Source organism: Bacteroides sp. B1-V-101 (assembly GCF_023656585.1).
GTDB classification, from domain to species: Bacteria; Bacteroidota; Bacteroidia; order Bacteroidales; family Bacteroidaceae; genus Bacteroides; species Bacteroides thetaiotaomicron.
In genome coordinates, this window is sequence record NZ_JAMOKH010000005.1 from 115,343 (window position 1) to 173,013 (window position 57,671).

At 39.6% G+C, this 57,671-nt stretch carries 39 protein-coding genes, 1 tRNA gene and 2 pseudogenes (2 of these 42 running past the window's edge); 20 read left to right on the forward strand and 22 right to left on the reverse strand.

All coding sequences use genetic code 11. From position 1 onward, the window contains the following. From NBH01_RS06165 to NBH01_RS06190, 6 genes are all read right to left on the reverse strand, one after another. A protein-coding gene (locus NBH01_RS06165) for a TonB-dependent receptor (protein ID WP_225629800.1) crosses the window boundary here: on the reverse strand, nucleotides 1-2,179 show its 5' portion. Its footprint begins 1,226 nt before the window's first position; 2,179 of the gene's 3,405 nt are visible here — the first part of the coding sequence; its start codon is at nucleotides 2,177-2,179; its stop codon lies beyond the left edge, outside the window. A gap of 120 nt (nucleotides 2,180-2,299) precedes the next feature. Continuing rightward, nucleotides 2,300-3,493: a FecR family protein gene (locus tag NBH01_RS06170; RefSeq protein WP_048697627.1), complete on the reverse strand. Its 1,194-nt coding sequence runs from the start codon at nucleotides 3,491-3,493 to the stop codon at nucleotides 2,300-2,302. 169 nt (nucleotides 3,494-3,662) lie between these two features. Next, nucleotides 3,663-4,280 (reverse strand): RNA polymerase sigma factor, encoded by a 618-nt coding sequence (locus NBH01_RS06175; protein ID WP_048697630.1) that lies wholly within the window; start codon nucleotides 4,278-4,280, stop codon nucleotides 3,663-3,665. A 1,886-nt stretch (nucleotides 4,281-6,166) separates the two neighbouring features. Further along, a complete protein-coding gene (locus tag NBH01_RS06180; RefSeq protein WP_048697631.1) occupies nucleotides 6,167-6,613 on the reverse strand; it encodes a hypothetical protein in 447 nt (148 codons plus the stop codon). 47 nt (nucleotides 6,614-6,660) lie between these two features. Then, the gene (locus NBH01_RS06185; RefSeq protein WP_153882589.1) at nucleotides 6,661-6,816 is read right to left on the reverse strand and encodes a hypothetical protein; all 156 of its coding nucleotides are present in this window, start codon (nucleotides 6,814-6,816) and stop codon (nucleotides 6,661-6,663) included. Between the two features lie 1,462 nt (nucleotides 6,817-8,278). Next, nucleotides 8,279-12,286: a hybrid sensor histidine kinase/response regulator transcription factor gene (locus NBH01_RS06190; RefSeq protein WP_048697637.1), complete on the reverse strand. Its 4,008-nt coding sequence runs from the start codon at nucleotides 12,284-12,286 to the stop codon at nucleotides 8,279-8,281. A gap of 226 nt (nucleotides 12,287-12,512) precedes the next feature. Here NBH01_RS06190 and NBH01_RS06195 point away from each other — a divergent pair, with 226 nt between their 5' ends. The 9 genes and pseudogenes from NBH01_RS06195 (at nucleotide 12,513) to NBH01_RS06235 (ending at nucleotide 29,172) form a co-directional block, all read left to right on the forward strand. Continuing rightward, on the forward strand, nucleotides 12,513-13,733 hold the full coding sequence (locus NBH01_RS06195; protein ID WP_048693152.1) for a glycoside hydrolase family 88 protein: 1,221 nt from the start codon (nucleotides 12,513-12,515) through the stop codon (nucleotides 13,731-13,733). Between the two features lie 222 nt (nucleotides 13,734-13,955). Then, complete coding sequence (locus NBH01_RS06200) at nucleotides 13,956-17,120, forward strand: SusC/RagA family TonB-linked outer membrane protein (protein ID WP_370867671.1); 3,165 nt, start codon at nucleotides 13,956-13,958, stop codon at nucleotides 17,118-17,120. A gap of 21 nt (nucleotides 17,121-17,141) precedes the next feature. Next, on the forward strand, nucleotides 17,142-18,977 hold the full coding sequence (locus NBH01_RS06205; protein WP_048693142.1) for a RagB/SusD family nutrient uptake outer membrane protein: 1,836 nt from the start codon (nucleotides 17,142-17,144) through the stop codon (nucleotides 18,975-18,977). A gap of 41 nt (nucleotides 18,978-19,018) precedes the next feature. Continuing rightward, a complete protein-coding gene (locus tag NBH01_RS06210) occupies nucleotides 19,019-21,772 on the forward strand; it encodes a SusC/RagA family TonB-linked outer membrane protein (protein WP_048693139.1) in 2,754 nt (917 codons plus the stop codon). Between the two features lie 12 nt (nucleotides 21,773-21,784). After that, complete coding sequence (locus NBH01_RS06215; protein WP_080979781.1) at nucleotides 21,785-23,446, forward strand: RagB/SusD family nutrient uptake outer membrane protein; 1,662 nt, start codon at nucleotides 21,785-21,787, stop codon at nucleotides 23,444-23,446. Nucleotides 23,447-23,538: 92 nt separating this feature from the next. Continuing rightward, nucleotides 23,539-25,371, forward strand: a complete 1,833-nt coding sequence (locus NBH01_RS06220) for a C10 family peptidase (protein ID WP_048693136.1) — start codon at nucleotides 23,539-23,541, stop codon at nucleotides 25,369-25,371. Nucleotides 25,372-25,377: 6 nt separating this feature from the next. Then, a complete protein-coding gene (locus NBH01_RS06225) occupies nucleotides 25,378-25,737 on the forward strand; it encodes a hypothetical protein (protein ID WP_048693131.1) in 360 nt (119 codons plus the stop codon). Between the two features lie 29 nt (nucleotides 25,738-25,766). Next, nucleotides 25,767-27,239 (forward strand): annotated as a pseudogene (locus NBH01_RS06230) (glycoside hydrolase family 30 protein). A gap of 382 nt (nucleotides 27,240-27,621) precedes the next feature. Next, nucleotides 27,622-29,172, forward strand: a complete 1,551-nt coding sequence (locus NBH01_RS06235; RefSeq protein WP_048693123.1) for a sulfatase family protein — start codon at nucleotides 27,622-27,624, stop codon at nucleotides 29,170-29,172. Between the two features lie 835 nt (nucleotides 29,173-30,007). Here NBH01_RS06235 and NBH01_RS06240 read toward each other — a convergent pair. The 8 genes from NBH01_RS06240 to NBH01_RS06275 all read right to left on the reverse strand — a co-directional run bounded on the left by NBH01_RS06240 (nucleotide 30,008) and on the right by NBH01_RS06275 (nucleotide 36,076). Next, entirely contained in the window at nucleotides 30,008-30,682 is a 675-nt protein-coding gene (locus tag NBH01_RS06240) for a recombinase family protein (RefSeq protein ID WP_048694681.1), read from the reverse strand. A 175-nt stretch (nucleotides 30,683-30,857) separates the two neighbouring features. Further along, nucleotides 30,858-31,208, reverse strand: a complete 351-nt coding sequence (locus NBH01_RS06245; protein ID WP_048694679.1) for a hypothetical protein — start codon at nucleotides 31,206-31,208, stop codon at nucleotides 30,858-30,860. Then, nucleotides 31,189-32,142 carry a zinc-binding metallopeptidase family protein gene (locus NBH01_RS06250; protein WP_048694676.1) on the reverse strand — a complete coding sequence of 318 codons (954 nt, stop codon included), beginning with the start codon at nucleotides 32,140-32,142 and terminating at the stop codon, nucleotides 31,189-31,191. Before NBH01_RS06250 ends, NBH01_RS06245 begins: the two co-directional genes overlap by 20 nt. Nucleotides 32,143-32,163: 21 nt before the next feature. Then, nucleotides 32,164-33,720 (reverse strand): hypothetical protein, encoded by a 1,557-nt coding sequence (locus NBH01_RS06255; protein WP_055229373.1) that lies wholly within the window; start codon nucleotides 33,718-33,720, stop codon nucleotides 32,164-32,166. A 100-nt stretch (nucleotides 33,721-33,820) separates the two neighbouring features. Further along, on the reverse strand, nucleotides 33,821-34,096 hold the full coding sequence (locus NBH01_RS06260; RefSeq protein WP_048694670.1) for a hypothetical protein: 276 nt from the start codon (nucleotides 34,094-34,096) through the stop codon (nucleotides 33,821-33,823). A gap of 23 nt (nucleotides 34,097-34,119) precedes the next feature. Beyond that, a complete protein-coding gene (locus tag NBH01_RS06265; protein ID WP_048694667.1) occupies nucleotides 34,120-34,341 on the reverse strand; it encodes a hypothetical protein in 222 nt (73 codons plus the stop codon). A 358-nt stretch (nucleotides 34,342-34,699) separates the two neighbouring features. Continuing rightward, a complete protein-coding gene (locus NBH01_RS06270) occupies nucleotides 34,700-35,731 on the reverse strand; it encodes a DUF3871 family protein (RefSeq protein WP_055229372.1) in 1,032 nt (343 codons plus the stop codon). 180 nt (nucleotides 35,732-35,911) lie between these two features. Then, a complete protein-coding gene (locus NBH01_RS06275) occupies nucleotides 35,912-36,076 on the reverse strand; it encodes a hypothetical protein (RefSeq protein ID WP_162838064.1) in 165 nt (54 codons plus the stop codon). A 720-nt stretch (nucleotides 36,077-36,796) separates the two neighbouring features. Between NBH01_RS06275 and NBH01_RS06280 the strand changes: the two genes are divergently transcribed. Both NBH01_RS06280 and NBH01_RS06285 read left to right on the forward strand, forming a co-directional pair. Beyond that, nucleotides 36,797-37,651 (forward strand): Rpn family recombination-promoting nuclease/putative transposase, encoded by an 855-nt coding sequence (locus tag NBH01_RS06280; RefSeq protein WP_048694656.1) that lies wholly within the window; start codon nucleotides 36,797-36,799, stop codon nucleotides 37,649-37,651. 591 nt (nucleotides 37,652-38,242) lie between these two features. After that, complete coding sequence (locus tag NBH01_RS06285; RefSeq protein ID WP_048694654.1) at nucleotides 38,243-39,106, forward strand: PD-(D/E)XK nuclease family transposase; 864 nt, start codon at nucleotides 38,243-38,245, stop codon at nucleotides 39,104-39,106. 176 nt (nucleotides 39,107-39,282) lie between these two features. Here NBH01_RS06285 and NBH01_RS06290 read toward each other — a convergent pair. Next, nucleotides 39,283-39,356, reverse strand: a tRNA-Met gene (locus NBH01_RS06290). A gap of 224 nt (nucleotides 39,357-39,580) precedes the next feature. On the opposite strand from NBH01_RS06290, the gene NBH01_RS06295 reads away from it, so the two are divergent. The 4 genes from NBH01_RS06295 (at nucleotide 39,581) to NBH01_RS06310 (ending at nucleotide 44,438) form a co-directional block, all read left to right on the forward strand. Continuing rightward, on the forward strand, nucleotides 39,581-39,967 hold the full coding sequence (locus NBH01_RS06295) for an START-like domain-containing protein (RefSeq protein WP_008763744.1): 387 nt from the start codon (nucleotides 39,581-39,583) through the stop codon (nucleotides 39,965-39,967). Between the two features lie 76 nt (nucleotides 39,968-40,043). Beyond that, nucleotides 40,044-41,942 (forward strand): LptF/LptG family permease, encoded by a 1,899-nt coding sequence (locus NBH01_RS06300; protein ID WP_008763745.1) that lies wholly within the window; start codon nucleotides 40,044-40,046, stop codon nucleotides 41,940-41,942. A 5-nt stretch (nucleotides 41,943-41,947) separates the two neighbouring features. Further along, nucleotides 41,948-43,162, forward strand: coding sequence for a bifunctional 3,4-dihydroxy-2-butanone-4-phosphate synthase/GTP cyclohydrolase II (locus tag NBH01_RS06305; protein ID WP_008763746.1), 1,215 nt, complete (start codon nucleotides 41,948-41,950; stop codon nucleotides 43,160-43,162). Between the two features lie 82 nt (nucleotides 43,163-43,244). Next, a complete protein-coding gene (locus NBH01_RS06310) occupies nucleotides 43,245-44,438 on the forward strand; it encodes a pyridoxal phosphate-dependent aminotransferase (RefSeq protein ID WP_048696673.1) in 1,194 nt (397 codons plus the stop codon). Between the two features lie 146 nt (nucleotides 44,439-44,584). On the opposite strand, the gene fdxA is transcribed toward NBH01_RS06310, so the two are convergent. Next, complete coding sequence (fdxA, locus tag NBH01_RS06315; protein ID WP_002559159.1) at nucleotides 44,585-44,755, reverse strand: 4Fe-4S ferredoxin; 171 nt, start codon at nucleotides 44,753-44,755, stop codon at nucleotides 44,585-44,587. Nucleotides 44,756-44,935: 180 nt separating this feature from the next. Between fdxA and metA the strand changes: the two genes are divergently transcribed. The 5 genes and pseudogenes from metA to NBH01_RS06340 form a co-directional block, all read left to right on the forward strand. Continuing rightward, a complete protein-coding gene (metA, locus tag NBH01_RS06320) occupies nucleotides 44,936-45,853 on the forward strand; it encodes a homoserine O-acetyltransferase MetA (RefSeq protein ID WP_074859828.1) in 918 nt (305 codons plus the stop codon). Then, a complete protein-coding gene (locus NBH01_RS06325) occupies nucleotides 45,850-47,679 on the forward strand; it encodes a peptidase U32 family protein (protein WP_011108288.1) in 1,830 nt (609 codons plus the stop codon). The genes metA and NBH01_RS06325 overlap by 4 nt, the downstream gene beginning before the upstream one ends. Next, entirely contained in the window at nucleotides 47,676-48,710 is a 1,035-nt protein-coding gene (locus NBH01_RS06330) for a zinc ribbon domain-containing protein (protein WP_080973812.1), read from the forward strand. The genes NBH01_RS06325 and NBH01_RS06330 overlap by 4 nt, the downstream gene beginning before the upstream one ends. A gap of 43 nt (nucleotides 48,711-48,753) precedes the next feature. Continuing rightward, the gene (locus NBH01_RS06335; protein ID WP_055300723.1) at nucleotides 48,754-49,242 is read left to right on the forward strand and encodes a GNAT family N-acetyltransferase; all 489 of its coding nucleotides are present in this window, start codon (nucleotides 48,754-48,756) and stop codon (nucleotides 49,240-49,242) included. A 284-nt stretch (nucleotides 49,243-49,526) separates the two neighbouring features. Continuing rightward, nucleotides 49,527-49,652, forward strand: a pseudogene (locus NBH01_RS06340) (helix-turn-helix domain-containing protein); the annotation flags it as partial. Between the two features lie 11 nt (nucleotides 49,653-49,663). Here NBH01_RS06340 and NBH01_RS06345 read toward each other — a convergent pair. The 6 genes from NBH01_RS06345 to NBH01_RS06370 all read right to left on the reverse strand — a co-directional run. Then, on the reverse strand, nucleotides 49,664-52,081 hold the full coding sequence (locus NBH01_RS06345) for a TonB-dependent receptor (protein ID WP_250700033.1): 2,418 nt from the start codon (nucleotides 52,079-52,081) through the stop codon (nucleotides 49,664-49,666). Between the two features lie 90 nt (nucleotides 52,082-52,171). Further along, nucleotides 52,172-52,774, reverse strand: coding sequence for a response regulator transcription factor (locus tag NBH01_RS06350; protein ID WP_008763753.1), 603 nt, complete (start codon nucleotides 52,772-52,774; stop codon nucleotides 52,172-52,174). Nucleotides 52,775-52,792: 18 nt separating this feature from the next. Next, the gene (locus NBH01_RS06355; RefSeq protein ID WP_250700034.1) at nucleotides 52,793-54,442 is read right to left on the reverse strand and encodes an NAD(P)/FAD-dependent oxidoreductase; all 1,650 of its coding nucleotides are present in this window, start codon (nucleotides 54,440-54,442) and stop codon (nucleotides 52,793-52,795) included. Between the two features lie 20 nt (nucleotides 54,443-54,462). Then, nucleotides 54,463-55,830: a DNA repair protein RadA gene (gene radA / locus NBH01_RS06360; protein WP_008764082.1), complete on the reverse strand. Its 1,368-nt coding sequence runs from the start codon at nucleotides 55,828-55,830 to the stop codon at nucleotides 54,463-54,465. A gap of 12 nt (nucleotides 55,831-55,842) precedes the next feature. Further along, complete coding sequence (locus NBH01_RS06365; RefSeq protein WP_008763756.1) at nucleotides 55,843-57,042, reverse strand: ATP-binding protein; 1,200 nt, start codon at nucleotides 57,040-57,042, stop codon at nucleotides 55,843-55,845. A gap of 101 nt (nucleotides 57,043-57,143) precedes the next feature. After that, nucleotides 57,144-57,671: the 3' portion of an asparaginase gene (locus tag NBH01_RS06370; protein WP_074859600.1), read on the reverse strand. The gene runs 510 nt beyond the window's last position; only the last 528 of its 1,038 coding nucleotides appear in the window; its start codon lies off the right edge, out of view — the gene reads right to left on this strand; the stop codon is at nucleotides 57,144-57,146.

Genomic DNA, 57,671 nt, shown 5'->3' on the forward strand with positions numbered 1-57,671 from the left:
TCACAAGCCAGCCACCGGCTACGGAGGGAAAGAATCCCCATTTGTTCCCTTTACTAAAGTTCTCTGAACCGTTATACCCGAAGTTTCCTTCGATGAAATATCTGCCTTTATAGCTATATGACAAACGAGCAGCGATACCTTGTGTACGATACGGTAGTGAATAAATGGCTGAAGCTGCGTCTGCATTTACATAATCCCGCATATTATACAACAATAGTCCGTCTATTTGGTGATTATCTGCGAGCAGACGGCTGTAAGACAGCTGACCTTCCAGGTACATGGTGCGATTGCCGCCGGCTTCTTTTGCATACTGCAAGTAATCATCTCCCTGGTTCGTGATACTGGTCAATAAATTCCCTTCTTCGTCACGTCCGGTTGCCATATAAGTAGTTTGTGTTTTTCTTCTCAAAAATGAGTTCCAAGCATAGGTATCGAATGAGAAAGTGGCTTTCGCTTTCAATCCTTTCAGTGGATGCCACAACTTGCCGATATCCTGTGTTACGGCAAATACAGATTGCAAACTGCTCTTGTAGCTTGAAATAAATCCTGAATGTGTAGCGGCTGCCCACGGATTAGTTTGTGATGTGTTGGCTGGAATCTGTCCGTTAGAGTAAACGGTGGGATGGACAATCGGAGTATTTTTAAAGGCCAGATAGATGATGTCCGTAAAAGGAGCGGCATTTGTCGAGAAGCCGGGTGTGCGCTGGTTCATGATGTATCCTCCCAAGCTTACGTTAATTTCAGTGGAAGGGGTTAGATTCATATCCAAATTGGTACGTATATTATAACGTGACAGATTATTGGATGTATTATATTCCACTCCCGGATCTGTTACTGTCATACCGGTCTCTCCGTGATAAGCCAATACCATACTATAGCGTAATCGCTCAGTACCTCCATTGATGTCTAAAGAGACACGTCCATTGGGTACATGGTCTTTGGTTATTGTTTTCAACCAGTTTACGTTAGGATATAAATCTGGATCGGTACCATTGCGAGTGGCATCGATTGCTGCTTGTGTATACATATCCTTTCCAGAGGAAAACTGACTCGCCACATTCATAACTTCCATATATTTGGCTCCGTCTACAAATTCGGGAAGCATGGTCGGAGCAGAGAAACCATAGTCAGCCTTTATCTGAATGCGAGGCTTACCAATCTGACCGCGTTTGGTTTGTACCAGAATCACACCGTTAGCTCCTCTAACACCATAGACTGCTGTTGCAGTGGCATCTTTTAAAACAGAAAAAGATTCAATTTCTTCTGGAGAGATATTGCTCAGGCTACGCTCGATTCCGTCAACCAAGACTAACGGAGTTGTTCCCGCACCAAAAGAGGAGATGCCACGAATCCAAAAATCAGAAGTATCATTCCCAGGCTCGCCGCTTCGTTGCACAGCAATAACACCAGCTACTTGTCCGGCGAGGGCATTTGTAACAGAACGGCTTTGATTCACTTGTAAAGCGGCAGGTTTCATGGTGGTAATAGCTCCAATTACACTTTCTCTCTTTTGTGATCCGTATCCCACTACAACTACTTCCTCTAATCCTTTTATATCAGGGTCCAGCTTTACGGACATATTCGTTTGTTTTCCTACTACAATTTTTAATGGAACAAAACCTATATAAGTAAACTGTAAGACGGAGGAAGGACCTGACACATTGTAAATTGAGAAATTTCCATCCATATCTGTAATAACTACATTGTTGGTTCCTTCTTCTTGTATGTTTACCCCAATTAAAGCTTCTCCTTTTTCATCGGTTACGTGTCCTGTAATCTTTAATGGAGTTTTCGGGATGACCGTTTGAGCCTTCTTGCTTACTGTTATTTGTCTATTAGTTATCTTATAACCCAAACTTGTTAAATGTAAAACTTTATCTAATATTTTGTCCAGTGTTTGCTTATTGACATGGATACTAACTTTTTCGTTTAATTCTGTAAGTAACTCGTCCGAATAGATAAATACGTATTTGGTATTTTTTTCAATAGTGTTAAATACCTCACGTCTCGTTACGTTATTTAAATTCAGCGAAAGCTGCGGTAACTGCATCGTAGCGACTTCTGCCAGCGATGGAACAGTGAAAGTTACATATAAAAGGAGTAAAACTATGCGTTGAACATTCAACATCCTTTTATATAAATAAATATTCATTAATTTCAAATGAGCCATTTTTCTCATACATTTGATTGTTTTTAGAATTGCTTTTAATATTTTATTAGTAAGCTAAATTACGCCGGATAGTATTGCCGTATTATCCGGCTTTTTATTTCGTTTATTTTACCATAGGCTACACTGTTTTTAAGGGTTTATACTAATTGTTATCTCATTCTGATTGGGGGTATATTTCACGCCGAATATTTCCTCAATTATTTGCAATGTTTCATTTATGTCGTCAAACAGTACTAATTTACCGGTACATGATTTTGCTGCTGATATTTCATCACAATGTATTTTTATGCCATAATAGCGTGACAGCCGAAGAACAATGTTTTCCAACCGTTCACTCGTAAATTGCCATATTCCGTCTTTCCATGTAATATATTGAAGTGCATTCACATCAGTGACTTTGTTCCCGGGTTGATCAGTTTTGTACATTTGGTTCGGATGAAGGAATATTTCTTCAGCTTCTTTTTCTTTCGTCAATACTGACACGCTACCTTCCACCAACACGACTGACTTATTCAGATCTGCCTTGTAGGATGTGACATTAAACTTAGTTCCATATACCCTTACGTCAAATTCGGATGTGCGTACATAGAAAGGAGATGTTTCGTCTTTTGCGACTTCAATGTATATTTCACCATTGACGTAGATGCCGCGTCCTTTTTTCTCCATATTTGCTGGAAACCGGAGCTCGGTACCGGAATTTATCCATATTTTCGTGCCATCACGTAATGTTAGAAAAGAACGCTTGCCATAAGGTACCAGCAAAGTGCTGTATTCGACGTCTGCATCTATTTGTGATTTGTAGCTAGAATTTGATGAACGTCCATTTACTTCAATTTCGTCTTTCTTCGACCAGCTGATATCGGCATCTTCTGCCATTGTTATTGTTTTCTTGTTACCTATTATTAATCTTACATCCTGAATTGTATCCAACCTTACGGACTGAACATCCGATAGCATTACATTGATATTTTCTTCTGTTATGTTTGTTAATGGAGATACTGAAAAAAATAGTAATATCAGGCCTGCTGCTACACTGGTAGTCCAATAAATGAATCTGCGAATTTTATGACGGTGGTAACGTGCATATATATTCTTGAGAATTTCATCTTCTTTTTGGCAGGAAAGCGCTGAGCGATTAATAGCTATTGAATGTAACGTTCGGATAGCATTGGTAATATTAGCCTCTTGATGTGGATTTTCTTGTAGTACCTGTTTCCAATAGTTGTCTAATGTTTCTGTAGACAACAATTGCCACTGGAGAAATAAATCATCTTTCAAGAAATCCTTGACAGAGTAATTTTTGTATTTGGTATTGACAGGCATAGTTTATTTTCACTTTTAATCAGGTTAACAATAAACAAGTTTCGGACTTGTTTATAATAAAGACGATACCCAGATTTTTTTGCCATTAAAAAAGAGATATTTTTTTCATTTTTTTTTTTGAGAACTATTTTTGAGGGCAATTGTATAATAAATGCTGGAGGATATTGACTTATAATATAAGTATGTCGGCTGCAAAATTTGGCTGATTGTATAGAAAGAGTAAAATGAAAATGCCTGATTCTTCATTGCGTATATGTTCAAGTGCCCGAGATACCAGGTTTCTTGCAGATTTGGAGTTATTCATATTCAGCAAATCCGCAATTTCTTCGTATTCCATATTATATATATATCGCAAGCATACGGCTTCTCGTTGCCGGAATGTCAATTGTTCCAATAATAATTTGATTTTTTGGCTTAGTTCAAAGCGTTCTTCTTCTTCAATCAAGGAGTCCAATATTGTGACGTCATTTACAGTGAAGTCAATCCGTTCATATACTGCTTCTTTGTTGATTTCTGATTTAAGTATATCAATAAGCCTGTTTTTTAATGATTTAAAAAGAAAATATTTTAAGTTTTGTACATTTTTTAATGAGGAAGGATTGGATAATATTTTATAAAATACATCTTGAATTGCGTCTTTTAGTCGTTCATCGTTACTTGTTAAGGCTTTCCCATAAGAGAAAAGTTCTTGGACATGCTCTTTATATAATAGAGAATATGCTTCATGATCTCCATGAAGAAAGCGGTTTATAATATTTAATTCTCTATTATCCAAATTCTTTTTCATTTTGTATTCTTTATTAAACACTAAATGTATTTTGTATTAGCAAAATTATATTATAATTTGAAATTTTATGCATTTTAAAGTGTGTTTTTTGTGATTTCTCGTGATTTTTTTAGGATGAGTAGTTTACATAAAAAAAGATCTTGTATACTATATTTGATTTTTTAGTATATAAGAGTGATGGATGGTGAAAGATTGAAGATGTCTTTGCTTTCTTATCATTGTGGCGAGTCTCTATACGGCAAATCTTGTCACTGATACTTTTTGGAAGTTCTTTTACAAATTTAATCACATATAGATATTTGTAGATATTTTTTATATATTCGCGTGATTCTGCAATTCTTTAATTAGTTCTTCTTAGTCACTTGCTGATGATCGAATGTTTTGTACGTTCTCTGTTATTATTGCTCCAACTGAAATAACTGTTAGTCTCGTTTTTCATTCCTGCTTCAGAGTCTGTTCTGAATTTTTCTAATCTTGTTATGAGTGCTTTGGTCTTTTCTATTCCGTTTTTTTAATTTTTTTCTTTTGGCATATTGTTGATTGTTTGAGGCTTGGTAATTCGGTTAACAGGCATACCTTTCTTATTACCGGTTATTACAAACTCTCTTTTTGGGTTATATTGAATAAAAAGTTTCTATGTTTAAAATCGGAAGTGACGGATAACAGTAGATATCCCTGAAGAAAGTATGACATGTAAAGCGCTACCTGTCATCCTTTCATCAAAATAAACGAGAATTGGAGAAAATCTTGCCCTTGCTAATTTGATAATCTGAATTGTTTACATGCTCTTGATTGTTAATAGTTGATTCTTTTCTTCTTATTTGATCTTAATAAATGTCATTTTTTAAGCATTGTGTCTTCAATGTTATAAAATACAAAACCCCTATCGTGACTGACAGGGGGTATTATGTTTTTTCATTAGAGGAATGTAGAATTTAAAGCAAGTACTTATAAACTAGAATTGTCTATTTATCTAAATGATTAAAGTATTTCTAATAAGTTCTGCTACTGAAATAGATCTGAGGACAATCATGCTTTCGTATTGGGGTTGATTCTCTTCTTTGTATTCCAATTCACAGATTGTTTGTTTTTGGTGGATGATACCGGGGCTGATTCTTTAGATTTCATACAGTGCAGTATCATATATCAGATTAGTACTTATTCCGAGGATGTCATGAATGGCATTAGGGTGTGTTTTTCGTACTATTGATCGTGACAAAAATAGCAATTTATTTCTAATATTGTTCTTCCGGAGGTGCATTATTTTATCTGTGGTGGGGATATTTTATATTTGATAGTTAGTGATGAGATATTCTTCTGATTCTGTTTTTGATAGCAGCTTGTTATAAGTCGCATTTTTAGGGCGTTATTTCTTTGTAGATACCTGGGGAATAATTATTTTTGTTCTCAGTTTAGTATCAGTGTGAATCTTCCGTCGTAGCTACTCTTTGTGAAAAGAGTTACGGCTTGTTATAGTTTTTTTAAGCGGTGTGAGTTAATACTTTCATCGCTTTGTTTGTTGTTTACGGTGGTATTATGTTTTAATGATATAACAATCGTCCCGTTCCACTTGGTATTGTGCCTGATGAGTAATTAAAGAAGAATTATGTCTACGACAGTTTTTCTGTATATCATATCACTGTTATCCAATACAAATGCTTTGTTTATTAATTGTGCAATTTTAATTGTTGTATATTGCAATAATACATCTTTGTGAGAAGGTGATCATTGCACACTAGTATTTTTTATGTTAAAGCGATGTGAGCTCCCCTAAAGAACTTTCATCGCTTTGTTATTATATTGGATTCTTTTGAAAAGTCGTATTGCCTTTCACAAGTTTCACGGCTTAGTAGCACGAAATAATACTCAACCATAAAGAATATCAATTATCGATGTTCGTCCCTATTCCTAATGTAAGCACATCCGTAGATTCTATTTTTACCATATTTCCAGATGTAATATAGTGCATGTACCTTTCCTTCGTTTTGAATGATAAAATCATGTAGTTGCCTGTTTACATCATTTTCCACACAAGCTATAATCTTCCCATTGTCTTTCCTCTTTATTATAACGGCATTGTCATATTGATTGTTTCCTTCTGCTATTGCATATCCGTGATGTACTCCATAATCAGCCTGCTTTAGGCATTTGTATTGCATCCCGGTAAGTTTGTAGCATCCGTATTTTTCATACTTAAGTAGCTTGACACATTCTTCGCTGAAAGTTTTATTGGATCTGTGCAGTCTGCTGGTGTTCTTGAGTTTCTTGTTTTCTTTTCGTATAATCCATATGGCAGCTACAATGGTAATGCCGATAAGTAAAAAGGTTTCCATGAGAGTCTTGTGATTTAAGATATTCTGTAACAAAAGTATTCAATATTTTAATTATTTGCAAATGATTCATACATAAATAGATTTATTCCATTGGATTTTTGAGTAGGATAAAGTTTATGTTGTTTCTTAAATTCAGGAAGAAGTTGTATTTTTGCTTGTCCTAAAAATAAAATGGAAAGTGATTCATTTTCTTTCTGTAGCATGCTCTTTGTGAAAAGGGTCTCATGCATTAAATTGTTTACAAGCGGTGTTAGTCGTTGGATTATCATCGCTTTATTTATTTTCTCTTATTTGAATAGTAATTATTTTCAAGAGGAGAGGTTGTCTATATGAAGAGGAATAATATAGTGGAGAAATTTGCAGATTGATTTGTTTGATAATGTCTTTGTGGTTATCTATTGCTTAAAATTAAGGCTTTCTGTAAATAATGATTTTTTAAGTAAACCAACGGACTTTGTTTTTTGTTTATTTTAGAAATAAGAGATTTGTCTATTGTTTTTAGAATCTCTAAATATTGTACCCTTTGTGAAAAGCGTTCCAGTATTTGTCGTGTTTTATTGTGCGATGAGAGTCAGCGGATTCTTGTCGCTTTATTTTTTCTTTGGTTCAATAAATACTCCATAAAATATTAATGATGTTTTATTGAGCGGTATACTTCAGAATTTGAGATGTATATGATGTTTTTTGTGTTAATAATTTGCGATATATAAATTTCCATTATAATTTTGCAGGACGTAAACATGTGGGTTGTGAAACTCAATAAATGGAATAGTTAGTAAAGTCAAAGTTAAGTTTTTGTATTAAGAAAGGGCTTCTACTTCAGCGGAGGGTTATGGGGCTCTTTTCGTGTTTTAGGTAATGCCAATGATGTTTCAGGTTATCTAATAATTTAGAGGTTGATATGGTCCTATGAGAAAAACGGCAAGATATAATATTGTTTTTATGATGCGCTAAATAAAATAGCCACAGTTTTTATTCAAAGGATGAATTTCTCTATGAAAGAAACGTTTTATTTGAGAAATTCATTTATGTGCACTCTTTTTTTGAATTCATTATGCTTTAAGAAGACAGCATTCAAAGTAAACAGCCTAGATTTTATCATCGAGTTAGCTGGAGGCAAATAGTCAGTAAACGAAGTGAGTGGTAATATACATAACTCCTGGGAGGAGACAAAGTGTTATAAAAAGTTGTGCAGATTGAGGTAAAATGTATAAAGAAAAGTGTTTTTTGAAGAATATTTTATAACACTATCCTGCCTGTTTGACTTTTGGTTATAGCTTCTCAATATCCGTAAGTTATTTCTTTATTACGGGTGGTATGGCGGTTCCTTATGTTACTCATATCGGTCAGTTTAACAGTCTATACATTGGATCTTTTTGTATAGAACCATATTGTCAAGAGAGCTTCGCACTAAACCATTATTGGTAATGCACGCTTTTTTAGGCTACTATTGACGGAACAATGAGTTCAGACGCAATGTTGAACAATTACTTGTGCGACTTTTTGTCACAAGAAATACTTAAAGATGCAAAAAAGTTATTAACTCGCGATGAATTAGTTGTCTTACATTTTATTATTTTAGGAATATTCCGATTTATTTTGAGAATATCCCTAATGTGAAATAAGAATATAATTCGAATAATTTTCTGCTAGTGTTCTGAAGTTCTATATCTGAATCTCTTCTTTTCTATAAGCTTGTGGAGTTACATGATATTTTTTTTTGAAACATTTACTAAAATATTTTGGAAAGCTGAATCCTGTTCGGTCAGATATTTCGGATATATTTAATTCAGGATTATTCTTTAGCAAATATGCAGCTCGTTTCAAACGGATAGTCATAATGAGGTCACTTGGAGTCTGTCCTGTTATTGCTTTTAGTTTGGTGAATAATTTAGTTCTGGCAATTCCCATTTGGGCAACAAGTTGGTCTACACTAAAATTCACATTATCAATTTCATTTTCAATAATTTCTGTGACTTTATCCATAAACTTTTTATCCAGGATATTATTGGTCAGAATTAGAGTATTTATTTGCGGTTGTTTACTGAATTTCTCCTGTAACATAATTCGATTATTAACGAGATTATTGCATCTTGATAATAAAATATTGATATTAAATGGTTTGGCGATATAATCGTCTGCTCCCATTTTCAAACCTTCCAGATTGTGTTCAATTGTAGTTTTGGCAGTTAACAGAACGACGGGAATATGGCAAGTATCGAAATTCTGTTTGATAGCCAGGCAAAGTTCTGTACCTGACATTTCAGGCATAATGATGTCACTGATAACAATATGAGGCATTTCCGAACACGTTTTTTCCAACCCTTCTTTACCATTAACAGCAGTAATTACTGTATAAAGTGATTTGAAAATGTTGACTAACATTTCTCTAAGCGAGTCATTGTCTTCTACAATTAGTATTTTGTATTTTCCTTCTTTTGGTATACTTTCGTTATCTATATTTTCCTTTTCCTGCTCTAGAGGCTGTTGATAGACTAAATTCAAATTAGTGACTTCATTTGAACAAGAAGTATTGGAATTTGTACAAATTTGGTCGTTTGTGAAATGCTCTTTTCCTGTCATTAGGTGGATGCGGAAAGTTGTTCCCTCTCCAAGCTCGCTGGACACATCAATATTTCCATGATGCAATTCGATGATACCCTTAGTGAGAGCCAGACCAATACCAGTACCTGTATGTGATGGGGAATCTATGTCTGCTTGATAAAAACGATTGAAGATCTTATCAATATCTTTTTCAGCAATGCCTGAACCATTATCTGTTATTTCAATTAACACTTCCTGATTTCTCTTCCTGACTGCGATAGATATTGTTCCCCCTGCTTTGGTATATTTGAATGCATTAGAAATAAGATTATTAATAGCTTTTTGCATTTGTTTGGCATCAAACCATACACTGATATTATTACTGCTTTTTTCAAAATTAAAAGTGATTTGGCGTTGTGCCGCGTATTCCAGAAACAGCAGGTAGTGTTCATATATAAAATGAACCATATTGTGTTCGCAGACTTTGATGGTCATATGTCCTTGTTCTTGTTTCCGGAAATCCAGTAATTCGGTTATAAGTTCTCTTAACTGCAGGCAACTTTTGTAAACTCCCAAAATCTTATTGTACACATTGGGGTTGAAAGAACGTACTTGCAGTAGCATTTCCATTTGGCCGATAATAAGTGTCAACGGTGTTCGGAACTCGTGGGATATGTTGGTGAAAAAACGTAGTTTTGCCTGATTTAGTTTTTCGATATCTTCGATATGTCTTTTTTCGTATTTAAGAGATTCCTGTAATTTTAGGCGATGATGATATGTATGTATGATATAATATGTAAGTATGATGATACTTATAATGTATGCTAAATAGGCCCATATTGTACGATAAAAGGGAGGTAATATTTCTATTTGTAATCGACTAGGGGGAACTAGCTTTTCGTTTACGTTTTCTGCTTTTACAATTAATGTATAATTGCCGGGAGCAAGATTAGTATAAGTAATAGTGTTTTGCTCCAATACATTCCATGTGTCTGAGAAACCTTCCAATCGATAAACAATTTTATTCTTATTGAAAGGTATGTAATCTGTAGTTGTGTATTCGATATTGAAAATGTTCTGAATAGATTTTAGGGTTATTTTTGGGGTATATGTAATATTCCGGTGTAATATTCCACTTTGGTCTCCAGTCTGAATATTTTCTCCGTTCACTGTTAGACGATATGGAAGTATGCGATAAGATCGTGGCGCCTGTTCCAAATCTTTTTCCTGGAAAGAAATCATTCCGGTGGTTCCACCAATAAATATTTCTCCTTTCCGGCTTTTATAGAGCGCATTTTCACTTATACAGCTTAAGGGCAATTCATCATAGTTCCTGAATTCTTTATGTTGATAATCTAATATTGAGAATCCTTTATCCGTTGTCACTAACAATTTTTCAGGTGATAGTTCGCAAATATTATATATTACATTGCTGGCAAGCCCGTTTTTACGTTTATCGAAATTGATAAAATCATCAGTCTCTTTTCTATATAAATCTAGTCCATTTTCGTTTGTACAAAACCAGAGCCTTTTTTGACTGTCCTCGTAAATGGAATTAATGCTATTGCTACTGAGACTGTGTTTATTACTGTTCTTATGTTTGTAAATGGAGAATTTTTGACTGTCAAAATGATAAGCACACGCTCCGCTGTTATTGTTGGCTATCCATAATGTACCTTCGTGGTCTAAAGTCAGCCCTATAGTGGATATCGTATTATAAAGCGCATTCTTATCCTGAAATAACAATTTGCATTTGCCTGTTTGTGGGTTAAATAGCGTGACTCCATTTGCTGTGGCCAATATCAATTGTTTCTGATAAGGAATAATATCCTCCACAAGATTGGACGGAAGAGAACTGCTATCTCCTTTTTTATTTTTATATTGAGTGAAATGCCCAGTCTTCATATCTAGTCTGTTCAGTCCTTTTAGATGTATACCAAGCCATAATACTTGTTGCAGAGAATCATAGTAGACAGCCCTCACATTATCATGTGGTAGATTACAGGAACTACTTTTGCTTAGATAACGTTTGTAAGTCCGGGTAGCAGGATTATATTTATTGATTCCTCCCCGTTCAGTACATATCCATAAGTTTCCTTCGCAATCTTCTAGCATACGTCCGATAATGGGAGAACTTAATCCTTCCTCCTCTTTGGAAGAGGCCTGATATTCGCGATAAATCTGTTTTTGTGGATTGAAATAATTGATGCCGCCGGAATAGGTTCCTATCCAGATAGTTCCTTGTTTGTCACAGTATAATCCCCAAATAGAGGAATGGCTTAAACTTTTGTTATGTTCCTGTTTAAAATATCTGTAAAATTCTCCTGTATTTTTATCATATTTGTTCAACCCGTTAAAAGTTCCTATCCATATGTTGCCTTCTGTATCTTCGCAACACCTGTGAGTAAAATTGGAACTGATTGTCGTCGGATCTTCCTCTTTACACTGAAACCTGTCAATTTGTTCGCCTTGAATGCGGTACAGCCCATGACCGGAACTTGCGGTTATCCAATACTCTCCGTTACTATCTCTGAAAATATCAGAAATATTCCCTGCTGTAATAGGATGGGTTAGTTCTTTTTGGGGAGTTAGTATATATACTCCCCGGTCACTTCCGATGAGTATGGAATCATTATGTATATATAATTTTCTGATATATCCTTCGTTATCCGGAAATTTATAGAAAGGCTCCAGCTTGTTGCCGTTGTATTTAAATATTTGTTTGGATGTTGCAGCGTATAAATAACCGGAGAAGAACTGCGCTTTCATATTATTTCTGGTTATCGTACTAAATAAATCTTTTTCTATATCATAAACGGAGATACCTCTGTTGGTCATAATAAAAACGTGTCCGTTCCGGTCACCGGTAATATGATATATATCATTGTATAAAATGCTGTTGGAAATATCTTTCTCCTTTTGATAGATTTTAATTTTTTTTCCGTTATATACGCCGATTCCATTGCGAGTACCGAACCACATGAATTCACGTTCATCCTGATAAATGGAAGAAATGGAATTATTAGGTAGGCCATCGTCGGTTGTCAGATGAAGAAATGATATGCTTTGTGCTTTTCCTGATAATGTGTATATTAGTAAATAAAAAATGATTATAATCCTGCTTTTCATATTCTAGATCTTATTATACAGATTACAAATATATCGTTTTTATTAAATAAAGAGTATGTGTGTATTTTCTTTTTTTGTCGTTTATTGTACATTTTAGGTCGTTTATTGTACATCGCTGCTTTTTGTCTCATTGTATATATTTGACATCCTCTTTCTGTACATATATTATCCCTTTTTTGTGATTAGCATGCGTATTTTTGTTTTCTCAAAATAATATGAATTATTTATGAAAACTATTATTTCAATTTGTATAGCCTTGTTTTTCACTTTTGTGTGTGCTTGTGAAAGGGTAGAGGAAAATTATCTTTCAGAAAACGTTGAGTATGCAGCGGCGCAATATGATTTGTTGATAGAAAAACTGGAAAAAAATGGTAAACCTTGGGCACCTCGTACGGTAGATACTAAAGGAAATATAGTATATGCCCGTAACGTATGGGACTGGACTTCGGGCTTTTTCGCGGGAAGCCTTTGGTATTTGTATAATCTTACGGGAGATGAGAAATGGAAAACATTGGCGAAAAAGTATACGGAAGCTCTGAAACAACAACAATATATAACTTCTCATCATGATATCGGCTTTATTATAGGATGTAGTTATTTAAATGGTATGCGTATGGGGCAGGAGGCATATGATACAATTATCGTGCAAGCGGCCAAGTCCCTTTCCACTCGGTTTCGTTCTGGAGCCGGAGTTATCCAATCATGGAATACCCGTACAGGATGGCAGGCACAAAGAGGCTGGGAGTGTCCTGTTATTATTGATAATATGATGAATTTGGAAATTCTTTTTGAGGCAACTTCTCTTTCCGGTGATTCTACTTTTTACAATATGGCGGTTTCACATGCAGATATGACTTTAAAGAATCATTTTCGTATGGATGGGAGCTCTTATCATGTAGTTGATTATGATATGAGAACAGGTAAGGTGCGAAGTCGTTGCACAGCTCAGGGATATTCCGACGAATCAGCTTGGGCACGTGGGCAAGCCTGGGGTATTTATGGATATACAATGTGTTATAGGTATACACGTCAATTAAAATATCTTGAGCAGGCAGAAGCTGCCTATGAATTCGTATGTACACATCCCAATCTTCCTGAAGATTTGATTCCTTATTGGGATTTTGATGCAGTGAATATTCCCCATGAATTAAGAGATGCTTCCGCTGCTGCTATTATGGCTGCCGCCTTGTATGAATTGAGCATGTATTCGAATAAAGCAAAGTATAAAGAGACGGCAGATAAGGTAATGCATTCTTTGTCATCATCGGATTATCGGAGTAAGATTGGTGAAAATCACAATTTCTTATTGATGCATTCTGTTGGAAGTTATCCGCATGGAAACGAAATAGATGTCCCTTTGATTTATGCAGATTATTATTTTCTGGAAGCATTGAAGCGGAAAAGGGATTGCGACATTGAAGCTAAGAGTAAATCAGTGCAGAAGTAGTGCTGTAATGGTGATTTTTTTGTACTAAAAGGGTGTTTTTTTGTACAATGATTAATAGAGAACTTGGGAGGATAATTTTTATACTTCTTATGTACGTTTTTGGTTTTTGTTTTTTTGGTTTTCTAACTATATTCGCAGTGTGAATAAACATTTTTGTCAGGTCGTTTTTTTTAGTCAATTTGATGAATTTTTAATCATTCTAGTAACTTAAATTTAAATGCAATGAAAGACTTTTTCACTCCAATGAAGATACCCCAAAAATGGGTATGTCTGCTAGCGATGTCTTTTGTGTTTGGACAACAGGCATTTTCTTCAGAGAACTATGTGACGGAAAGTATAGCTGTTTCGGCAGATATTATGCAGCAGAAAAGTAAGACGGTTGTTGGTACGGTAACTGATAATGGCGAGCCTATAATAGGTGCCAGTGTCGTGGTGAAGAATGCCGGTAAAGGTGTTATAACAGATATGGATGGGAATTTTAAACTGGATGTTCCTGTTGGTGCGACAATTGTCATATCTTATGTCGGATATGATAGTAAAGAAATTGTTTATAAGGGCGAGTCTACTTTAAAAGTTGAATTATCTGAAGATGTTTTGCAGTTGCAGGAAGTACAAGTTGTAGCGTATGGCGTAACGAAGAAAGTGACAGTGACGGGTGCTATTTCATCTGTGGGTACAGAAGAAATTCTTAAATCACCAGTCTCAAGTATATCCAATGCATTGACCGGCAAATTACCGGGGTTGTCTACTGTGCAGCAGACTGGGCAGCCGGGAGCTGATGATGCAACAATGTATGTCCGTGGTGTCGGTTCGTTGACAGAAGGATTATCGTCACCACTTGTTTTGGTAGATGGAGTAGAACGTTCGTTCAACCAACTTGATCCTAATGAAATTGAAGATATTTCTATTTTGAAGGATGCTTCGTCAACGGCTGTGTTTGGTGTTCGTGGTGCTAATGGTGTTATTTTGGTAACAACGAAAAGGGGACAAGAAGGAAAACCTAAAATAAATGTATCTACTTCTTATTCTTTACAAATGCCAACGCGTATGCCGGAATTTGCCAACAGTTATGAGTATGCAAGTACATATGTCAATGCCCAGCGTCGGGATGGAATAGAGAGTAACTTTGCTTTTACGGATGAAGCGATTGAAGCCTACCGGACACACAGCAATCCTTTAGCTTATCCAGATACGGATTGGGTGGATATGTTAATAAAGGACGTGGCTTTGCAAACGCAACATAATTTTTCTATTTCCGGAGGAACAAGAGGAGTCCGTTATTTTGCTTCCTTGGGTGTGTTGACGCAAGATGGTCTATTCAAGTCGTTTGAGAAAGAGTATGATGGTAATTTCAAATATAACCGTTACAATTATCGTATAAATCTGGATTTGGACCTGACGAAAACCACATTGATGCGTATGAATTTAGGTGGGCGTGTTAATGATAAGCGTACGCCGAATTATGAAGGAAGTAGTGATATCGGATTATTGTTCCGTGATATTTATTGGGCTATTCCAATGTCGGGGGTAGGTATTATGGATGGAAAATGGATATGGCCTGATACAAAAGAATTTAGTCTGCCGGGTACTGTAAGAGACGGACTTTATCCATATTATGGAAAAGGATATAACACTTCAGCAGGGAATATCCTGAATTTTGATTTTATGCTGGAGCAGAAATTGAACTTCATCACTAAAGGTTTGAAGGCACATGTAAAAGCATCTTATAATAGCGGTGTGACTTTGAAAAAGTTGCGTAAAACTTCTTATCCTCATTATGAGACGATAGTAAATGAAGATGGTACAGTGAATTTGCGTAAAGTGGGAGATCAGACCAATCTTCAATATTCGGAGAGTACAAGCCGGAGCAGAGACTGGTATATGGAGGTCGCCATGAATTATAAGCGTGATTTTGGTGATCATCATGTTTCAGCCTTGGCTATGTACAATCAAACAATGAAATATTATCCGGATAGTAATCCGGATGAATTTAAATCTATTCCCCGAAGCTATATCGGTTTAGTTGGGCGTGCTACTTATGACTGGAAAACACGTTATATGGTTGAAATGAACGTGGGGTATAATGGTTCTGAGAATTTTGCACCAGGTAAGCGGTTTGGTCTTTTTCCCGCAGTATCAGCAGGTTGGGTTCTGACAGAGGAAAACTTTATGCAACCTTTAAAACCGTGGTTGAGTTATTTTAAACTTCGTGCTTCCTATGGTGTAGTGGGGAATGATCGTGTGAGTGGTAACTATCGTTTTCTTTATCTGCCGGATTCTTATAATCCGTCGACAGGTAGTTATTATTTTGGAAATTCCATATCTACAGCATGGCAAGGTGCAGTGGAAAGTAAGATTGGTAATCCCGACGTAACTTGGGAAACGGCTGCAAAGCAGAATTATGGGGTGGATGCTTATTTCATTAACAGCAAACTAAAAGTTAATTTTGATTATTTTATTGAGCGTCGTAAGGATATTCTCACAAATCGTAAGGTTCTGCCAACTTATTTAGCAGCAAATTTGCCTATTGCCAATATTGGCAAAGTTGATAATAAAGGATATGAACTGAGTGTAAACTGGAGAGATAGAATTCATGATTTTAGATATCATATAGGTTTCAATCTGGCTTATGCTAAAAATAAGATCGTCTTTCAAGATGAAGTTCCCTATCCTTACGATTATATGAGAAAGACCGGTAAGCCGGTTGGGCAACAGATGGGGTATAAATACGATGGATTCTTTTCGGAAGAAGATGTGGCAAAGTATGAGACCGAACGTGGTAAATCAATACCGGATCATGGAACAGGGTATATTCCTAAGCCGGGTGATGTGAAATATAAGGATTTAAATAATGACCATAAGATAGACCAGTACGATGTTGCCGCTATCGGTTATCCAGTTTACCCACTTCTTACAGGAGGAATAAATTTGGGATTTTCCTATAAAGGATTCGATTTCAGTATGACATGGTCCGGCGCAACAAAAGTTTCCCGCTTATTGGATGATATTTTTCGTGAACCGTTTGGAGCCACAGATTCTCGTTCGTTAATGAAATATATGATAGATGACATGTGGACGCCGGAAAAAGGAAATTCAGCTAAAGCTCCTGCCATCTCGTTTACGAATAAAGTAAATAATTACAGAGACTCGGATTTATGGTTACGTGATGCTTCCTACTTGCGTTTGAAAAATGTGGAGATTGGTTATAATTTTCCTAAAAAAATATTGAGCAAAATCAATATTGGAAGTCTGAGAGTTTTTGCAACAGGTTATAACTTGTTGACATTAGATAAATTGAAAATTGTAGATCCGGAATCTCGTCCCAACGGTAATGCAATGTATCCGGTAGTAATGGTGATAAATATGGGCTTGAAAGTAGGATTTTAATTTATAAAAATAAAGTTAGTCATGAAAAAGATAAGAAAATATATTTATCTGTTACTGATCTTCTCATATGTTTCTTTTACATCATGCGAGGATTTTGCTTTAGGGGAGAAATTTCTTCAGAAACCTCCTAGCGGGGATGTTACTATCGACACTATTTTTTCGACGGCAGAGTATGCCCGGAGAGTATTATGGTATGCTTATTCGAAATTGCCTTATGGCTTTTCTACCGGTTATAATAATTCGACTTCGATGCGTGTGGGTTCAATAGAATCGTTGACTGATCTGGCACAGTCATATGTTGGTTATGCAGGAGCGGATAAGTTGTATTATCCGGGACTTTATAATGCCGGAAGTGAAGACGAATCAGGTGGAGAGGATCATGCAACTAAATACAATATGTACGCACGTGATCCTTGGAAAGGGATTCGCCATGCATGGGTCTTTATTAATAATGTGGACCGAGTACCGGATATGACGGCGGAAGAGAAGTTGCGTTTGAAGGCGGAGGCCAAAATTACCATTGCTGTGCAGTATTCTGAAATGTTGCGTCATTATGGAGCCTTACCTATTGTTGACCATGCTATTATGCCGGAAGAAATGGGGTTACCGGAGCGTGCCACTTTGCAACAGACTGTGGATTTCATAACCCGGTTGTTGGATGAGGCTATTGCATGCAAAGAATTACCTTGGGCTTTGCCGGAAGATGATCTGAGTAATGAGAGTGGACGTATGACAGGGGCGGCTGCCATGGGATTAAAGCTAAGAGTACTGTTGTTCGTAGCCAGTCCGTTGTTCAATTCTGACGAGCCTTATTTTCCGGGGGAAGCCTCTGATAAATTGATGACTTGGTTTGGCGGGTATAGTGAACAACGCTGGAAAGATGCGGCAAAAGCGGGGGAAGATTTTTTCAAATCTTGGAAACAAGGTGGTTTTTATGAATTGGTACAAAAAGAAACGGCAACTAAAAATACAATTCGTCAGGCATTTCAGGATGCATATTATACCAGGGGTACTACAGAGAGCCTAATTTCTGTACGCAGGCATTTTAGGACAAATGGTATCAGTACGTTGCTGCAAAGTTTACGTTGGGGCGCATGGTGTCCGACAAAAGAATGTTTTGACTTGTTCCCGATGGCGAATGGTGATGATTTTGATTGGGATAATCCTGTTCATAAGAAAAATCCTTTTATAAATCGTGATCCTCGGTTGTGTGAAACAATCTTATTGGATGGTGACGATTTTCAAGGTAGAAAGGCTGAGGTATTCAAGGAAGATGCTAATGATAAAAAGAATTATCCCAAAGGTGCGGATTGGAATAAGAACAATTTGGATAGTAAGAGTTTGTCAACAGGGATTGCCGGACGTAAATTCGCTCTTGACCGGAAAGGGGAGTACAATAACCGTGTAATTCATTGGCCTTATTTACGTTTGGCTGAAGTATATCTTGCTTATGCAGAGGCATTGAATGAATGTGGGCGTACCAGTGAGGCATATCAGTATATCAATGCAGTTAGAGCACGCGTTGGTTTGCCAGGGCTGGTATTGAAAGGAAAACTGGATGAGAAAACAGAGTTTCGCGAAGCAGTACTTCGAGAACGCGCTTGTGAATTTGTATGGGAAGAAAACCGTTTCTTTGATTTGATACGTTGGAAACGTGAATCTGATTTTACAAAACATTTGCATGGAATTAATGTGTATCGCCATAAAACTACCAAAGAATATAAATTTGATTTTCCGCAGTTGCCGGAAAGAGCATGGCAAAAGCCGGGAGGATTTTCTGCAAAATGGTATCTGAGTGCATTTCCTGATAAGGAAGTGAATAAAGGATACGGGTTAGTACAGAACCCGGGATGGTGATCATGAAAATCATTCAATGAATAAAGAAATAAAAGAATACTATGAATAAAGCTATAAAATTAGTAATGACAGGTTTGCTGGTGTCGGCAAATATGCTGGCACAGGAAACGGACAGCATACAGCAGTACGGTCGAGGTATTTCGGTTGACTGGAAAGAATCTACTACTGCGGGAGGAATGGTGACAGCAGGGCAATTATCCCATAAAACGAGTGTTAATCCTTCTAACTCATTATTTGGTTCTGTTCCAGGACTATATGTGTTACAGAATGCCGGCAGTTCCTGGGCAGATGGTGCTACTATGTATGTACGTGGTTTGGGGACTACAAACAGCAAAAGCCCGCTGATATTGGTTGATGGCTTTGTACGTTCCATATCAGACCTGACAGTGCAAGAAATAGAATCTGTGGTTGTCTTGAAAGATGCCGTAGCTTTGGCACTGTATGGAATACGAGGAGCTAATGGGGTCGTTTATGTTACCACGAAACGTGGAAAGACTGGCAAGCCGGTAATTAATTTCAATTATGAGTTTAATATGGGGACTCCGGTCCGTTTACCGGAAATGGTAGATGGATATACTTATGCCCAAGCTTTGAATGAAGGGTTGAAAAATGATCATCTTAGCCCCCGTTATACTCAACGTGAACTAGACGCGTTTAGAGATCGTACTTACCCAGACTTTTATCCGGACGTAGATTGGTGGGGAGAGGCTTTGCGGAATCATAGCCTTGGTCAGAATGCAAACTTTTCCATTCAGGGAGGGGGTGATAAGGTACAATATTATGCACAGTTGAATTATCTGAATGATCAGGGAATTCTGAAGCCGACCAATGACAATGAAGATTATTCCACCCAGCTTAAATTCTCAAAGTTGAATATACGGACTAATCTTGATATACAGGCTACCAAAACCACGAAAGTGCAATTGAGTATGCTAGGTAATTTCTCAGAACACAATCGTCCGGGTGCACAGCTAGATGATATCTTCACAGCTTTGTACCAGGTTCCTTCAGGAGTGTTTCCTGTTAAAACAAAGAATGAGGTATGGGGAGGTTCTACTATTTATTCCAATAATCCTATTGCTCTCATTTCAGGTAAGGGATATGCGCGTTCACAAAATCGTGCTTTGTATGCCGATATGAATATTCAACAGGATTTGAGTACTCTTACTCCCGGTCTATCTGCTTCAGTCCGAGTGGGGCTTGACAGCGATGCTAGTTACTGGGATTCCAATACTCGTAACTTTGCTTATGAGTCTTCAGTGAAAGGATGGGATGGAGAAGAAGACCAATATAAAAACTTGCGTAATGAATCTGCTTTGAGTTTTAGCAGCAGTACAGGAGAAATTGTCCGCCGCTTTAACTTTAATGCCCAATTAAATTATGATAGAAATTGGGGATTACATCGGCTGAATACAGTTTTACTTTATGCTATGGACCGGATGGATCGTGATGGACAGAATGCTTCCCGGGCATATATGGATATGGTTGGACAAGCGCATTATAGCTATAAAAACCGTTATTTACTTGATTTTGCTTTATCGGGTTCGGCATCCAGTGTTTTGGAACCGAATCATCGTTGGGGAATATTTCCGTCAATAGGTGCTGGTTGGATTCTTTCAGAAGAAAGCTGGATGAAAGGAAAATCGGTTGATTTCTTAAAATTGAGAGCATCTTATGGTATAGTTGGAAGGGCGGATTTTGGGGTAAATCTGTATAAGTATTATATGGGAAGTGGTAATAGTTATTATTTCAAGGATACTCCGGCCAGCCAAAGTGGTATGACTGAAAAGCAAATTGCTGTAGACGGGCTTACTTATGAAAAGTCGCATAAGTTGAATGTTGGTATGGATTTCATGGTATGGAAGAAGTTGTCATTAACTATTGATGGATATTATGATCATCGGACTGATATTCTGGTAGATGGTGGTAATGCGATTTCTTCTGTGTTCGGAATGACCGTTCCCAAGCGTAATGATGGTGTTGTCAATAACTATGGAGTGGAATTAATGGCAGGTTGGAATGACCGGATAGGTGAGTTCAGTTATCAGATAAACGGGCAATTCTCCTTCAATCGGAGTAAAATTATCAATATGAATGAAGAATATCGTCCGTATGATTATTTGGAGCGTACAGGGTGTCGTGTCGGTCAAATATTTGGTTATGAAGTAGAGGGAATCTATAAGAATCAGGAAGAAATAAACCAACGTGAGGTAAAACAATATTTGTCGGAGGTACGTCCCGGTGATCTAAAACTCAAAGATCAGAATGGTGATAAACGTATCGATCAATATGATCAAGTTGCCATGGGATATAACGCTACCTGTCCGGAGATTTATTATGGTTTCAATTTAGGTGCTGAATACAAGGGCTTGGGAGTTTTGGCGCAATTTCAGGGAGTGGCCAATTATAGCCAGGTGCTGGATACACGAAGTGTGTACCGACCATTGATTAACAATAATACAATTTCCAGATATTATTGGGAAAATCGTTGGAGCGAGAATAATCCGAATGGGACATTACCCAGGCTAACTACATTAGGATCAGCGAATAATTATAATAATAACTCATTATGGGTGACAGATGCTTCGTTTTTGAAATTACGAACATTAGAAGTTTATTATCAATTACCTGATAAATGGCTACGTAGGCAGAATGTTGTGAAATCGGTGAAACTTTATGTTCGCGGACACGACCTGTTATGTCTGGATGGCATTGATATTGCTGATCCGGAGGCGTTGGGAGTTACTCATCCTGCGATGAAACAATATACATTTGGTTTTAATTTACAATTCTAAATTGGAGAGACAATGATAAAAAAAATAAAGATTAAAAATATAGTACTGCTTCTATCTTTATTGATGATGACAGGATGTGGTTTTATGGATTGTGATGAGTCTGATAACTTTACCAAACAAGAGGTGCTTGATAGCTATAATCGTGTGAAGCAACTGGCAACCAATGTATATGGTTTCTTAAAAGCGGACTTTTGTTCTATAGATGGGGCCATGCTGGATGCGGCTACGGATGATGCCGTCCATATTTACAAGTCTTCCAATATCCAGCGGTTTGTGGATGGTACATGGTCTGCCAATAATTTGGTGGATAATGTATGGGGACATTATTACGAAGGAATTCGGGCAGCCAACTTCTATTTGAAGGAAACTGCCGGACTGACATTTGATGAATGGAAATATTCGGATGATTATGAGGCTATAATGAAAGAGTTTACTAATTATCAATATGAAGTCCGTTTCCTTAGAGCATATTTCTATTTTGAATTAATCAAGCGTTATCGCAATATTCCTTTTGTACTAGATGTCTTGGCACAGAATGAAGCTAACGGGGTAAATCCTGAATCTTATGAGAAGATTGCTAAATTCATCGTGGATGAATGTTCGGATCTTGCACAGATTTTGCCTGTGAATTATGATAATTTCAGTACAAAAGAGAAAGGACGTGTTACGCGGGCAGCTGCTATGGCATTAAAATCGCGTGTTACGTTGTATATGGCCAGCCCTTTATTTTCAGAAGATAGTGAAGATAAATGGAAACAAGCCGCAGAAGCTGCTTATGATATTATTAAACAGAAAACAGATTTAGGCTTGGACTTGGTTCCTTATCCTCAAATATTTAATGACGTTAATAATCAGAAAGCTGAGGTGATATTGTATCGTCCGACAGGTGAGAGCGGTGACTTTGAGAAGGCTAATTTTCCTATTGGAGTGGAGGGTGGAAAGACATCTACCTGTCCGACACAAAACTTGATGGAAGCGTATGATATGAAGGATGGTACTCCTTTTGTATGGAATAATCAGTCAAATCCATACGATAATCGTGATCCTCGTATGAAATATACGATTGTTTGCAATGAAATGAAATGGCCTGTAGACCCTGTGGAAATATGGGAAGGAGGAACTAACGGATTGCCATTGCAGAATGCCACTACTACAGGATACTATTTGAAAAAGTATGTAAATAACACGATTAGTTTCGAGGCTGGCAGCACTGTTACGAAAAAACAGCATAATTGGGTATTGTTCCGTTATGGTGAGATTTTGCTTAATTATGCAGAAGCTATGATTAATGCTTTTCATGATCCCAACTATAAAGATGCTGTTTACAATATGAGTGCGCGTGAAGCGGTAAATCAGATTCGTGGTCGTACAAATATTTCGTTGCCCGGTTTTCCGTCGGATATTACAGAAAAAGATTTCGTTAAACGCCTGAAGAATGAGCGTCGTGTTGAGTTAGCTTTTGAAGGTCATCGTTTTTGGGATGTACGTCGCTGGAAGGAACTGGGACAGACGGCCAATATATATGGAGTAAAAATAACGAAGAATAATGAGGTAATCAGTTATGAGAAATTCTTACTCGAAACCCGTGCGGTAACTGATAATATGTATTTTTATCCTATACCCAATACAGAACGCTTTAAAAATCCGAATTTGGGACAGAATCCCGGATGGTAATTATAAAAATAATATTGGAGTGTCTCCCCGGCAGGAGAGAATACTCCAATATCCTGTTCTTAACTACAGCAATGTGATCTGATACTTTTTTTATGAAATATATTCTTTTCTTTCTTATATTATTTTCCTCAAAGCATATTCTTCTTGCTAATGAAATTACAATGGAGCAGGCTAGAAAAGTGGCTATGAGTTTTTTTTGTGAAACGATACGATCCCGTGGTGGAATTCCCAGACTTCAGCTCGTCTGGGATGGTGAAAGTACTACTACGAGAGGTGGATCATCTCCCGCATTTTATGTGTTTAACCGTATGGATAGTGATGGGTTTGTGATTATCTCGGGAGATGATGTTACCATGCCGATATTAGGATACTCTTGCTCGAATCATTTTGTAGTTGAAAATATGCCTCCCAACTTGCTTGATTGGATGGATGAATTACGCAATCAGATTAATGCGGTCCGGGAGGAACATGTTGTGGGCACTTCTTATATTTCGAAAGCTTGGACGCGGGCATCAGACGCTATTGGTACGCCAATAGTGAAATTAACCACAGCCTTGTGGGACCAGCAAGCGCCTTTCAACAGACTATCTCCGACAACCAGTGACGGAAAGTCAATTACCGGCTGTGTAGCTACTGCAATGGCGATTATTATGCAATATTATCAATGGCCGGATCAGGGTGTAGGAACTGTACCTGTTTATACTCTACAAGCTGATAAGAATACCCAGATACCAAGCAAAACTTTTGATCGTCCTTATGTTTGGAGCAAGATGCCGGTAAAAGTTGATAAGAATTCGGATACTGATATAAAGGATGAGGTTGCAACTCTTATATATGATTGTGGCATTATTTCAAAGTCACAGTTTGGCAGGAAGTCTACGTGGGCATATTACGAGAATGCACTGGAAGGTATGATAAAGTATATGAAATATAATAAGGGGACTCATATGCAGAATCGGGCTACCCGTGTTATGAGTGAATGGCATCAGATGTTAAGGAAAGAACTTGATGCAAAAAGGCCGATTCTATATACAGCTTCTACTAAATCCGGTGGAGGGCATATGTTTGTAATAGATGGCTATACCCAGGAAAATTATTATCATGTTAATTGGGGGTGGAGTGGAAGTTCGAATGGTTATTACTTATTGACTGTTATGGATCCGTCAAATCCGGGTTCCGGCAGTTCTAGCGGTGGATACACTCAAGAGCAAGCTGCTTTTTTTAACTTGATACCAGATAAGGATGGCACCTCTGCTTTTACAGATAATTTGGTTCTTATTAGGAAGGAAGTGAATGGTGTCTATTATGAAGGACTTGTAATGGATGCTGTTAATATTCAGCCAGAACAAGAATTTAAAATAAGTATAGGAGCTGTTAACAACATCGGACGGTCAGCTTTTGACGGAAACCTGAGAATAGCTTTAGTAGGCAAGAACGGAACTATAAAAGAATATATATCCGAGGAAATCCCTGTTAAGTATCCGGCAGACTCTTACCATAGTGAAACAGACTGTTTCTGTAAAATAACCCTACCAATAAAGGCCGGAGATCGGATTAGAGTATATTACAAGGGTAAATATTCAGAGGATTGGGAATATTTGCGGGGTGGCTCACTATTGAAATCTGAAATTATTCTCAAGGAGGAAGATATGCCTTTGGAAAAAATGACCAGTTTTGCTTATGATAAGAAAAATAAGAAGATTAGTCTGAAGACTTGTCCCCAGGTAGAGTATCAGGTGCTCTCACTAACTAATAACGTGGTATTTTCAGGAATTACTAATGATGATAACCCGGAGATTCGGATTGATACAAGTGAGTTGATTGACAGAGAGTATGTCATTGTGCTCCGGAAGAAAATAGAGGATGAAGACGAGTATGAAGAAAAAAGAATACGTTTTGCAATAGGTAATCAAAATAAGAAATAGGAGAATATGAAGGAGATATTGAAATATATTGGACTGACTTTAATTTTTTTCATGGTATATTCATGTAGCGGTGGAGAGGATATTTTGCAGGAGGGACCGGAAGAAGACCCTTTTAAGGACTATTGCCTTGTAACAATAGAGCATAGCGGGAAATCATTTGGTTTTCTTGAATTTACAGGCAGTAAACTGTCTGGTAATATTCAATGGGGAGATGATAAATCTGAGATGTTTGCAGGAAAAAACACTCCGTCACATGTATATCAGACCGCGGAGGAACATATTATCGTCATAAAAGTTCAACAGGCTGATGGGATTATGTTGCCAGGTATCGAGGGGGTATCTCGGATAGATTTATCTGATTTTTAGTTAATTGAAATATTCTAAAAAAGGAGAAAATGAAAAGAATAACTTTTATATTTATAGTTTTGTTGATGGGGGTGGAAAGTGTATTTGCCCAGTCCTGCACATGGATCTACAGCACGGAAGGAAATATGTGGAAAGAATCGAAAATCAGATTACAATTAAAGCCTGATAAGGAACCCGCTTTAAAGGTGGATACAACAGAAAGCATTCAGGTATTCAAAAGATGGGGAACTTGTCTCAACGAACTGGGATGGGATGCTTTGAATTTGTTGCCCTTTGAACAATAGAAGGAAGTATTAAGTAATCTTTTTTCGAAAGAAGGCGCTTTACGTTTTTCCATGGGGCGTATACCGATGAATGCCAATGATTATGCACGGGACTGGTATAGTTGTGATGAAGTGTCCGGTGATTTTCAGTTAAAGTACTTTTCTATAGAACGTGATAAGAAGACAATTATACCTTTCTGTAAAAGAGTTCTGCACTGTAATCCTGATGTAATCTTTTGGGCATCTCCTTGGTCACCGCCGTCCTGGATGAAGGTTAACCATTATTATTCAGTACGTAGTTGGAATGGACAGAATAAAATGTCTCCTTTGTCTGATGTTGTTCTATATGAAAATACTACGGGGAAGGATGCTGCATATTATCCAAAGCAATTGGCTGTGAATGATTATTTTATTCAGGATTCTCGTTATTTGAAAACCTATGCCAATTATTTCTGTAGGTTTGTTTCTGCCTATCGGGAAGAGAATATTTCCATATCAAGAGTGATGTTTCAGAATGAACCATGGGCATATACCATTTATCCGGGTTGTGCATGGACGCCTGAGGGGATTATAAGATTTAATGTCGAATATTTGGCGCCGGAGTTAAAGAAACAACACCCGGAGGTTTCACTTTTTCTTGGAACACTCAATACCAATCGTTTTGATGTTGTAGATAAGATTCTGTCAGATTCTCGTATGAAAGATGCAGTGGAAGGATTAGGATTTCAATGGTGGGGAGGACAGATTTTGCCTGCTATCCGCAAGAAATATCCGTATTATAAGTATATGCAGACAGAGAGTGAATGTGGTTCAGGAACGTTTGATTGGAAAGCGGCAGAACATACATTTAGGTTGATCAATCATTATATAGGTAATGGTTGTGAGGAGTATACTTTTTGGAATGCGATTTTATCTGACGAAGGAAAAAGTAGCTGGGGATGGAAACAAAATGCTTTGATTCGTGTAGATTCTAAAACCGGGACTATTACGTATACACCAGAATATTATGCGGTGAAGCATTTTTGTAATCAGGTTGTTTCAGGTACAAGGGTTTTACAATATAAAGAGAAGGGGGAGGATAATTTGTCTGTTATTGCTTTCTTGACTCCAGAAGGTAAATATTTGATAGTAGCAGGTAATTATGGTGATGTTGCGCAGCAAATGACGGTACAATTAGGGGAGAAGTATTTAAATGTAACTTTACAGGCGCACTCTTTTAATACATTTATTGTAAAATAATTGTTTATATTGCATTATTATAAAAGCAAGATTAGATGTCCTCTGCCGAATCAAGTGATAATTCGTAGCTTCGGTAAAGTTCTCCTGTAACTTTAGCCTCTGAGAGTTTAACGGTATTTGTCTAAATGTTATAATTGGACACTATAAATCTAATATTTTGCTGATATATTATTGATATAGAGACCGATATATTTCTATTAACATCGAACTCATGTTAATTTAAGTGTTCCTCAACTTTATGAAATGAATAAAGTGACGGAAAAAGAAAATGTTGCTTCTTAATACCCCGATAAGGTTTTTAAATTATAGAATGTTCTTCGCAGAGTACGCCTGAAGTAAAGTGAGTAATGTAAAGTAGCCTTTGTTTTAAATTAAAATAGAAATGAAACCAATTTTATACAAACTTATTTGTAGTCTTCCTGTAACTCTTTTTGCCGGAACAGGTACACAGGTCTTTGGACAGGAACAACGCCCGAACTTGGTCTATATTTTTCCTGATCAATATAGGTTGAATGCATTGAGTATATGGAATGATGTGGCATATCGTAATGTTCTGAATACGGTAGGTGATCCGGTTCATACCCCTAATTTGGATAGACTGGCAAAACAGAGTGTGATTTTTAATCGGGCGTGCAGTACTTGTCCGTTAAGTAGTCCTCATCGTGCTATGTTGATGACAGGTGCATTCCCTGAGAAGAATGGAGTACCGGGCAATTGCCATGTGAACAATCAAAACGGTATTCCCGACAGCTTGGTTTGTTTCACTGATGTACTTGCGGGAGCTGGTTATGAAACGGCTTATGTGGGAAAAACGCATTGGCATCGTACGGAAGCCCTGTTTGACAAGGAGAATAATTATGTAGGTACAACTGAAGCACCTGGCGGACATTGTGTGTATCCATACGATACCTATATTCCTGAAGGAAGAGGGCGCAAGAGTAATAAGTACTGGTTTCAGCAATTGAAAGACAATCATTTTAATGCTACTGCCTATTCCAATCGTCCTGAATTGGTGGGTGGAAAGAAAGATGGTGAGCCGTTCCGTTATCGTCGGCTTACCTTGGAGGTTGAAGCGGATGTAGTGATAGGTTATCTGCGAAATAAGCAAGGACAACGAGACGCTTCCAAGCCTTTCAGTTTATTCTGGAGTTTGAATCCACCTCATACCCCTTATCATAGACTTACGGATTGTAAGGAAGAGGTGTTTAATCAATATTATAAAGATTTGAAACCGGAAGAAGTATTGCTACGTCCTAATGTGAAATTTGGTGAGGGTACACAAGTGAAAAACTTGGAACAACTGACACTTCAGGCAAAAATTTATTTCTCTTTGGTGAAGAGTGTGGACGATGAGATAGGTCGGGTGTTGAAAGTTTTGGATGAAGAAGGATTGACTGATAATACCATCTTGATATTCACTGCCGATCATGGGGAAATGATGGGTAGCCACGGTCGTATGGCAAAGAGTGTGATTTATGATGAGTCTTTTTCTATTCCGTTCTTTATACGTTATCCCGGTCAACTGAAACCAGGAGTGAACGATCTGATGTTGGGCGCTACAGATATTATGCCTACTTTGCTGGGTATGATGAACCTTGGAGACCAACTTCCTGAAACGGTGAAGGGAAAGGATTATTCACAAGGTATTCTTACGGGTAAATATAGGAAGGTAAAGAAACCTGTTTCTCAGTTTTTCTATCAGCAGAAAGAGAAAGGTGTACGCACTGACCGCTACTCGTATTTGGTGACAGGGGATGGAAATTATCAACTTTTTGATAATCTGAAGGATCCTTATCAGATACATTCTCTGAAAATAGAGGAAATTCCGTCAATTCAGACAAAGTTACTGAAAAAGGAACTTGGAAACTGGTTGAAGGTGTCGGAGGATGGCTGGGCCAAGGAACACAAATTTCCAGATAGGATAACTTATTAATAAAATACCATATATGGAGAAAAATACAGTTATCAACACATTTTGTCTTTAATCCATATACTTTTGTTACAATCCTCCACAAAGTTGGTGTATTGTCTCGACAGTACCTTCTGTGAATTACATATTTCTTTATCGTTTGCCATTAGTGGTGGATGATATACATTGCTTAAATATATGTTACAGCGCTGTGGACCGATTCTCACAGGGTTGTTTCTTTATTGCTTCCAATACGACGGTTATACAATTGCATCTATTAGGAATAAATCCGCTCCTGAATGCACTTGTTATTGTAATAAAGTAATACTTTGAAGAAGTATGCTGTAAATCCCTTTTTTATATCTAATACAGACGTTTTATTTAGGGAAATTTATAAATAATAATTAATCTATTAGGGTATGAGCACTCTGGTATATGTCCGGCGATTATCTGGATAACACGACGCAAACAGGCCGTTAATGGGCTTTGGCACTGTTCCCACCATATGTGATGCAGTGTTTGATAGCAGATATTAGCCGATATGACGGGGTTAGCTGGGCATAAAGGTAAAAAACGAAGTGACATACATAACTCCTGGAAGGAGATAAAAGTGTTATAAAAAAGTTTGCAAATCGTGTACATTTTATAATAGAAGTACATTTTTTGTAGTATATTTTATAACATCTACACTGTCCCTACTGGCTATGTATTTACTATCGTATACTCTCCGTCTCCGACTTACCCGATGAAGAAAGAAAAAAGAAGCCGGGGCATCCCTCAGCTTCTCTTCTTATAAAGATTTTCTGTTACCCAAAACTCATGTTACCATTGATTGTCATATAACAGATTATAAACTTTCTTATTTCAGATTATACCTTCTGATTAATTTGTAAACCGTTGATTTGTAAAACCTGTATCCTTTAGACGTTACAAATCCTTCTTTATTAAGAATATCCGCTATCTCCTGCAGAGTATGTTCCTCTTTTACTAATGTACGCAACATGGCGACAGCTCTCCTGTTATTGGGATTGTTATCCGCTTTCTCCCTGCAGGTTCTGATACTGTTCTGAATTGCCTGTTCATGTTTGTCCATTAAGTGTTCCGGATTACCCAGCCTGAATCCCCTTGCCTTCTTTGCCTGTAGGGCGGATTTTGTTCTTGCCGCTATCAGTTCCGCTTCGTATTGTGAGATTGCCGACAGGATATGCAACACCATCTTATTGGCTTGTGGGAAATCACAAAACACGATCTCCACATCATTCTCCAGAAGATTTGACAGGAAGGAAACATTTCTAGCCAACCGGTCCAATTTGGCAACGATCAGTGTCGCTTCCGTTTTTCTGCAAAGGCTTAATGCCTCTTTAAGTTTGGGCCTGTCCTTTTTTCGACCTGATTCAATTTCAACAAATTCAACAACCGGAGTTTTGTCACGAAGATATTTCTGTATAATTTCCCTTTGTGCTTCAAGTCCCAGTCCTGAATATCCTTGTTTCTGTGTGCTTACCCGAAGATAAGCTACATATTGATTGTTCATTGATTTTAAATTTCAATAGTTTTAACAGTGGTTCCGCTGACTAGATGCTCGTCTAATCTATGGAACCATTCATATTATTACATAAAAAAGGCTTTCCGTGAGATTTCAGGTTCCTATAAACTCTACTTTTTCACAGAAAGCCGTATTTTTAGATTCTGAATTTCTCAGAGATTCCCTAATACCTTATAATATCGTATGTATCAGAAATCCTTTTTTCATAATCATCCGTTTTCTCCACATTCTCGTCTATTATAGAAACGAGCATATCAAAGTAAACGTCTTCTATTATTTTTCTTTCTCCTTCAGAGTCAGGGATAAGATGTATTTCAAACAGGTCCTTTCCTTCATCGAGAATGATTTGTACCATTCCCGTATGCTTGAATCCCTGCACATGAAATTCCAGTCCGCCTTTGACCGGTTTTATCGTATCCATATCTACTCCCCACGACATTACTATAACGGGTTGTGTCTTTAGGATTGACCATATATATCCTGCCAGTTTCAGATCATAATTTTTGTTTTCCATATTCGATTTTATTTAAGTTGTAATATTCAGTGTAAATTCTCTGGTAATCCTCCATATCCAGTTTCGGAAAAACGGAGTGGTACATATAATAGAGGTCTTCTATGCTCCATAATTCCCCCTGATCGAGCAGTGCAAATATTTCGTCTACAGCTTCGTCAAATTCATCATAACTCCTCCATCGTCCGTCCAATATTTCTGTCTGGTGTGGATAAGTGTCAGTACAATTCTCAATGATATGCTCTACCAGTGACAGACAGCTCATGAGGTCTTTCTTTATCGTAAATTCATGGTCCGTATGTGGTTCGTAATATCCACAGCTGAGATTGATGCAACTGACCTGAAGCCCCCGTTCCTTTAGTTCCTGCACATCCGTCATCATTCCATGTGTTTCCCTGTATCCGAACTTTTTATATCCGGCAGCTTGAAGGAATTTGGGAGAACATAGTGAAGTCCAGCCGATTTCTGTAACAATGTCCTGATACCCCCGTCTGTCAGGCTGTATAACAAAGCGGCAGTCATTGAAAAAATCCATCACCGCTTTTCCTGAACCGACACATCCCACTTCTTCGCTGACAAAGAACGCCAGTTTTAAGGAGTCATACTTTCTCAGGCATTTGAGTGCTATCCAGATTCCGTTCTTGTCATCGGCTCCGAGTCCTTCCTGTCTTTTATTCCGGGAACTGTAACCGAATATGATTTCTCCCGTTTCGACAGTCGTGAAGTCTTTTGAATGTAACCTCTGCACTTGGTCAAGATGTGCTACGATACAAGGGTATGATTCCGCTTCCCCCTTTGTTATATATAAGTTCCCGGCTGCGTCTGTTTCAACTTTGGTACCGGTAATTCTCTTGGTATAATTCCATATAAACTTAATCATCGTCCGTTCTTTTCCGCTCGGGCTATAAACCTTGTATAATTTCTTAAGCAATTCCATAATTTTTATTTTTTTTGTGGGTTAAACATTTATTTCATTCATCTCGTATGCATAAGGCAATCCTGTTTCTTCATCTATCCCGTCATAAAGTTTGCCGTTCAATTTATGAAGTTCTTCCGCTTCCAGCAGTCTTTGTGCTGACTCTACGGATATTGTCTTTCTTTCATATTCACAAAGGATATTGTTCCATACCCGGTATATGGTTATGTCTTCTGCATGCTCGTAGTATTCCTCATCATAGTCGGAATAATGCCAGTTTTCCTTTTTGTATTCCTGTTCTGCTTTCTTCCGGCATTCTTCACAGCAATAGTCCTCTTCCGTTATTTCTGAATAGTATTTATCCTCTTTTAGGAAATCCTCTTCACATTCGGAGCATGATAGTACGTCGGAGTCATGGTGGTATTCTTCCAGTTGCTCTATCCATGTAAATTCTCCCAGATTCTCTACATCACAATAATATTCCTGCCCATGATAATATACGGTGGTGATTTCACGACAATTGTATTCATGGAAATCATCGTATTCCTCCTCACCATTCAAAGAACCGTCAGTAATATCAAGTGCGATGTCGCCACTTCCGTAATTGTCCGCTGTCCTCCCGGATTGATTGTACCATTTGAATGAATCCTGATAGCTTAGGGTATCGTCATAGTCCAGGTCACATTCTATCCTGAATTTCCTGTCTGACAATGAATTCTCCTCCAGGTCAACAAAAGCTCTTGAATCACCACATCCGGCACCAACTTTCTTGTAACCGTCAATGTGTCCTCCCTTTATCAGAGCATCTATTAAAGCACGTTTGAGGGTGTTGTTCTCATCGGTAGCGTATTGTCTTTCCGCCAGTCTCCATATTTTTCCATTCTGGTCTGTAACCCTGTTGTAGATGACACACCTTGCTGTCACCTTTCCTTCTTCATTGATCAGGTATGCCGCGCTTGCATCGACTGAATTCGTATAGAAATAATGCAGTTTCCTGTCTACCATGCAGGAATGAAAATCTCCTTTACAGCAGTCTGATGAATAGATTCTCTCAAAGTCTTTGTCAACATGCAGTTTATTCTTCGGTAACCTGCCGTGAGTATACCCTTGCCAGTCCGCCGAGAATTCCTCGCACAGATAAGTCACTATCTGTTCAGGGAGGGTTCTGCCGAATTCTGTTTCCAGTATGAGCGAGCGGTAGAGTTTTCCCGCTTTCATTTTAAACACCTTTCCTCCGTTTTCATGGTTAATGTAGCGGATTGATCTGGTATCCCCGTCTTTACACAGCCCTTTCAGTTCGTCCGTTTCAAAGTTCCTGGAGTAAAAGAAGTCTCCGTCCAGCTCCAAGACATAACGTAATGACATATCTGAGTGCCCGCTTATAATTATTGTCCGGGTAATGGTCTTCTTCAATTCCGCCATTGAGGAAATATGAAGCAGCGTATAATTGTTTGTCTCTATTGCTTCATGCAGTAATCTCTTGTTCCTGATATATGCCAGCAGTATCTTGTTTTTTCTGCTGCATACCCCGTTTCCATGCTTGATAATTCCAAACATGTCCTTGAATTCTTCATAATTTTTAAATTTGTAGTATAACATAATCTTTCTTGTTTTAAAATGTTGGTAAATAAAAAAGGAGGACACCACGTTGATTGTGATATCCTCCTCAGATATAATTCCGGTATGTTTCAACCGTCTCTCAAATGAATGGAATATGTAGTTCTTCCAGCACTTCCATTAACTTTTTTGCACCTTCTTTTGATGCTTCATTTCTTAGGTCCGTCCTTCTTTGAGGATCTGCATACACTGTCAATATCTCTACAATAGTCCTGAATAATGTCTGTTGTAGGGTTTGGTGAAATGTTGTCGTTGCAAGTGCGAATCGTTTTTCATTCCACCCGTAATCATTCAAGGCCCTTGCCAATTCCTGTGCCGCCTTGAACTCTCTGCTGTTTTCAATTTCAAATCTTTCCATTTTTCTTTCTGATTCGTTTTTAGTTAAAATATAGTTGCATTGACCGGCCATTTTTCTGCGTCAGTATCAATGAGCTGGTGTACATATTTATCTGACGGATATGCCTTTTCGGCTTTTAAAGTAGCTGCAATATAATTTGTTGCTTGTACTGTCAGCGAGGGCATCATTTCTATGAAGTCCTTGTACGTTTCCCCCTCTTCGGTAATTAAGGTATATTTGATTATATCGAAGGTGTAATGTGCCATACTTTATTCCTTTCCATTTTATTCAGAACCATTCCCGTTTTACTCACCGGTGTGCTCTGTCCGTTCATTTTCTTTTCTTAGCAACTGAAGTTCCACCTTCTCCGTATCAAATTCATAATTCATGCACTTTTTAAAGTTTCCCATTAAAAGAAGCAGGGGAAATAACATCCCGTGCCTGCAATTCCTTCCGTGCTCGTCTAGTGCTGATTTACAGGTGTCACAATGGTATATGTCCTGTATACATGTTACGCTCATATATTTTCTCCTTTCTGATTTTAATTCAACAAAAGAAGGGAGAAAGACCTTGTTTGTTATTTTTAGATCTTTCTCCCTTCATAGGATTTTTAGATGTTCCGGTTTATCTCAGAAACCATCCGTAATTTTCAGTGTCTTCCCCTCTCAAGGCTTTCTGAATGCCCACTGCAAAATCTGTGGCGTTCTGATTCCTTTCGAGGAATTTGTCAATATAGGACTGTTTGGCCGCCTCGTTAAGAAGCTGCATCAGGTCCCAGCATGAAATTTTTGCTCTTCCGCGTAAGCCGAAGTTAGGGTTGTCAATATAGCCTTTGGTGGCTGCATTGATGTTTGAATCACCCAGGATAACTTTCGGCAATTCTTTCATCTGTGATGCCGGTAAAACCTGGTAAAGCCGTAAACGTCCGATTATCTGGCAGAATTGTTCCTGTGAAATCATTGTTCTCCCCAGGGTTTCAAGAAGTCTCAAATTTTGTTCGGGATTGAATGTCTGAAACAGTTTTAGTGCGGCTATATAGATATCCGTATCGCCCATCACTTCCAGACGTCCTGTCAAGCCGTCACATGTCAGCATAAGATTACTGCATACCCTGACTCTCCATCCGATAAAGATTTTAAATTTTTCAGGGGATTTTTTTCCGTACAGGTTCTCTTCGTTCAGGCTTCTTACGCCGCCGATACAAAGATGCACTTCCTCACCGTTTATTTCCCGACATATGGTTCGGATATGAAAACAGAATGCCATTCTCTGATAATAGATGGTTTCGTCTTCAGGTTTGAGTTCTTCCTTCCTTTTTGTCAGTGCGGAAGGATGTCTGCCTAAAATCTTGTGTGAGACTCTGATTTCCGTATTACCGAAAGTTTCTCCTGCAAAAAACATGCTTGCCGCCTCCTCAATACGGTGTATAAAAGTCTGGTGGCTGATTGTAAGCTGGTTGTCTCCAAAGCTGGGTACAATACAGTTCGTTTCCAGTTCTTCAAGTGTAATGCCTGAAGTGTTTGATTCAATAAAATTGGGATGTTCCTTCTTCTGTTCCTTTTCTGATACGATTACTGCATCTTCGATAAAGGTTGGGTTGACCATACCCATTCTTGTCATCCTTGTGGATGGTAATAATAAATTGGTTGTTTCCATATTTTTATAGTTTTTAATTGGTTAATAAAATCCGATAAAAGAAAAAGCCAAGAGGTTTATTTCTTTGCTTTTACAAATATTCCTCTTAGCTTCTTGATTCCCTTGAGTATGGATGTGGTTACCTCAAGGATGGTTATAATTACGTCCTGTGCCTTATCATAATCCATTCACTAGACGTTTCTATGGGTTTTCAGTTGTTACATTGCCTGTATCAACTTTACTTGCGGCGGATTTACGTTTGCTCCTGCCACCATACTTCTCTACAAGTTCCACAATAGTTGAACCTGCCACGATGATCTCAGCAATGTATGCTGCGATTCTGATTCCTTTCATTAAATGTTTCATTTTTCTCTTGATTTTAATTGTTAGTTAATAATATGTTCTTGTTCTCTTTTCTCTTGTTTTTATTCTTGTCATATATAAGGGTTTAAGGTGAAGAGGGAAGGAGAAGAAAGGGAAGTAAAATGAATGATAAGGAAAAGGAGAAGAAAAAAATAAAGAGCCGTTATCAAGACTCTTCGTCCTGACTTGGCTCTTTGATAGGCTGTCATACTTTCATTGCCCAGACTGTAGCTGTAATAATTACCGGTACCGCTGCTATCCTTCGAATTGAATCTCCCAATGATCTTCTAAGTATTGGGCTCAACCCGGAAATTGTTTAATCTTGTTTGAAGCTGTGTGCACCATTTAGTACCGGTGCAATCTCTGTGCTTCAATTTATTCTCATCTATAAGGATTTCGGGTGATGGGAGGGGGAGAAAAACGGCCTGATATTATATCTTGATAATGAGAGGAAGCCGGATGGTCTAAAAGAATGACCTGTATGATCACTGAAGTCATATGAATTGTAAATATCAGAGTTATATACAATTAAAGAATAATCCCGGTTACTTTTTATCTTTCTGTTAAAATAGCCTCTTTCTGCTTGATTTTTACTTGATTATTGCTACTTTTGTACATAAGTGTCGGGAAGGTTTATTGAGGCATTTTTAACGGCCTCTCGTGTTGGTTATACAATGAGATATTTCCGCGATTTGATTTTGAAATTATAAAAATAGAAAGCACATGGGAACAGAAGGAATTCAGGATAAATATGTAAATCCATATACCGATTTTGGATTTAAACTGCTTTTTGGAACAGCTATGAATAAGGAGTTGTTAATTAGCTTTTTAAATGCGCTCTTATTCAAGGAGGAAGTAATCAAGGATGTAACTTATCTTAATGCAGAGCATCTTGGAACACAGGAATATGACCGTCGGGCCGTATTTGATGTATATTGTGAGAATGAGAAGGGAGAGAAGTTCCTGGTTGAAATGCAGCGTGGCGAGCAGCAGTTCTTTAAGGACCGCAGTGTCTTTTATTCCACTTTCCCTATTCGTGAACAGGCTAAACGAGGGGAATGGGATTATGAGTTGAAGGCTGTTTATGTAGTGGGTATCCTGAATTTTTCCTTTGACAATTCTGATGAGGAGTATTTCCATCATGAGGTGAAACTTGTGGATCTTTACACGCACAAGGTGTTCTATGATAAACTTACCTTTGTTTATCTTGAGATGCCCAAATTCAATAAGACTGAGGATGAGTTGGAGAGTATGTTTGACAAGTGGCTTTTTGTCCTGCGTAACCTTGCCTCTCTGCTTGAACGTCCCAGAGCATTACAGAACAGAGTTTTTGACCGCCTCTTTGAAACTGCGGAGATAGCTAAGTTTACCAAGACTGAACTGAGTGAATATTGGGACAGTCTGAAAAATTTCCGTGACTGGTATAGTGTTATATCTACGGCGGAAAAGAAAGGAAGGGAAGAAGGAAGAGAGGAAGAAAAAAGAGAGAATGCTCGTAATTTTAAAAAGTTAGGAATAACTATTGATGTTATTTCACAGGCTACTGGACTGTCTAAAGAAGAAATAGAAAAGTTATAGTGTAAATCTTAAATATGTTATTTGTGAAGGGAATATGCGGATGATTACTGTGTATTCCCTTTTTTATAGGGATCATGAAAGAATAATCTAATAATTTATCTATCTAATAGTTTATTGGCTTTATTAAAAAATAGTTGTTTTTTTGTTTTAGTTGTAATATTTATCTCATAAGTATTATCTTGTGTTTGAATTTTGGATAAAAATAGATTCTGTTTTAAAGGGTGCATATTTGTGTACCCTTTTTTTTCTCGCTATAATCTGATTTAAAATAGCTTGCATTGAAGAAATATAAATATGATAGTTTTGATATTCAGCTTTAAATTGGTGATACGTAGAAGAACGACAGCTGTATTTTTTAGAACAATTTAGTTGGACAAAAACTGATGCTTCAACTGTAACTAACATATTTGTTGCATATAACACCGATTGCTTTAAAATAAATCAAAATCTTCAATTAACGAATGAATAAGAGTCAGTGTATTTATTGTATATTGAAATATATAACAGGGGATACTGAAAACTGCCATCTTTCTTGTTACTCTACATCATTTTGTTTACCTTTGTAGTAATCAATATATTAAGTGGAAGAATATGAATAATAACAATAACCAAATAATCCGCTTTGACTGGGCGATGAAGAGACTTCTCCGTAATAAGGCAAACTTTAGTGTACTTGAAGGTTTGCTTACTACGTTATTGGGTGAGAAAATCGTTATCCAGAAGCTTCTTGAAAGTGAAAGCAATCAGGAGGATGAATATGACAAGTATAACCGTGTCGATATGCTCGCCGAAAATTCTAAGGGTGAGCTTGTCTTGATAGAAGTGCAGAATAACAATGAATATGCATATTTTCAACGTATGTTGTTCGGTACTTCTAAATTGGTGACTGAATATATCAACAGAGGGGAGAGCTATGATAAAGTACGTAAGGTATATAGTGTTAATATTGTCTATTTCTCACTAGGACATGGGACAGATTTTGTTTATCATGGAAAAACAGAGTTTAGAGGTATCCATCAGGGGGACATTCTAGAACTAACTCCTTTCCAAAAGCAGACGTTTAAAGTGGATACAGTTAGCCAGTTATATCCTGAATACTATATCTTGAAAGTGAATGGTTTTGATCAGGTAGCCAAGAGTCCTTTGGAAGAATGGATCTATTATTTGAATACGGGGGAGATTCCTTCTAGTGCTACAGCTCCAGGTCTTGAAGAAGCACGTGAGAGATTGAAGTTGGATAGTATGACTAAGGATGAATTGGCGGCTTATTATCGTCATTTAGATAATATAGTAATTCTGCGTGATAATATCTATACGGAACGAGAAGAGGGAAGAGCGGAAGGAGAAAAACAAAAAGCAATAAAAGTTGCTAGTTATTTAAAGCAGGTAGGTTCTCCGACAGAATTAATTATAGGAGCAACCGGTTTGTCTAAAGAGGAAGTAGAAAAATTATAGTGTAAATCTTGAATATATTCTTTGCGAAGAGGGGAATACATTATATATAATGTGTTCCTTTTTTTGTGAACATTAATATCGTTTTGTGTTCCCGTTGTGTTCCCATCTTGTTTTAATAAAAAAGACCGCCAAGAGTGGAAGCCTCCTAACAGTCTCAATTTCAATGCTTTTCTTAGTAGCGGGACCCGGGATTGAACCGGGGACCTCATGATTATGAATCATGCGCTCTAACCAGCTGAGCTATCCCGCCATCATTTCTCGATTGCGGGTGCAAAGATAGATGTTTTTCTGTAATCTCCAAAACAATTCATAACTTTTTTGTGTTTTTTCTTTAGAACGAGGTTCTCTTTTTCCTATAAATAGGGAGTTTGGGGCCTTGAAAAGAAATAAGTTTTAAATAAAGTGTCTGATTTATGCCACATAATTAGAAAAAAGTATTTATCTTGGCACACGTAAAAACAATTCGAAATTGCTATGAAAAAAGAAAAAATTCATTTGGAGTATTTGTTGAACGCAACATCTAAAAATATTCTTTGGGCAGCTATTAGCACACCGACCGGGCTGGAGGACTGGTTTGCTGATAAAGTAGTATCTGATGATAAAATCGTAGAATTCCATTGGGGGAAGACTGAACAAAGAAATGCCGAGATTATTGCGATCCGTTCTTTCTCATTTATTCGCTTTCGTTGGCAGGATGACGAAAATGAACGCGATTACTTTGAAATCAAAATGACTTATAATGAGCTGACAAGTGACTATGTATTAGAAATTACAGACTTCGCAGAGGCGGACGAAGTTGCTGACATGAAAGAATTGTGGGAGTCGCAAGTGGCGAAATTGAGAAGAACGTGTGGTTTTTAGTTAACTTTCAACTAAAAATTTTCTATGCTACTTTTTTTGTGCTAATTTTGCGTCTTAATTGCACGAACCTATTAAGATGCTACGCATAAAGAAATTAGATATATTTATCGTAAAGAGCTTCCTGATGCTCTTTATAGGTACATTCTTCATCTGTCTCTTCATCTTCATGATGCAGTTTTTGTGGAGATATGTAGACGAGTTAGTCGGAAAGGGATTGGATATGAGTGTGATAGCTCAGTTCTTCTTTTATTCCGCATTGACACTGGTTCCAATATCGTTGCCGTTGGCAATATTGCTGGCTTCTTTAATAACCTTCGGCAACTTTGGCGAACGTTACGAGTTGCTCGCAATGAAAGCTGCGGGTATATCCTTGCTTAAAATTATGCGCCCGCTGGCTTTCTTTGTCTGTGGTTTGGTTGCTGTCTCTTTTTATTTCCAGAATGTCGTGGGGCCTATTGCTCAGACGAAACTATACACACTGATTATTTCGATGAAACAAAAGTCTCCGGAATTGGATATCCCGGAGGGGGTGTTTTATTCGGAAATACCGGATTATAACCTGAAGATAGCCAAGAAGAACCGGAAGACAGGTATGATGTATGATGTGCTGATTTATAATCTGAAAGATGGATTTGAGAACGCACATATTATTTATGCAGATTCCGGACGGATGGAAATGACTGCAGACAAGCAGCATCTCTGGCTGCATTTGTACAGTGGTGATTTATTTGAAAACCTGAGATCACAGAGTATGAAATCTCAGAATGTACCGTATCGTCGGGAAGAATTCCGGGAAAAACATACGATTATTGAGTTTGACTCAGACTTTAATATGGCGGATGCCAGTATTATGAGCAATACATCTGCTGCCAAAGATATGTCGATGCTGCAAGCCTCCATCGACTCAATGAAAATGGTGGGTGATAGTATCGGAAGACAATATTACCGGGAAGTTTCTGAAGGGAATTTCCGTAGCACCTATGGATTGACAAAGGAGGATACGGTCAAGATTATGGAGGCGAATATTACTGAATATAATATCGACAGTCTCTATGAGGTAGCTCCTTTGATGCAGAAGCAGAAGGTGATTTCATCCGCTGCAAGTCGTGCGGAAAACCTGAGCAGTGATATAAACTTCAAGAGTTACACGATGGGTAGCCATGATTATAGTATGCGGAAGCATGAGATAGAGTGGCATAAAAAGATCACTATTTCACTTTCCTGCCTGCTGTTCTTCTTCATTGGTGCCCCATTGGGCGGAATTATCCGTAAAGGAGGACTCGGTATGCCGGTCATCGTTTCGGTGATGGTATTCATCATTTATTATATCATAGATAATACAGGCTATAAGATGGCACGTGACGGCAGATGGGTCGTATGGATGGGAGTGTGGACCAGTAGTGCCGTGCTTGCCCCGTTAGGTGCTTTCCTGACTTACAAATCAAATAAAGACTCTGTAGTGCTCAATGCCGATGCGTATATCAATTGGTTTAAGAAGATTGTCGGTATCCGTAACATACGTCATTTATTCAAGAAAGAGGTGGTGATTCACGATCCGGATTATACTCGCATACCGGGTGATTTGCAGGTGCTTACTGACGAGTGCAAAGAGTATATAGCTAAAAATCGCCTGATGAAAGCCCCGAATTATTTTAAGTTGTGGATGTCGGGCGAGAAGGATGATGAGATGATATCTATCAATGAAAAGTTGGAGACACTCATAGAGGAGATGTCCAATACGAAGTCTGTGACTTTGCTGAACACATTAAACAATTATCCGATTATTTCCGTTTCTGCTCATATACGCCCGTTCCACACCTATTGGCTGAATCTGGCTGCCGGGGTTATTTTCCCTATAGGATTATTCTTTTATTTCCGTATCTGGGCATTCCGTGTCCGGTTGGCGAAAGATATGGAACGGATAATAAAAAACAATGAACAAATTCAATTCATCATACAGAATATTAATAAATAAGTGTTATGGAAGAGATTAAAATGGATAGAATAGAAGATGCGATTGCCGATTTCAAAGAAGGCAAGTTTGTCATTGTAGTGGATGATGAAGATCGTGAAAACGAAGGTGATTTAATCATAGCTGCCGAAAAGATAACTCCTGAGAAAGTTAACTTTATGTTGAAACATGCGCGTGGTGTGCTCTGTGCGCCTATCACGGTGTCGCGTTGTAAAGAACTGGATTTGCCGCATCAGGTTAGTGATAATACTTCTGTATTGGGCACTCCTTTTACAGTGACAATTGACAAACTGGAAGGTTGTAGTACCGGAGTTTCTGCTTCCGACCGTGCTGCTACTATTCAGGCGTTGGCCGATCCTGCTTCTACACCGGCTACTTTCGGACGTCCCGGACATATTAATCCGCTGTATGCACAGGAAAAAGGAGTACTTCGTCGTGCCGGACATACAGAAGCTACCATCGATATGGCACGCCTTGCCGGACTTTACCCTGCAGGTGCTCTGATGGAAATAATGAGCGATGACGGTACGATGGCACGTCTGCCGGAACTTCGTGCAATGGCCGATGAACATGGACTGAAACTGATTTCCATTCATGACTTGATTGCTTATCGTCTGAAACAGGAGTCAATCGTAGAAAAAGGCGTTGAGGTAAATATGCCGACCGAACATGGTATGTTCCGTCTGATTCCTTTCCGTCAGAAATCGAATGGACTGGAGCATATGGCTATATTTAAAGGTACATGGAATGAAGACGAACCTATCTTGGTGCGTGTCCATTCATCTTGCGCTACTGGTGATATTCTTGGCTCACACCGTTGTGACTGTGGCGAGCAGTTGCATAAAGCGATGGAAATGATTGAAAAAGAAGGAAAAGGTGTGGTGGTTTATCTGAATCAGGAAGGCCGTGGTATCGGTTTGATGGAAAAGATGAAAGCATATAAACTTCAGGAAGACGGTATGGATACCGTTGACGCAAACCTTTGCTTAGGACACCTGGCAGATGAACGCGACTATGGAGTAGGAGCCCAGATTCTGCGTGAACTGGGAGTGCACAAAATGAAACTTCTGACAAATAATCCCGTGAAACGTGTAGGGCTGGAAGCCTATGGGCTGGAAATTGTAGAAAATGTACCTGTTGAAACAGTTCCTAATCCTTATAATGAGCGATATCTGAGAACAAAGAAAGAAAGAATGGGACATACATTACATTTTAATAAGTAAAATGCCATTTTGTTTTCATATATCGAATATTATCGCTTATTTTGCAACGAATTTCACTCAACAACAATAAAATAGATACAAAATGAATCAATTATCAGATCGTTTGAACAGCTTGTCGCCGTCGGCGACGCTTGCCATGTCGCAAAAGAGCAACGAACTCAAAGCGCAGGGTATTGATGTTATTAACTTAAGTGTAGGAGAACCGGATTTCAATACTCCTGACCACATCAAAGAAGCTGCGAAGAAAGCCATTGATGATAACTTTTCTCGCTACTCTCCGGTACCGGGTTATCCGGCTTTACGCAATGCGATTGTTGAGAAGCTGAAAAAAGAGAACGGTCTTGAATATACTGCTGCTCAGATTTCTTGTGCCAATGGTGCAAAGCAATCTGTATGTAATGCGATCCTGGTATTGGTAAATCCGGGTGATGAAGTAATTGTACCGGCTCCTTACTGGGTGAGCTATCCGGAAATGGTGAAGATGGCAGAAGGTACTCCTGTCATTGTTTCTGCCGGCATCGAACAAGATTTCAAAATTACTCCGGAACAACTGGAAGCAGCTATTACTCCGAAAACAAAAGCATTGATTCTTTGTTCTCCGTCCAACCCCACAGGTTCTGTTTACAGCAAAGAAGAACTGGCTGGACTGGCAGCCGTGCTGGCTAAGTATCCGCAAGTAGTGGTAATTGCTGACGAGATTTACGAACATATCAATTATATCGGTGCACATCAGAGCATTGCTCAGTTACCGGAAATGAAAGAACGTACAGTGATCGTGAACGGTGTATCCAAAGCCTATGCAATGACCGGGTGGAGAATCGGTTTCATTGCTGGTCCGGAATGGATTGTGAAAGCTTGTAACAAGCTTCAGGGACAATACACTTCGGGTCCTTGCTCGGTATCTCAGAAAGCTGCCGAGGCTGCTTACGTAGGTACACAAGAACCGGTGAAAGAAATGCAGAAGGCATTTGAACGTCGTCGTGACCTGATTGTGAAGTTGGCTAAAGAAGTGCCGGGTTTCGAAGTAAACGTACCGCAAGGTGCTTTCTATCTGTTCCCGAAATGTAGCTACTTCTTCGGAAAGAGCAACGGCGAACGTAAAATTGAAAACTCGGACGACCTGGCAATGTACCTGCTTGAAGATGCTCATGTAGCTTGTGTAGGCGGTACTTCCTTTGGTGCTCCTGAATGTATTCGTATGAGCTACGCTACAAGTGATGAAAACATTGTAGAAGCTATCCGTCGAATCAAGGAAGCATTGGCTAAATTGAAATAAGCAATCTTAGAGAATATAGAACGGTAGGCTATCTCCTGAAAAAGAAAGTCTACCGTTTTTTTATGTAATTTCCTTTTGTCCGTAGCGATAAAATAAAAAAAGGCTGCCTTCCGTAGAAAGCAGCCTATACTTTTTTGTAGATTGTATTATTCAGCCGGGTGAATAGCTTCAGACGGGCAAACGTCTGCGCAAGTTCCACAGTCAGTACATACATCTGGGTTGATAGAATAGATATCACCTTCAGAGATAGCTTCTACCGGACACTCGTCGATACAAGTTCCGCAAGCAATACAATCGTCACTAATTACGTAAGCCATTTTTTTAAGATTTAAATTATTAGTACTAATTCGTTCGGCAAAAATAAAGCTTTTATTCATTACTTGGTATGCTTCTTTGATTAAATTGACTTAATTTGTACGTCTTCTAAATAAGCAACCTCCCTATTATGTGCTATATTTTTCGTATTTTTGCAGCCAAATTACTAATATATAGCGATTATGCCTTTAAATTTACCCGATAAGCTTCCTGCAATAGAATTATTGAAGGAAGAGAATATTTTCGTAATTGATACTTCGCGTGCTACGCAACAGGATATTCGTCCGTTGCGGATTGTGATTCTGAACCTGATGCCGTTGAAGATTACAACGGAAACAGACTTGGTGCGGCTGCTCTCGAATACGCCTCTCCAGGTAGAAATCTCGTTTATGAAGATCAAGAGTCATACATCCAAGAATACGCCGATAGAACATATGCAAACGTTCTATACCGACTTCGAGCAAATGCGTAACGAGAAATACGACGGCATGATCATCACCGGTGCTCCTGTGGAACAGATGGACTTCGAGGAGGTGACTTATTGGGAGGAAATTACCGAAATATTTGATTGGGCACGTACGCACGTGACGTCTACCTTATATATATGCTGGGCTGCGCAAGCCGGACTGTATCATCACTACGGAGTTCCCAAGTATTCACTGGACCAGAAAATGTTCGGTATCTTCGAACATCGGGTGTTGGAACCTTTCCATTCTATCTTCCGCGGCTTTGACGATTGCTTCTATGTGCCGCATAGCCGCCATACGGAAGTACGCAGGGAAGATATCCTCAAAGTGCCGGAACTGACATTGCTTTCCGAATCGAAAGATGCGGGCGTTTATATGGCTATGGCACGTGGCGGACGTGAGTTCTTCGTGACCGGACACTCGGAATACTCTCCCTATACCTTGGATACGGAATATCGTCGTGATCTGGGTAAAGGACTGCCGATCGAAATTCCCCGTAACTATTACGTAGATGATGATCCGGACAAAGGTCCGTTGGTCCGTTGGCGCGCTCATGCCAACCTTTTGTTCTCCAACTGGCTGAACTACTTTGTTTATCAGGAAACGCCTTACAACATTAATGATATTGAATGATCAAGCAGCGTAAAATAGAACTTCTCGCCCCGGCGAAGAATCTGGAATGTGGTATCGAAGCTATCAATCACGGAGCAGATGCCGTATATATCGGTGCACCTAAATTTGGCGCCCGTGCAGCGGCTGTGAATTCTCTGGAAGATATCGAAGCGTTGGTAAAACATGCTCACTTGTATAATGCCCGTATCTATGTCACAGTCAATACGATTCTGAAAGAAGAAGAGTTGAAAGAGACGGAGGAGATGATCCATGCCCTGTATCGGGTTGGCGTGGATGCCCTGATTGTGCAGGATATGGGAATCACGAAACTGAATCTTCCGCCGATACCTCTTCATGCCAGTACGCAGATGGACAATCGGACACCGGAAAAGGTGAAGTTCCTTTGGGAAGCGGGTTTCCGTCAGGTTGTTCTGGCACGGGAACTGTCGATTCGTGAAATAAGGAAGATACACGAAATTTGTCCCGAAGTTCCGCTGGAAGTATTTGTACACGGGGCGCTTTGCGTAAGCTATAGCGGTCAGTGCTACGTTAGTCAGGCTTGTTTCGGGCGCAGTGCGAATCGGGGAGAGTGTGCGCAGTTTTGCCGCTTGCCTTTCAGTCTTGTCGATTCGGAAGGAAAAGTGATTGTGAAAGACAAGCACTTGCTCTCTTTGAAAGATATGAATCAGAGTGATGAACTGGAACGGTTGCTGGATGCCGGAGCTTCCTCATTCAAAATAGAAGGACGTCTGAAAGATGTGTCTTATGTGAAGAATGTAACGGCTGCCTATCGTCAGAAACTAGATGCTATCTTTGCCCGCCGACCGGAATATGTGCGCGCTTCTTCCGGCACTTGCCGTTTCGATTTTAAACCGCAGCTGGACAAGAGTTTCAGTCGTGGATTTACTCATTACTTCCTGCATGGACGCAGTGAGGATATTTTTTCTTTTGATACTCCGAAATCATTGGGAGAGGAGATGGGTACAATGAAAGAAGCCCGTGGCAACTTTCTGACCGTTGCCGGACTGAAATCATTTAATAACGGAGACGGTGTCTGCTATATTGATGAACAGGGACGTTTGCAGGGATTCCGGATTAATCGGGTGGATGGAAACAAACTTTATCCTCAGGAAATGCCCCGCATCAAGCCCCGTACCAAGCTCTATCGCAACTTCGATCAGGAGTTTGAACGCATACTTTCCCGCAAGTCGGCCGAACGGAAGATTGCCGTTAACATACTGCTTGCAGACAACAACTTCGGTTTCTCTCTGACACTGACGGATGAGGACGATAACAGCGTTACGCTCACTCTGCCTCGTGAGAAAGAGCCGGCTCGGACTCCACAGGCTGATAACTTGAAGACGCAGCTTGCTAAATTGGGTAACACGCCTTTCGAAGCGGAAAAGATCGAGATCTCTTTCTCGGAGAATTGGTTCTTACCGGCTTCTGTTTTGGCGGACTTCCGCCGCCAGGCGATAGAAAAGCTGATTGCTGTCCGACGTATCAATTATCGTCAGGAACTGGCTGTCTGGAAGCCGACTTCACATGATTATCCGCAGGCTGCACTTACTTATTTGGGAAACGTGATGAACACCCGTGCAGCTTCTTTTTATCGGGAACATGGAGTGCAGCAAGTGGCTGAGGCTTATGAAAAGGAACGGGTGGAAGATGCCGTGCTGATGTTCTGCAAACACTGCCTGCGTTATAGCATGGGCTGGTGCCCTATCCATCAGCGAGTGCGCTCGCCTTATAAAGAGCCCTATTATCTGGTATCGAATGACGGAAAACGTTTCCGCCTTGAATTCGATTGCAAAAACTGTCAAATGAAAGTAAAAGCGGCACAATGAAACGATTCCCCGGCAGAGATATGCGGAGTTTAACGGAGCTTGTTCTTGGCAGAGATAAGTTTCGTACAGCTTTGTGCTGTTCTGTCGTGGGGATGTTGCTGACTCTGCTGTTCCTTTCATCCTGTCACTATACGCGTCCCGATCTTACTTCCGAGGAACTGTCGGAGAAGACAAGAGATTCTCTGAACTATCTTTATGACCGGCATTATACCTGGAATACGAATCTGGAAGTAACCACCGACTCGGTAACAATGGAGTGCCTGCCCATCAAGGACACCTACATTGCATTGTATAAAGGAGATCGGGTGGTTGTTGCCGAGTTTGCCATTCACCCTGCCGATAGTGTGGACAGTGTCTGGGTAAAGCTGGCGCATACACAAGAGGAGCAGGGGTGGATACGTGAAACAGAATTGAAAGAATCGTTTGTGCCGACGGACAGTATTTCGCAGGCTATCCATTTTTTCAGTGATACGCATGCTTCTTATTTCATGATTATCTTCGCGTTGTTTGTCGGAGTCTATCTGTTTCGCGCTTTCCGCCGGAAGCAGTTGCAGCTGGTCTATTTTAATGATATTGACAGTGTCTATCCGTTGTTTCTTTGCCTGTTGATGGCTTTCAGTGCGACGGTTTACGAATCAATGCAGGTCTTTGTGCCGGATACGTGGGAACATTTCTATTTCAATCCCACCTTATCGCCTTTTAAAGTGCCTTTTATACTTTCAGTCTTTTTGTTGAGCATCTGGTTGTTTCTGATTGTCGCTTTGGCGGTGCTTGATGACCTGTTCCGGCAGTTGACTCCCGCCGCTGCGGTCTTTTATCTGCTGGGACTGATGTCCAGTTGTATTTTCTGCTATTTCTTCTTTATCCTGATGACACATATTTATATCGGTTATTTGTTCCTTGCATTCTTTATCTGGGTTTTTGCGAAGAAGGTGCATCGGAATATCAGCTATAAGTATCGTTGCGGACATTGTGGGGAGAAGTTGAAGGAGAAAGGTATTTGCCCCCATTGCGGAGCGATTAATGAATAATCTTTTATATCTTGTTTTTATATTCAAATCATACTTCTGAATGATGGAAATCAGACTTACCGAATTGAAAGATCTCCCTTTGGTGATGGAGATTTATGATTATGCCCGTGCTTTTATGCGTGCCAATGGGAATGCAACCCAATGGATTGACGGCTATCCGTCCGAATCATTTATCCGTCAGGAGATAGAAGACGGTCATAGTTTTGTCTGTACGGACGAACAAGGGGAAATATTGGGAACTTTCTGCTTTATATTAGGCGAAGATCCTACTTATCTGAATATTTATGAAGGTGCATGGCTTAATGACGAACCTTACGGTGTCATCCACCGGATGGCTGCCAGCGGTAAAAGGAAAGGCGTATCGGAAGCCTGTCTGAACTGGTGCTTTGAACATTTTGAGAATATCCGTGTGGATACACATCGGGATAACAAAGTTATGCAGCATATTCTGGCGAAATACGGCTTTCAGCGCTGTGGCATCATCTATGTCAAGAACGGGACAGAGCGCATTGCTTATCAAAGAATACTTTAATTGTGCGCTACCTTTCTCATGCAGTCTGTTCATAGATAAGTTGTTAGTCCATATAGATCAAGCATCAGTATTATATGGAGCAAGCGTTGGTTTCCTCGGAGGAAACGGCAGTTCCCTTTAAAAGGAACGGTCGTTTCCATTAAAAGGAACGGCCGTTCCCTCACCGGGAAACGACAGTTTCCATTGCAGGAAATGATAGGAAACTATAAGTTGTTGAGATCTAGCTATATAGAGTTCTGTTGGCAATGTTATAGAGCTCATGTTCATGCCCGTACGGTTTTGAGCTAAATGATAGTCAGCTGACCATTCAGCAGATCAGCGAACAGCTGAACTTCTCGAATCAATCATTCTTCGGGAAGTTCTTTAAGCGCTGTGCTGGTATGTCTCCAAAGGACTATATGAACAGTTGATCTGTTATTTCTTAGAATCGGCAGCGGAGATCTATTCCGAATTGTACGGGACGTCCTTTCTGCATAAATCCTTTGTTCATCGTTTCAAAGTAGAAGGCTGCATAGTCTTTGTCCAGGAAGTTACGTGCCCAGAAGCTGATCATTGCATTCCCTTTTTCAAGATTTGCACGCCAGTTCAGTGTGCCGTAAAAAGATTGGCTAACATCATTCAGTTCCGTCCAGTAGATGCGTCCGGCAGCATTGTAGTTTGCTTGGAATACAACACGGTCGAAGATGGAACGGGAGCTACAGGTGATGGCGTATTCTCCTCCGATATTAAGCGTATGCTTGGGGACGAAGGGAACATATTTGCCGTTGTAGTCAGCTTTTACTGTTAGGTTGCCATCTTTGTCTGCTTCATTTATAATATAGTCGGTAAAGGTGGCGTACGTATATCCGTAACTTGCGTTCAGACTTAGTTCGTTGGTCAGGCTGGCGCGGAGGGATGCTTCTGCACCGTAGCTGTTGCTTTTGCCTGCATTGATTGTGGTACGTCCAAGACCGCTGCCGATAAATTGAGAGAGTTGCTGGTCACGGGTATCCATATAGAAAGCTGCAAGGTCGGCCCAGAGTTTTCCTTCCCACAAAGTGAGATGAGTACCCACCTCATAATTCCATGAATATTCCGGTTTATAGGTTGTTGCATCTTTTACTTCGGGTATAGCAGGCATTTTGTCTCCTATCATTCCTTCAATCAATGTGCTGTATTTTTCGAACTCCGCGCTTTTTTTAATGGCTTCTACCATCGAGTGCGCCTGTTGCCCGGTGATTATATCAGAAAACATTTGGACGTTATAGCCTCCCGAACGGTAACCCTTGGATACTGTAGCGTAAACGTTATTGCCTTTTCTCCATTCGTATTGTAAGGCAAACTTGGGTAATAATTGGACATAATCTTCAGATAGTTTACCATTGTAGGCAGCATCTGCTATCAGGTCTTTGGCGGTAATAACCATAGGGCCCATGGCAAAGTTGAAGTCGAAGTTGAGTGGGTCGCTTGCCGAATTGTACTTCATACTCATCTTTTCGTAGTCCAGACGAAGACCTACAGTGAAGGATAGTCCTTTGGTAAAAAGGTTATTGAAGGTTGATTGATGAAAAATGGCTCCGTTCCATATTGGAGTATCAAAGTTGCCACTGACTCTTAACGTAGGGTTAAGAACACTCATGCTCATCTTAGGTGCTTTATTCCCTAAATTTTCAAAGATGCTGTTGGTATTTCCTTCAATAGTTTCTTTTACCCCGTCTTCTTTGAAGGTAACCGGACCGTCTGTATTCAATGTCTGATAGAATCCAAAGATACCTGTTGTCCATTCCCACTTACGGTTGGGCTTCGATTTAAGCACAATTTCTTCTGAAATAGTATTTAGTTTCTGCTTCTGGGTAAGATTGAATATGTTCTTTTCAGTAAAGTCCTGGTCGAGAAACATTCGGTCTTTCAGATGCTGATAACCGGTAACAGCGCTTAGGATGAAATTCTTGGCTTGATATTCGACATTAAATCCTGCATTCAGCAGGTTACGGTAGTAGTTGCTTCTATCATTATATGCAATCTTTCCGATCATTTCTTCCCGTTCTTCAGTCTTTCCCTTGTTGACGCCTTCCTGGGTGATGCCTGTGTAAAAGTAAGGATATCCTCCTTGGTCACTATATTCGTAGCTGACATTCAAGTCTAGTTTAAGGTTATCTTTCGGCAGATAAATACCTCTGAACCGTCCACCTCCTGCATTGCCTTTGTCTACCCGTTCATTATTGCGTGTAGAGTTTTGATAGAATCCTCCGGTATGTTCGTAGAATCCTCCGGTAGAAAAGGCGAATTGGTCGGATATACGGTGGTAATGTGTTAACGATACATTGTAGTCATTATAAGTTGCTGCTCCCATACGGATATCTGTACCTTGATATGTGAAAGGTGACTTGGTGTGTACCTTGATCAGCCCGCCCATTGTATTACGTCCATACAAAGTTCCTTGCGGACCGCGGAGTACATCAATACGTTCTATGTCGGAGTAGTTGAAATCGAAAGCTGATTTATCAATATAGGGGATGTTGTCTACATAGAGTCCGATAGCCGGTGTGTTGATACGTGAACCAATCCCCCGAATATAGATAGAAGTAGTCAGCTTTGATCCATACTCCGGAATGAAAATATTCGGAATGAGTCCGGATAATCTTTTCACGGAGTTCACTTGGTTAGCCTGCATGTCTTTCTGTGACAATACAGTTGTAGCTGCCGACAGCTCACGTAGTTTCCGGTTTTCTTTCGGAGTGGCGATCACTACCACTTCTTCGATGTCTACTACTTTAAGAGAATCTTTAGGGAAATCTTCAGCCCATGTTGTTCCTGTCGTCAGGAGTGCGAGGGCAATCATAATATTCTTTGTTTTCATTCGCAGTTAATTTGTCTGGTGCAAAGTAACGGCAAATATATAAGGTAGGCAATCCTCATTTATTAGGATTATGCTTCATTTTTTAAGAAGTCAGATTCGGTCCGCCTCTATGTATCCGTTCATTACTGCATAGATGGTTAATCCTGATACAGACTTGATTCCAAGTTTTTCCGTGATATTTTTCCTGTGGGTGATGACGGTAGTCAGACTGATATTCAGTTTGTCGGCAATTTCTTTGTTGATTAATCCTTTGGTAATCAGAACCAGTACTTCTATCTCACGGGCAGATAAGATTTCCTGATGTACCTCCGGCATGGCAATCGGGGGCATATCTTTTACAGGATAGCCGTTGTGGTGTGCATGTTGATGAAGCTTCAAAAGACTTTTCACCAGTTTCTCTTCGGGTTCGTAGATATTGAGTACAGGCACACCCGACAGTTGGAATTGCGGGCTGTCACTGGCCAGCACAATTGTTTTCCGCTTTCGGGGGAGGAAGAAGGCATTGTGTTCAACATAGATTTGCGCCGAGATGAAGTAATGGGCATACATGTCCGGGGTATCATCCATTAGTTCACTGAAACTATGGAAAGTACGGATAGTTGCCATTGGAATAATTTCTTCCAATATACTTTTCAGTCCGAGACAAGTGAGGGTATTGGACTCGATAATGGCTATTTCAGGTTTGTAGTTCATTTGACCGTAGAATATTTATTAATGATTGATATAATTAGCTACCGCTTCCGCACACCGTTCTCCATCGACTCCTGCCGAAACAATTCCACCTGCATACCCTGCACCTTCTCCGCAGGGAAACAGTCCGCGAACAGTGACGTGCTGTAACGTCTCCTTATCCCGTACGATGCGGACTGGCGAAGAAGTGCGGGTTTCCACACCAATCATCACCGCTTCATTCGTAAGGAAACCGTGACTGGTACGCCCAAACTGCTGAAAACCGAGAGATAATCTTTTGCTGATAAAATCCGGCATCCAAAAATGAAGCGGAGAAGAAATCAGCCCCGGACTGTAGGAAGATTCCGGTAAATCAAAACTTAATTTCTTGCGAGTAAAGTCCAGCATACGTTGCGCCGGTGCCGTTTGGCGCCTGCCACCCTGCAACCAGCATTGACGTTCCAACTCCTCCTGAAAGTGAAGGGGAGTAAGTTGAGTCTTGAGAGTTGAGAGCTGAGAATTGCTCAGCAATGGATTAATGGCTAATAACTGCGCATTTTGTTGCGCAGCCAACTCTCCACTCTCCATTTTCAACTCTCCACTTATAAAATCTTCCGGTTGAATCTCTACCACCATTCCTGAGTTACTCCAACGCGATCCGCGGTTAGAAGGAGACATTCCGTTTACTACAACTTGTTCCGGTCCGCTGGCGGCAGGAACAACGAAACCGCCGGGACACATACAGAAGCTATAAACTCCTCTGCCTTCAGCTTGTGTCACGAAGTTGTATTCGGCAGCAGGAAGGTATTTCCCCCGCCCGTTCTTATTGTGGTATTGTATCTGGTCGATCAGCATAGCCGGATGTTCCAGCCGGACACCGACAGCGATTCCTTTGGCTTCTATCGTAACACCGTTTGCAGCCAGCCAGCGATATACATCCCTTGCGGAATGTCCGGTTGCCAGTATCACAGGACCGAGAAAAGTCTTTCCTGTGTTGGTTTCAATACCTTTGATTTCGTTGTTCTCAATAATCAGTGCATCCATTCTGGTCTGAAAATGCACCTCTCCACCACACTCGATAATCGTATTCCGCATATTCTCAATGACACGCGGGAGTTTGTCTGTCCCAATGTGAGGATGGGCATCGGCCAGTATAGCCGCAGAAGCTCCGTGCTGACAGAATACATTCAGTATCTTGTCTATATTTCCTCTTTTCTTGCTACGGGTGTAAAGTTTTCCATCCGAATAGGCTCCTGCGCCTCCTTCGCCAAAACTATAGTTCGATTCCGGATCTACGGTATGTTCTCTGCTGATTTGTGCCAGATCTTTTTTCCGTTCGCGCACATCTTTTCCCCGTTCTACGATAACCGGACGTAGTCCGAGTTCGATGAGGCGTAAGGCGGCAAACAGTCCGCCGGGACCGGCACCTACTACGATAACCTGTGGCTTGCCTTCCACATTATTATATATAGTGCGTTCGTATTCATCCTCCTTGGGCATCTCATTAATGTATGCCCGTACCTTCAGGTTGACAAAGATAGTCCGTTGACGTGCATCGATGCTCCGTTTCAGTATTCGGGTAGCAGTGATATTACGCAGGTTAATGCCTTTTTCTTTAGATATATATTCTTTCAGTCGCTGTTCGTTTGCTGCGATTTCGGGAAGGATGCGGAGTTGGTATTCTTGTGTCATGGATTTATATTAATTAAAACTTATCCGAAGAGTGCTCTGAATGCCTCTTCCACCTTTCTTACAGGTACTAATTCTATTTTTAGTTTTTGGGTGTCAATCCCTTGCAGGTTATACTTAGGAAGCAGGAACCGTTTGAATCCTAACTTTTCCGCTTCTCCGATTCGCTGCTCTATTCGATTCACGGGGCGTATCTCTCCCGACAGACCGATTTCTCCTGCCATACAGACTTCCGGTTCGACAGCCGCATCCATATTGGAAGAAAGGATGGCACTGATCACTGCCAGGTCAATAGCCGGATCATTCACCTTCAATCCTCCTGCAATATTCAGAAACACATCTTTCTGCGCAAGCTTGAAGCCTACACGCTTTTCGAGAACAGCCAGAAGCATATTCATTCTCCGTATATCGAAGCCGGTTGCCGACCGTTGAGGATTTCCATAGACGGCAGAACTCACCAACGCCTGTGTCTCAATCAGGAACGGGCGTACTCCCTCGATAGCAGAAGCAATCGCTACTCCGCTCATCCCTTCATGATCCTGACTTAACAATAACTCCGAAGGATTGCTGACCTGACGTAATCCGTCCTGACGCATTTCGTAAATACCTAGTTCGGCAGTGCTTCCGAATCGGTTCTTGATGCTTCGCAGAATACGGTACATATAATGCTGGTCTCCTTCAAACTGGAGAACTGTATCTACAATATGCTCCAGTACCTTTGGGCCTGCAATACTGCCTTCTTTATTTATATGTCCGATCAGCAGGACCGGTGTATGCGTTTCCTTGGCAAAACGGAGAATCGATGCCGAACATTCCCTTACCTGGGCAATGCTTCCGGGAGATGATTCAATATTTTCCGTGGAAATAGTCTGTATGGAGTCGATAATGACCAGGTCGGGACTGGTGTTCTTGATATGCACGTAAATCTGTTCAAGTGAAGTCTCACAAACGATCAGACAGTCGCTGGAGACTTCCGAAAGGCGGTCGGCGCGTAGTTTCAGCTGTCGTGCGCTCTCTTCACCGGATACATAGAGAATCTTCTTGTCCGGCATACGCAAGACAGTCTGCATGACGAGTGTCGATTTTCCGATTCCCGGTTCGCCGCCGATCAAAACCAGAGAGCCGGGCACAAGTCCTCCGCCCAATACACGATTCAGTTCGTCGTCGTGCATATTGATGCGCGGCTCATCATCGGCTTCTATTTCGCTGAGGATAACAGGTTTCGCTTTCTGCGTCTCGATGCCCGATACCGGACGGCGGTTGGTCGTTTCTTTCCGTACGATTTCTTCTACATACGTATTCCATTCTCCGCACGACGGACACTTACCCACCCATTTGGGTGATTCCTGTCCGCAGTTACTGCATACATATACGGTTTTTTCTTTTGCCATTTTCTTTTTCCTTTAATATAAGAACCCGAATGCCCATAACGGAATTTTGTTTCCTGCTGAATATTCTATATCATCTGCGGCTATAAATGCCTTTTTGCTGCCAGCTATCTGTTTTCCGTCCTTACTTTTTCCGCCAACTTCTATCGTGTATTTGCTGTCTATCGTGTAGTCTGCACTACGTGTACAGTATTCTACTCTATGCAGATAAGAAAGTTGGTTCACCATAAATACTTCTCTCAATGTGCCTTTGTTCACATCCTTGAAAGTCAGCGCATAAAGTAAATTGGTATTTTCCATGTATATCTTATCCGGTTTTTGTAGCTTTTTGATAGAGTCATTGTCCGAATAAAGAAGATGAATTAACTTGGCTCTGTCCAAATATTGCAGATAGGCCAGAATGGTGGTACGCGAGAGTTCTGCCAGGGCAGAGAGCTTAGTGATATCCACCATAAACGGAACTTCGGAGGAAAGGATGCCTAACAGGCTTTTCAATTTCCGTACATTACTGATATCTACTCCGCATTGTTGGGGAAGTTCAATCTCAAGTATCAAATTCGTTATATTCTCGATTCGTGTATAATACTCTGCATTTCCTTCCAGATAAAAAGGATAATACCCATGTTTCAGATAATCCTCAAAATGAGCCAGTGGTCTGCACTGAGAGTTGACCTCATTGCAAATTCCGTCACTGCTCTCCAAGATCTCTTCCAATGTATAGGGACGGATATGAATCTGATGAAATAGCTTTAGATATTCACGGTAAGAGAGTCCTTGCATATTGTATGATATGCATCGGCGTGACAAATCTGCTTCTGCATTCAGAAGTTGAAGTAAGGAGGAGCCTGTGAATACTATTTTCAGTTCGGGAAACTCGTCATATATATTTTTAATCTCCTTGCTCCAGGATGGATATTTATGTACTTCATCCAGAAAGAGACATTTTCCTCCTTTCAGATAAAACTGTTCAGCCAATTCGCTAAGCGTATGTTGAGTGAAATACAGACTATCCAGGCTTGTGTATAAAGCGCTCTGACTATCGTTTGCATAATGAAGTTTCAGGTACTGAAGCATTAAAGTCGTTTTTCCGACTCCACGTGCTCCGCGGATGGCAATCAGTCGGTTATCCCAATTGATTGTATCCATTAAGCTCCTGATATAAGTAGTGGAAGTGGCTGTTAGTAACCTTTTATATCTTCTGATTAGTGTATCCATATCCTTATTTGTTTTCTATGGAATACAAAAATAGGCATAATTTGTTCAACGCGCAAAACAAATTCGGATAAAATTTGTTCAATGCATTAAACAAAAGGTCCTTATAAAGTGATCTCACCAGCTATCGACCGATTCATACAATCACGAACCTCATCCGGAGTATATCCGTGTCCCAATAAGAACATCAATTTAGTCACGGCCGACTCTGTCGTACTGTCATATCCGGAGACCACTCCTGCCTGTAGCAGCTGGTACCCTGTTTCGTAACGTTCCATCTCCACCATTCCGGCATTGCATTGGGTTACATTGACAATGACAATCCCCTGCGCACTGGCCTGACAAAGCCTGCGGATAAACCATTCCTTTCGGGGAGCATTGCCGGAACCATACGTTTCGAGTACGACCGCTTTTAATCCTTTGGTCCCTAACATCGTAGCTATTACATTCTCCTGAATGCCGGGGAATAACTTGAGAACCACGATGTTCGTATCCAATAAATAATGTGGCACTAACTCCTGCTTGCTTTTGTTGACATGAATCTGTGCCTGATTATATTTAATGTGAATACCCGCTTCCGCCAATACCGGATAATTGAATGAACGGAATGCGTTGAAGTTTTCGGCGTTCAT

Excerpts from the sequence above, each read along its gene's own strand:
- NBH01_RS06170 (WP_048697627.1), bottom strand. The coding sequence starts at position 3,493 with ATGCCTGTCAATACCAAATACAAAAATTACTCTGTCAAGGATTTCTTG.
- NBH01_RS06175 (WP_048697630.1), bottom strand. The coding sequence starts at position 4,280 with ATGAAAAAGAATTTGGATAATAGAGAATTAAATATTATAAACCGCTTT.
- NBH01_RS06180 (WP_048697631.1), bottom strand. The coding sequence starts at position 6,613 with ATGGAAACCTTTTTACTTATCGGCATTACCATTGTAGCTGCCATATGG.
- NBH01_RS06185 (WP_153882589.1), bottom strand. The coding sequence starts at position 6,816 with ATGCTACAGAAAGAAAATGAATCACTTTCCATTTTATTTTTAGGACAA.
- NBH01_RS06190 (WP_048697637.1), bottom strand. The coding sequence starts at position 12,286 with ATGAAAAGCAGGATTATAATCATTTTTTATTTACTAATATACACATTA.
- NBH01_RS06195 (WP_048693152.1), top strand. The coding sequence starts at position 12,513 with ATGAAAACTATTATTTCAATTTGTATAGCCTTGTTTTTCACTTTTGTG.
- NBH01_RS06200 (WP_370867671.1), top strand. The coding sequence starts at position 13,956 with ATGAAAGACTTTTTCACTCCAATGAAGATACCCCAAAAATGGGTATGT.
- NBH01_RS06205 (WP_048693142.1), top strand. The coding sequence starts at position 17,142 with ATGAAAAAGATAAGAAAATATATTTATCTGTTACTGATCTTCTCATAT.
- NBH01_RS06210 (WP_048693139.1), top strand. The coding sequence starts at position 19,019 with ATGAATAAAGCTATAAAATTAGTAATGACAGGTTTGCTGGTGTCGGCA.
- NBH01_RS06215 (WP_080979781.1), top strand. The coding sequence starts at position 21,785 with ATGATAAAAAAAATAAAGATTAAAAATATAGTACTGCTTCTATCTTTA.
- NBH01_RS06220 (WP_048693136.1), top strand. The coding sequence starts at position 23,539 with ATGAAATATATTCTTTTCTTTCTTATATTATTTTCCTCAAAGCATATT.
- NBH01_RS06225 (WP_048693131.1), top strand. The coding sequence starts at position 25,378 with ATGAAGGAGATATTGAAATATATTGGACTGACTTTAATTTTTTTCATG.
- NBH01_RS06235 (WP_048693123.1), top strand. The coding sequence starts at position 27,622 with ATGAAACCAATTTTATACAAACTTATTTGTAGTCTTCCTGTAACTCTT.
- NBH01_RS06240 (WP_048694681.1), bottom strand. The coding sequence starts at position 30,682 with ATGAACAATCAATATGTAGCTTATCTTCGGGTAAGCACACAGAAACAA.
- NBH01_RS06245 (WP_048694679.1), bottom strand. The coding sequence starts at position 31,208 with ATGGAAAACAAAAATTATGATCTGAAACTGGCAGGATATATATGGTCA.
- NBH01_RS06250 (WP_048694676.1), bottom strand. The coding sequence starts at position 32,142 with ATGGAATTGCTTAAGAAATTATACAAGGTTTATAGCCCGAGCGGAAAA.
- NBH01_RS06255 (WP_055229373.1), bottom strand. The coding sequence starts at position 33,720 with ATGTTATACTACAAATTTAAAAATTATGAAGAATTCAAGGACATGTTT.
- NBH01_RS06260 (WP_048694670.1), bottom strand. The coding sequence starts at position 34,096 with ATGGAAAGATTTGAAATTGAAAACAGCAGAGAGTTCAAGGCGGCACAG.
- NBH01_RS06265 (WP_048694667.1), bottom strand. The coding sequence starts at position 34,341 with ATGGCACATTACACCTTCGATATAATCAAATATACCTTAATTACCGAA.
- NBH01_RS06270 (WP_055229372.1), bottom strand. The coding sequence starts at position 35,731 with ATGGAAACAACCAATTTATTATTACCATCCACAAGGATGACAAGAATG.
- NBH01_RS06275 (WP_162838064.1), bottom strand. The coding sequence starts at position 36,076 with ATGAAACATTTAATGAAAGGAATCAGAATCGCAGCATACATTGCTGAG.
- NBH01_RS06280 (WP_048694656.1), top strand. The coding sequence starts at position 36,797 with ATGGGAACAGAAGGAATTCAGGATAAATATGTAAATCCATATACCGAT.
- NBH01_RS06285 (WP_048694654.1), top strand. The coding sequence starts at position 38,243 with ATGAATAATAACAATAACCAAATAATCCGCTTTGACTGGGCGATGAAG.
- NBH01_RS06295 (WP_008763744.1), top strand. The coding sequence starts at position 39,581 with ATGAAAAAAGAAAAAATTCATTTGGAGTATTTGTTGAACGCAACATCT.
- NBH01_RS06300 (WP_008763745.1), top strand. The coding sequence starts at position 40,044 with ATGCTACGCATAAAGAAATTAGATATATTTATCGTAAAGAGCTTCCTG.
- NBH01_RS06305 (WP_008763746.1), top strand. The coding sequence starts at position 41,948 with ATGGAAGAGATTAAAATGGATAGAATAGAAGATGCGATTGCCGATTTC.
- NBH01_RS06310 (WP_048696673.1), top strand. The coding sequence starts at position 43,245 with ATGAATCAATTATCAGATCGTTTGAACAGCTTGTCGCCGTCGGCGACG.
- fdxA (WP_002559159.1), bottom strand. The coding sequence starts at position 44,755 with ATGGCTTACGTAATTAGTGACGATTGTATTGCTTGCGGAACTTGTATC.
- metA (WP_074859828.1), top strand. The coding sequence starts at position 44,936 with ATGCCTTTAAATTTACCCGATAAGCTTCCTGCAATAGAATTATTGAAG.
- NBH01_RS06325 (WP_011108288.1), top strand. The coding sequence starts at position 45,850 with ATGATCAAGCAGCGTAAAATAGAACTTCTCGCCCCGGCGAAGAATCTG.
- NBH01_RS06330 (WP_080973812.1), top strand. The coding sequence starts at position 47,676 with ATGAAACGATTCCCCGGCAGAGATATGCGGAGTTTAACGGAGCTTGTT.
- NBH01_RS06335 (WP_055300723.1), top strand. The coding sequence starts at position 48,754 with ATGGAAATCAGACTTACCGAATTGAAAGATCTCCCTTTGGTGATGGAG.
- NBH01_RS06345 (WP_250700033.1), bottom strand. The coding sequence starts at position 52,081 with ATGAAAACAAAGAATATTATGATTGCCCTCGCACTCCTGACGACAGGA.
- NBH01_RS06350 (WP_008763753.1), bottom strand. The coding sequence starts at position 52,774 with ATGAACTACAAACCTGAAATAGCCATTATCGAGTCCAATACCCTCACT.
- NBH01_RS06355 (WP_250700034.1), bottom strand. The coding sequence starts at position 54,442 with ATGACACAAGAATACCAACTCCGCATCCTTCCCGAAATCGCAGCAAAC.
- radA (WP_008764082.1), bottom strand. The coding sequence starts at position 55,830 with ATGGCAAAAGAAAAAACCGTATATGTATGCAGTAACTGCGGACAGGAA.
- NBH01_RS06365 (WP_008763756.1), bottom strand. The coding sequence starts at position 57,042 with ATGGATACACTAATCAGAAGATATAAAAGGTTACTAACAGCCACTTCC.